Source organism: Brevundimonas terrae (assembly GCF_011761985.1).
Taxonomy (GTDB): domain Bacteria; phylum Pseudomonadota; class Alphaproteobacteria; order Caulobacterales; family Caulobacteraceae; genus Brevundimonas; species Brevundimonas terrae.
On the sequence record NZ_JAASQT010000009.1, the window covers coordinates 1 to 51,640 of the forward strand.

Here is a 51,640-nt window from a genome sequence, read left to right on the forward strand (position 1 = left end):
GCTCGTCCGTCAGCCAATACAGGTCACTCATGATCCAGACTCCTTAGGAGCCTGAATCAGATCGCATGCACCAAATCAATGGGTCCTGAGCCTAGCAGGTGAAGGGCTGGAAGGTCTGATGGAGCGTCTTCGTTCCATAGGGGCCTTGGATGGTGTCATCGCATAGAACGATGCGGGTGCCGACCTCTTCCATGTGGTCGAATCTTGTATACCAACTGTAGACACCGAAGGTTCCTGGGGCGGGTAGTTTGGATCGAATTGTGGGGTAGCATTTGCCGTTGGCAAGAGAGCTGCTCCCATCAAAGAAGCCAGTGCAAACAGTTTCTTCAACATGAAATTACTCCCCCCTAGTGACGGTGAGGTAGAAAGCGTTTCAGAGTGGCGTTTGGCAGTCAACCAGCCAAGGTTCGTCGCACTCGGGCGGGCATTTTGGATGGCCTTTTCAGGACTTATTCCGAATAGGGACAGTTCGGCCTCATTTGCCGAGCCTCAGGCTGTTATCCTGACAGGACACATGAAAGGCACCAAGCCATGAAAGAATCTAAGGGTAAGGCCAAAAAGGTCCAACCGAAGATGAATGCATCTAACCCGAGCGTGAAAAATTTGATCGACAAGGTCCCTGCCAATGGCTCGAAAAAGCCCAGGTAATGCTGAGGCCCACCTGAAACGGCGGGCCTTTTTCTTTTCCCTGATCACGTTCTGAGCTGCGGCTCATGGTTAGTTCGACTTCCCTCTTCCATGAATCCTGTTAAGCTCTTGGCGTCTTCAAGGGGACGTTTCATGATCAAAGGGTTGTTGCTTTCCGCCATCTGGTTTGTCTTGGTGGCAGACGAGAGTGCTACTCCATAGTGCCCGTTTGGCCGAAGCCACCCCTGCGGCTGCCAGCTTGCCGAACACGAAACTGATTGGATACTCGGTGACGGCGCGAAATCGCAGAGCTGTGCGAGCCGCGATGAACGCTGCCCGTCCGACTTCTCGTTCAGGCACTCGACACGATGCCTACACCGCTTGGAACTTCCAGCCGACATTCATGCGACAAAACGGAGAGTTTATCCCCGAGAGCGCTGACATTCTTTACAGCATCACGATAACGCTGCCGGACTTGGAAACCCGAGATCAACTCAGTCGAAGAGATAGAGCGGACTGGGATCGATATTTCGCTGCTTTGTTAAGCTACGAGGTCAACCACGCACTGATAGTTGAGGAGGGGGCTAAGCGCATCAAAACAGCGATGCGCGCCACCAGCACCTGTGAAGACAGGCAAGCGACCGCCCAAGCCGGTATGGATGAAGTCACTGCTGCATCTGCCCACTACGACCGTCTGACACGCCACGGAGCTTCAGAAGGTATAACCTTCTAGCCCACAACACCTGAACTATGCCTGATGCTAGGGGAATGGGTGGATCAGGAGTCTATTTTTGGGGACGGCTGAAGCTCCTCGGGGAGCTTCCACGGATGGTCATGATAATGGGCCGAGCACTTCGGGCATTTGTTCGATCCCAAGCTTCAGCCCAAAGATTTTTTACAAGCCACGCAGCGATCTACTATACCTTTAACATCCAGCGCCTTCTGATCAGCAGACCTATACTTCGTCGCTTTCGTGTCGCAGCAGATACCGCGTGGGCGGCTGCTACCGTCAGATTGCGAGCGCGGAGGGGGCTTTTTTAACGGTGCTCAGTTAACCTGCCGGTGCCGAGTTATTTAGCGATGCTTCAGTCAAACTTGGGCTAGAAGTGAATGCTTGAATTGCGATTATGCTAATGTAATTTTTTAACTGGATCCAATCCTTATGACTGACAGCAGTGATCGTCGCCAAGGTATCCAATCGGTTGGGATCGGACTGCGGGTATTGGATGTGCTTGCGTCCCTTGACGGGGCGGCGGCTCTGGGCGTTATTGCGCAGGCATCCGATCTGTCGGCCTCGCAGGCTCACCGTTATCTTGTCAGCTTGATTGCAGCGGGCATGGCACGGCAGGACTCGATAACGGGACGTTATGAACTGGGTGCAGGGGCGCTGAGACTGGGTCTTGCGGCCTTGGGGCGGATGGATTCCTTCCGCGAAGCTGCTGTCGCTCTGACCGATTATGTGCGCGAGACAGGTCGAACCATCCAGATGGCGGCGCTAGGTCCTGATGGTCCCATCGTTGTGCGCTGGATTATGGGAACGCCGCCGATCTCGACATCTCTGACGGTTGGTGCGCGCCTCCCGTTGCTAAGTTCGGCGACGGGCCATGTGTTTCTTGCCTTCCGTCCCCCCAGCCATACTGTCGAGATGGTGACACGGGAGACAACGCCGCAGTTCCAGTCGATTGATGTCGAAGGGATGCGCCAGCGTGTTCGCAAGCTGGGCTATTCGGCGGTTCAGGGCGATTTGATCCCCGGTCTTCGTGCGACGGCTGTGCCGATCTTCGATCTTCAGGGCGAGGTGGTGTTTTCGGCAACGGTGCTGGCAACCGATGTCTTTAAATCGGAACACGACGAGGCGGCGCGCCTGCGGTTGATCGAGGTCTGCGACCAGATCACGGCCCAGACGGGCGGGGTTCGCCCGACCGTCTGAGCCGTTGGTATCAGGCTGATTTGCGCAGATCTATTGCCGGGTCAGCAGCCAGTTCGGGGTTCAGAACCTTGCCGACCAGACGACGCGCCGCGGCAAAGTCGCGTGGCATGTCCAGGCAGACAGCGCCGACCAGAGCGCCTTCGCGTACATATAGGCGGACGCCGTCGCCGCGGGCGATGACGCTGTCGGCGCTGGCAGGGTCACCGAGGATTTGCAGACTGTGGCCGCACTGGTCAGTCCAGAACCATGGCGTAGGTTCGACCTCGGCGGGCTGTTCGAGGATGGCCAGCGCCGCTTTGCGGGCCGACGACTGGGCATGAGCCCAGGTTTCCATGCGCCGCGCACTGCCCTCAGTTAGGCGGGCGGCGACGTCTCCGATCGCGAAAATACGTGCATCGTCAGGTGACCGGTAATCGTCAGAGACAACAATCCCGCCATCGACCGACAGCCCCGCGCCCTCGGCGAGACCGGTGTTGGGGATGATACCGATGCCGGCGATCACCAGATCGAACTCCTGAGTGATTCCGTCGTCGAAGCTGGCCGTTACTGCGCCGTCATTGGCATCGCTCAGGCCGACCAGTGCACGGCCAAGGCGAACCTCGACGCCGATACGGGCATGGGCATCGGCCAGCCATTGCGCGGCTTCGGCGGGAATGTTGCGGCCCAGAAGGCGGTCATTGGTTTCGATCACGACCGCAGACAGACCCATGCCCTTGAGGGTCGAAGCCGCTTCCAGACCGATCACCCCACCACCGACAACCAATGCGCGTGCACCGGTCTTGGCCTTGGCCGCAATGGCGCGGGCGTCATCGGTGGTGCGAAGATAATGTACGGCAGGATGGTGGGGCAGGGGGAGCGGCCGCACCCGTCCGCCTGTGGCCAGAATCAGGGCGTCAAAAGGCGCGACCGAGCCATCAGAAAGTTGCACTTCGCCTTTTGCACGGTCGATGGCGACGGCTGGGTTTGCAGTTTGGAAGACGATTTCCAACGCTTTCCAGCGCTCTTTAGAGGTCAGCCAGACCGGTTCGGCCTCTTCACCGCAAAGAAATCCTTTTGACAGGTTTGGACGTTCGTAGGGGGCGTGTTCTTCCTCTCCTATGAGCATCAATGACCCGGAAAAGCCTAGCTCTCTCAATGTGATGGCGGCCAATCCACCAGCGTGGCCGGCCCCGATGACGACGATCCGTTCAGGCATTTGTGATCTCTCTATTTCTTTGCATCAAATGCAATGCGTTTGACATAGATCAAAAACCACGACACGAATGCGGTCAACGGCGACATGAGATCGCCGCTTCGAATTTTTAGTTCGGGAGCTTTTTCTGTGACCACCGCTATGCCCCTACCCGAGGGAAAATCTGCGCGCGTCTGGCCGGCTGATGTCGACGCTGCCGTGCCGTACTGGGTCTATACGGACCCGCAGGTCTATGCAGAGGAACTGCACAAGATCTGGTACGGCCCGCACTGGCTGTATGCCGGTCTGGAATGCGAAATCCCCGAGGTCGGGGACTGGAAGACCACGACGCTGGGTGAAAAGCCGTGCGTCATGGTGCGTTCGGGCGAAGATGAAATCTCGGTGGTCGAGAACCGCTGTGCCCACAAGGGCGTGAAATTCTGCCAGTCGCGCTTTGGTCATTCCAAAGAGCTGATCTGCCCGTACCACCAATGGTCCTATGCGCTGAACGGCGACTTGCAGGGCGTGCCTTTCCGTCGCGGCGTCAAGCGTCAGGGCGGTATGCCAGCCGATTTCGACCTGAAAGATAACGGGCTGAACAAGCTGCATGTCGAGGTTGTAAACGGTGTGGTCTGGGCGACTTTCTCTGACGAGACGCCGACCTTCCGCGAATATCTCGGCGAGAAGTTCTGGAAGCATTACACCCGTGTCTATGACGGTCGTAAGCTTGAGGTGCTGGGCTATAACCGCCAGCATATCCCGTCCAACTGGAAACAGATGCAGGAGAACATCAAGGACCCGTATCATGCGGGCCTGCTGCATGTGTTCTTCGCCACCTTCGGCCTGTTCCGTGCCGACCAGAAGTCTGCGGTCGATATCGACGACCATGGCCGCCACGGCATCCTGATCTCGCGCAAGGGCGAACAAAAGGCCTCGGAAGACCTGGCCGACGTGCGCAACTTCCAGGGCGATCTGGTTCTGGAAGATCCGCGCGTCATGGACGTGGTGCAGGAATTCCCGGGCGAAGAAACGGTCGGCATGATCACCATCTTCCCCAGTGTCATCCTGCAACAGCAGGTCAACAGCCTGACGACGCGCCAGATCGTGCCCAAGGGGCCGAACGGGTTCGATTTCCACTGGACCCACTGGTGCTATGCCGACGACACCGCTGAAATGAAGCTGCGTCGTACCCGTCAGGCCAACCTGTTCGGTCCGGCCGGATTTGTATCGGCTGATGATGGCGAAGTGCTGGAAATGACCCAGCAGGGTGCCGCCGGTTCGCCGGACAAGAACATGATCCTGCTCATGGGCGGCCGCGAGATCGAGCCGACCGAGCATCAGGTCACCGAAACAGCCGTGCGCGGCATGTGGCGCTACTGGCGCAAGGTGATGGGGCTTTGAACATGACGAACATCACCCGAGACGAGGTCCGCGACCTTTATGATGCCTATTACGGTGCGCTGGACGATGTGGACCTGCATGCGTGGCCGGAGTTCTTTACCGAGGAATGCGTGTATCGCGTGATCCCTCGCGAGAATTTCGAGGCTGGCTACACGCTCTGCACCATGCAGGCCGAAAGCCGCGGCATGTTGAAAGATCGCGTGACGGGCCTAACCCGTACCCAGATGTATGCCCCGCGTTATTACCGCCGTTTCCCCACAGCTCCGCGTTTTCTGGGCGAGGAGAATGGCGTGATCTCGGTGCGCCACAACCTTCTGGTGGTGCAGACCCTGATCGACAAACACTCGGACATCGTCCTGTCGGCTGTCTGCCACGACAAGATCGTGCGCGATGGCGACACCCTCCGCTTTGTTGAACGCGTGGTCGTGTTCGATTCCGAAATGATCCCGAACTCTCTGGTGTACCCGGCATGACCGACACATTAGCTCTGTCGTGGGTGGCCACTCTGCCGCCCTCGGCACTTGAAGAACACGGCGTGGCTAAGGCCAGCGTCAATGGCATCAGCGTCGCCCTGTATGCGGTCGATGGCGAGTATTTCGCCACCGCCGATCTGTGCACCCACGGTAAGGCCAGCCTTGCCGACGGTTATCTGGATGGTGACCTGATCGAGTGCCCGCTACATCAGGGCACGTTCAACGTAAAGACAGGCGAGGCGGTTGACGCTCCCTGTTCGGTGGCTGTGCGTACCTTCCCGGTGAAGTTGCAAGACGGCGTGCTGCATGTGGGTTGGGAGGGCTGATCGCATGACACAACTGACCAACGATAATCAGGCCCAGCTTGAAAACCTGTACGAGCAGATGGAGCCGGAAGGCCTTTATCCGCTGTGGGAAAAGCTGGCCGCTCTGGTACTGCCTCAACCGCAATCGCCAGCCAAGGTCCACAAATGGTCCTATGACAATGCCCGCGAATACCTGATGCGGGCAGGCGATCTGATCAGCGCTAAACAGGCCGAGCGCCGCGTGCTGATCCTTGAAAATCCGGGCCTCGGTGGTAGTTCCAGCATCACGCCCAGCCTGTATGCCGGTCTGCAACTGATCCTGCCGAACGAGGTGGCACCCGCCCACCGCCACAGCCAGTGCGCTTTGCGTTTCGTTATGGAAGGCGAGGACGCCTACACCGCCGTGGACGGCGAAAAGGCGATCATGCGTCCGTTCGATCTGGTGCTGACACCGGGCGGCCAGTGGCACGATCACTGTAACCCGACCGACAAGCCGATGATCTGGCTGGATGGTCTGGATATCCCGACCGTGCGCCACTTCGACGCCAGCTTTGCCGAGCACTATCCCGAGGACCAGTTCCCCGAACAGGCCCCCGCCGGTGACAGTCTGACCCGCTATGGTCGCAATATGCGTCCGCTGAAGGGGCACACGGCAGATCGACGTCCGTCACATCAGCCTCTGTTCCACTATCCCTATGCGGAATGGCGCCCGACGCTGGATGCCATGGCTTCATCTGGGGCTCAGATAGATCCGCATCTGGGTCATGCGCTGGAGTTCCTGAACCCCGTTAATGGTGGTTCGATCATGGCAACTATCTCGGCCCATGTGCGCCTGATGCCGGCCGGTTTCGAAACCCTGCCGCGTCGATCGACCGACGGTACGATTTTTGTCGTGGTTGAAGGTACCGGCGAGGCCGTGATCGAAGGTGAAACCATCGCTCTCAACCCGCGCGACATCGTTGTCGTCCCGTCATGGAAACAGGCCGTCTTCAAGTCCGAAAGCCAACTGGTTTTGTTCGGTTACTCGGACAAGGCCTGTCAGGAAAAACTGAATCTCTACAAGGAAGAAAACGCGTGAGCCTGCTGTTCCAACCGCAAGCGCCGGTTCTGGCCAAAACCTCGACTGGCGATGAGTTTCCGGTCCGTCGCATCTTCTGTGTCGGCCGCAACTATGCCGCCCATGCTCGTGAAATGGGTCGTGATCCCGACCGCGAGCCTCCGTTCTTCTTCACCGCATGGGCCGAGACGGTGGTGCCGGATGGCACAACCATCGCCTATCCGACGATGACGGAAAACTTCCATTACGAAGCCGAGCTAGTCATCGCTATTGGCAAGGGCGGCCGCAACATCGCCGTCGAAAACGCCAAGGACCATGTGTGGGGTTATGCCACAGGTCTGGATATGACGCGTCGCGATCTGCAACTGGAAGCCCGCGCGCAGGGCCGCCCGTGGGATACTGGCAAGAATGTCGAGCAGTCCTCGCCGCTGGGCCTGATCCACAAAGTAGACGAAGGCGATTTCGATCCGAACAATGGTGCGATCAAGCTGACCGTAAATGGCGAGGTAAAGCAGGACGCCGATCTGGCCGAACTGATCTGGCCGGTGGACGACATCATCGCCTACCTGTCGACCCTTTGGGAAATCCATCCGGGCGACCTGATCTATACCGGCACCCCCGCTGGTGTCGGAGCCGTCGTCGTAGGTGACGAGATGGTTGTGACCATCGATGGCCTGTCATCGCTCAACATCAAGGTCGGCCCCAAAGCCGTCTGATAACAACATCATCAGCAAGCCGGAGAGGCGCACATAAGATGCGCCCTCCGAGGAGGAGTTAAAAATGGCAGCTATGGGGGAGGGCGGCGGTAATGCCGTCATCGACCGGGCCAAATTCGGTCCACTGCAGTTCGGCGTTACGGCGCTGTGCTTTATTATCGCTATGCTCGACGGTTTCGACACCCAGTCGATTGCCTTTGTTGCACCCAAGATCGCCGAGGACTGGGGTCTGGCCCCGTCGTCGTTCGGTCCGATCTTTGCGGTTGGCCTGCTGGGCCTGACTGTCGGTGCCTTTACCCTCAGCCCCGCTGCCGACAAGTTCGGTCGCAAGACCATCATTCTGATCTCGACCTTTATCTTTGGTCTGTTCGCGCTTTTGACGGCGTTTGCCGGTTCGATGAACGAACTGCTGATCTACCGTTTCATCACCGGTATCGGCCTTGGTGCCGCCATGCCCAACATCATCGCCCTGACCAGTGAATATGGTCCGGCGCGTCTGCGTGCCACGCTGGTGACCGTAATGTTCTGTGGCTTCCCACTGGGCTCGACTATTGGTGGTCTGGTTTCGACATGGCTGATTGCCACGTGGGATTGGCATTCGGTGTTTGTGGTCGGTGGCGTTCTGCCGCTTTTGCTGCTGCCGGTGCTGTATTTCATGCTGCCGGAATCCGTGCGCTTCCTTGTCGCCAAGGGCGCGCCGGAAGCGAAGATCGCGCCGATCGTCAAAAAGATCGACGCCAATGCTTCGGTGTCCGAGTTCATCAGCGGTCTGAAGGACGAACAGTCTTTGGCGACCAAGGGCTTCTCGGTCTTCCAGCTGTTCCGTGAAGGCCGCACGCCGGTGACCCTGCTTCTGTGGGTCGCCTTCTTCATGAACCTGCTGGTCATGTACTTCCTCGTCAACTGGCTGCCGACCCTGCTGAAGGGGGCGGGTCTGCCGCTGTCGATGGCCATTCTGTCGACCTCGATCCTGAATCTGGGTGGCGTTGTTGGCGCGATTGTACTGGGCCGGATGATTGACAAGATCAGCCCCTATCTGGTGCTGGGCACCGCCTATGCCGCTTCGGCAGCCTTTATTGCGTTGCTGGCCTTTGGCGGCACCAACCTGACCGTGTTGCTGATTGGCGCGGCCCTGTCTGGCTTCGGTGTCGTCGGCGCACAGATCGGCTGTAATGCCCTGACCGCAGCGGTCTATCCGACCGCAATCCGCGCGACGGGTGTGGGTTGGGCACTGGGTGTTGGTCGTATCGGTGCCATCGTTGGCCCGCTGGTCGGTGGTGTGCTGCTGGCCGCTGGCTGGACCCCGCAAAGCCTGATCCTGCTGGCCGTCATCCCGGCTGTAGTCGCTTCGCTGGCTGTCTTTGTTCTTGGTGGCGTGCGCCGTCGCGCCGGAGTTTAATCTTATGATCCTGCACGGTTATTTCCGCTCTACAGCCTCCTGGCGCGTTCGTATTGCCTTGGGCCTCAAGGGACAGGAGGCCGTGCAGGTCTCCCACCACCTGCGCAAGGGCGAGCATCGCTCGCCCGCCTTCCTGGCGCTGAACCCGCAAGGGCTTCTTCCGGCGCTGGAAGTCGATGACGGTCAGGTGCTGACCCAGTCTCTGGCCATCATCGAATATCTCGACGAACTCTTCCCCGAGCCGGCTCTTCTGCCGACCGATCCGGTCCAGAAGGCTAAGGTCCGCGCTGTGGCCCAGATCGTGGCCTGCGACATCCATCCGGTCCAGAACCTGAAGGTGTTGCAGCGTCTGCGTGATCTGGGTCACAGCGAGGATCAGGTTCAGGAATGGGTGGCCAAGACCATCGAAGAAGGTCTGGACGCTGTCGAACAACTGATTGCCGACCAATCCGGCCGGTTTGCCTTTGGCGACACGCCGACGCTGGCCGACATTTGCATCGTTCCGCAACTGGGCAATGCCCGTCGTTTCGGTGTTGAGCTGCGCTGGCCGCGCATTCAGGCCATCGAGGCGGCTTGCCTCGAACTGAACGCGTTCAAGAGAGCTGTGCCGTCGGCTCAACCAGACGCCGAATAACCAACCCACAGAATACAGAGTGCGGGCCCCAACCCGCACCTTTTCGGGAGGATCTCCTATGAGTTTCGCTTTGGCGGCTGTTGCCGCTGTGCTTTCGCACGCCCCTGTAGAAGCCGTCGCTGAAGCTGATGCGCCGATCCAAACTACACCGGCCTCTGTCGCTGCAGTTGTCGCTGCGCCTGCTGCCGCTCCGGTTGCACCGCCGCCGTTCAAACTGATCAACCACGACGAAAACTATGCGTATCTGGCGGATCCGGCCAAGCGCACCTCGACCTGGTCGCAGTTCAAATATGTGCCGCTGGGCGGCGAGGGCAGCCCTGTCTGGGCCAGCTTTGGCGGTGAACTGCGCTTCCGCGCCGAACATCGTGACAATGAGCGTTTTGGTCGCGGTGCACAGGACCACGGTGGCAATTTCCAGACCCGCGCCCGCCTGTGGGGTGAACTGAACCTCGGCACTTCGGTGCGCGCTTTCGTCGATATTCAGGACGCCCGTACTTCGGGTCTCGATAGCGGCGAGCCGGTGATCGAAGAGAACCGCACCGACCTGCACCAAGCCTTCATTGAGGCCAAGACCGGTCTGGCAGATGGCACGCTGCGCGTTCGTGCCGGTCGTCAGGAGTTCGGTCAGGGGGCTTTCCGTCTGTTTGACATGCGCGAAGGGGCCAATGCCCGCGTCGCGCTGGATATGGTTCGCGTCATGTATGACAGCCCGACGGGCTGGAGCGGCGGCGTGTTCGGTGGCTATGCCCTGCGTGAGGGCAAGGCCTCGTTCGATGATGCCACCAATTTCGACCACCGTCTGTTCGGTGCCACGGCAGCCAAGACGCTGGGGCAGGGTGCAACCGCGCCGCGTCTGGAACTGATGTATGTCAACACCGACCGCCTGAACACGCCTTTCTACGGTCAGGTTGCGGGTCGTGATGATCGCGATACGGTTTCGGTGCGCCTGTCGGGCAAGGTGGCTCCGTGGGATTATGACGTCGAAGCGGTTAAACAGTTCGGCTCGTTCAATGATCTGGATATCGATGCCTGGTTCTTCTCGGGCGTCGTAGGGCGTTCGTTCGCGGATGTGAAATGGTCGCCCCGTGTGGCGGTTCGTCTGGATGTTGCCTCGGGTGATAAGGATCCGAACGATGGTAAGCTGAACAGCTTCAACCCGCTGTTCCCGCAACCGGCGGCGCTGCGTACCGATCTGGGCTTTACCAACATGGTGCTGTTCCAGCCGGAAGTGACCATTCGCCCGACGCCGAAGCTGACGCTGGGGGCCAATACCGCAGGCCTGTGGCGCACCAGCAAGGATGACGGGGTCTATGCCCTGTCGGGCATGGTTCTGCGCGGTGCCGATGAAGGACAGTCGTCCTATGTCGGCTGGCGCACGGGTCTGTTCGCGCGTTATGCGATCAATCCCTATGTGTCGGTGATGGGTGTGGCCAACTATACCAAGGCTGGCGACTTCCTGCAGGAAACAGGCACGGCAGAAAACCAGTCTTATCTGGGCACGTTCCTGACTTTCCGTTTCTGATAAAGGTATTGGTTTAGAACTCGGCGGTGCTGCTATGCCCGCCGAGGATGCTGTCAGTTTAACGCTAAAGGCGCTCCACTTTGATGGCTTCAAGCCATTGGTGGAGTAGGCGTTTTATGAAGCCGCTATCGTTTAAACGTCATCTCTTTCCCGTAGCGGAGATCCGTGTCGAAGAGCTGATGGCGCAACGCGGAATCGAGGTTAGTTACGAAACCATACGGTGCTGGACGATCAAATTTTGGCCTCTGATTGCCAGACGTTTGAAGAAGATAAGAGTGCCGCCGACAGGCCGTTGACATCTCGATGAAATGGTCTGCAAAATCGGCGGTCGGCGCATGTATCTATGGCGCGCGGTCGATGACATAGGCGAGGTTTTAGACGTCGTTGTCCAGCGTCGGCGGGATACAGGGGCGGCTTTGAAGTTGCTCAGACGTCTTTTGCGCAATCAACCTGTCGAGGTCGAAAGCATCACAACAGATGGGTTGGCGTCCTACGGAGCGGCGTTTGATCAGTTGGAACTGAGGCATCTTCGTCGTGCCGGTCGGCTGCGAGACAATAACCGCGTTGAGAATTCTCATCTGCCAATTCTACGACGTGAACGGCAGCAGCAGAGGTTCAAATCCCAAGCCTCAGCACACACGCAACGATCTACAACACCTTCAATACCCAACGTCTTCTGATCAGCAGACCCACACTTCGTCGCTTTCGTGGCGATGCGGATGCTGCTTGGGCCGCGGCTACTGTCTGAAAGTCAGCGGGGTAGGGAGCTTTTGGCTGTGCTCAGTAATCCTGAAAGCACCTTTTAACCTGTACCAAGCGGTTGAGCCAAACAGGAGCGCCAGGACAGTTAGGGTTAGTAGTTCCGGTGCTACTTCGCCCACCGTTGCGCCCGCGGCGTTTAGCTTGACGAAGGCCTGGATGGCAGAGGTTGAGGGCGACAGGCGGGCGATCCATGCCAGAGGCTCGGGCATCAGGAACAGAGGCCAGGCCGCGCCGCCAAGGAAGAACAGCGGCACCGAGGTTCCGACTAGGATCTGCATGGCGCGTTCGTGCCGGTCGAACAGACTGCCGATAGCCAGGCCGAGGGCCGAGACGCTGGCGGCGAAGACGGGAACGGCGATGATGACGCCCAACAGATCGCCCATGCGCGGATAGTCCTGAAACCAGAAGACGAAGCCGAAATAGAAGAGGCTGGAGACGCTGCCGATCAGGGTCAGTGCGGCCCACAGGCCGAGGAAACTGCGGGTCGAAAGTGGCTGTGCACCCGTCTCTCGGCGCAGACCGGCGAACAGGGCAGCGCCCAGTAGCAGGGTCTGTTGCAAGATGATGGCGCTGACCGCGGGGACGGCATAGCTGCCGTAGCCGTCGGTGGTGTTGTAGAGCGGGCGCTGCACCACGCTTGGGGCGCGCTCCAGCAGACGGGTGGCCTCGACCACGGGCGTCAGGACCTGTTCTGCGGCGGCCGCTGCAGCCCCGCCCAGCGCCTTGCCCATGGCGGTGGCGCGGACCAGATAGGCCCCGTTCAGATAGAGACCGACCCCCTTGGCGTCGCCGTGGATCAGCGAGGACTGGAACCGTTCGGGGATGTGCATGACGGCGTCGACCTCGCCGTTGCGTAGCATCCGTTCGGCCTCGGAAGGCGAGGCGGTGATGACCGAGGCGTCCAGAGCGCGGGTGGCGTTCATTTCCTGCACCAGTCGGCGGCTGAGAGGCGATTGGTCCTGATCCACGACGGCGACCGGCAGCTTGACCGGCGTCTGACCGACATAGGCCATGGGGTAGTAGAAGGCGTAGGCGACCACGGCCAGCAGGATGGTGCTGGAGAGGGGGCGGTGCTTGAAGATGCCCGTAAAGGTCCCGACGAAGGCACCGGCGAAGCTGCGCGTGGGCAAGGACAGGCTGAGGTCTTCGGGCTTGGGCGCGCGCTTTGCGCGACGGTGGGCCAGCGGGATTGATAGGGCGAAAGTTCCGGCGGCGACGGCCAGCAGGATCAGCAGAGGTCCCATCGAGGTGGAAACGTCCGAGCCCAGAACCATCTGTTCGTTCTGCATCCGTAGGTAGTGGGTGAAAGGCAGGATGGCGCTCCATACCTGAGCAAAGGCCGGGCCGTGCAGCAGGGGCAGGGTACCGTCGGAAAAGGCGATGGCCGATCCGGCATAGACCGCCGTGGCCGAGAAGCTGGTGTCCATGTCGCCGGTCAGCGTGACCAGTAGGGCCGAGATGCCAGCGGTGGCTGCCATCAGGGCGAATAGGCCCGCCATCAGCATCAGCACACTGCCTTCCACGCCCCATCCGCGCCAGCCGCACAGCCAGGCGATCCAGACCGCGCCCCACAGGGTGAAGACGAGGACATAGGGCGTCAGCTTCCCCGCCAACGCCGCCGCCAGCCGCCCGTCCATCCGCGCCGACCAGTGCTGCAACGACCCGCCGCGTAACTCGCGGCCCACGCCCATGACGGCGGCGCAGGCCATCAGCAGGTGCAGGACGCCGGGCATGATCAGCCCGCCGAGGAAGAGCTCGAAACTGAGTTGGGGGTTGCCGAGGATGGTTACCTGCACGGCGGGCGCTTTCAGGCGGGCGGCAGGGACACCCAAGGCGCGAGCGCGGTCCACGATCAGGGGGGCAGCCGCGTTGGTCAAAGCGGTGGTCTGGGCCGAGGCGGCCAGCGAGCCGACGGTCTGGAAGGCCCCGTTGTAATAGACGATTACTGCGTCCGGCTGACGAAAGGCGTTCTTTCCGGCACCCTGCGGGATGTAGGCGAGGCTGTAGATCTTGCCGGATCGCATGAGGGGCCAGGCGGCCTCCAGATCGGTCGGTTGGGCCACGATGCGTATACCGGGGCTGGCCTCCATGTTGCGGATGGCGGCGCGGCTGAAGGCGGAATGGTCCTGATCGACCACGGCGACCGGCACGTCGCGCACCACGCCTTGAAACAGCATGGCCCCGACGACGAGCATCAGCACGACAGGCATGACGATCAGCAGTATCAGGTCCCAGCGGCTACGGCCCAGATGCGCGATCTCGACGCGCAGGGCGCGGCCGAAGACGCTGCCCGTTGCTGTCGTCATCGGGCGGGCCAGTCGAACAGAACGCTCATACCGGGACGCAGGCCCTCGACAGGAGCGACGGGTTTGGCGTGAATCTCGAAACTGCGCACGTCATAGCCACGCGATTGCCTCGTGGCGCGCCAGGTGGCGAAATCGCCCTGGGGGCTGATGAAGCTGACGCGGAAAGCCACACTCTTGCGGTTCAGGGCGGGGATGTCGCCACGCACAGTATGGCCGATTTTTAGGCCGTTGAACTGATCCTCGCGTAGATTGAAGGCGACCCAAACGTGATCCATATCGACCACGGTGAAGACGGGCACGCCTATCAGCACCAACTCGCCGGGGTTGGAGAAGCGTTCGGCGATCTCGCCCGCTGCGGGTGCGATCAGGCGGGTTTCGGCTTGCAGTGCCGCCATCTGGCCGACCCCGGCGCGGGCGGCGGCGACCTGTGCGTCGGCGATGGTTTTCTCTTCACTGCGAGGACCGGCGACGGCTTTCAGATACTGCTGGCGGGCGGCCTCGGACTGGGCGGCGGTGGCGGCGCGGGCAGCGACGGCCTCGTCACGGCGCTGGGCCGAGATGACGCCCTCGGCGAAGAGGTTTTCTGACCGCCGTGCGGTCTGGGCGGCCAGTTGGGCGGCGGCCTGCGCCCCGCGCCAGATGGATTCCAGCGAGCGGATGTCCTCGGGCCGTGCACCGACGCGGCTGAGTTCCTGAACGGCCTGTGCGCCTTGCAGGGCGGCGGCGGCCTGTTGGTCGCCGGCGATGATTTCGGGGCTGGAAAGGATGGCCAGAACCTGCCCCAGAACAACGCGATCGCCCGCCGAGGCCAGCATCTTCTCGACGCGGGCGGGGGCCTTGGTGGCGACGGTGAAGGTCTCGGCCTCTACCATGCCCTGTACCTGCGGCGGGGCGGGACGGGCGGCGAGGAATAGGCCGATAATGACGAAGGCCAGCACAGCCAAAGCTGCCACGGCGATCAGCAGCGTGCGGACCGGCGGCCCCTTGCGTTGATGCAAGGGCAGCGGGGCCGGATCAGTGGCGGGATCAACGGCGGGTGCAGTTTGTGTCATGGTGCGATCACCCGGTCGGCGCGTTGCATATAGCTGATGAATTCGTCGCTGCGGCCACTGGCGGCCAGTAGAGCGGCCAAGGTCAGTTCATACTCATAGGCCGCCGCTGCGCGCTGTAACCGGGCCGCGCCCAACAGATTGCGGGCATCAATGACGGCGGAGGCGGGGGCCTCGCCCTCGCGGAAGGACAGGTCCTGAACCCGCAGGTTCTCGGTGGCGGCCTCAAGGCTGGAGTCCAGCGACAGGAACTGGCGACGGGACAACTCGACCAGATTATAGGTGCGGATGATCAGGATGCGGACCTCGTCGCGGACCTGACGCTGTAATTGCTCGGCGACCTGAGATCGGGCGCGGGCAGCACTAATCATTCTTCCGCGATCCAGAGATGACATCAGTGTATAGCGGGCACCGATGCCGATGGCCCAGTCTGGTTCGGTTGGCAGAGCGTCCTCGCGGTTCAGGTTATAGGCACCGAAGGCATAGACCGAAGGGCGCAGGCGCGAACGGGCCAGATCAACGCCCGCCTCGGACAGATCGCGTCCGGCACCGGCCAGAGCTATGCGGGGGTGGTTGACGAACCCGTCCTCGATGAAGGCGTCAACAGGACCGGGGGGAGACGTGTTGACGAACAGGGGGCTGATCGGGGCAACGCTAGTGTTCATATCCAGCATGCGAGCCAGACTTTGTACCGCCGTGTCGTGTTCCAGTTCAGCGCGATCCAGTTGGCGCTGGGCGGTGTCGCGCGCCACTTGGACCTGTAGCCTCTGGGCGGCGCTGAGGAAGCCCTCGCGCTCCATGGCCTGGGCGTTGCGCAGGTGCAGGTCAAAGCCGTCGCGGGTATCGCGGGCGATGGTCAGGGCCTCTTGCGTCAGGATTTGGCCGAAATAGACTCTCACCAGATTGACGCTTTCCAGATTGCCCGCCTCGGCCTGACGGGCGCGGGCCATGTCGACATTGGCCCCCGCCGCGTCGCGCAGGGCAGGGATGGCCCCGCCGGTATAGATCGGCATGACGGCGGTTACGACGGGACGAAAACTGGTGTCGGCGGTCTTTAACCGTACACTGCCGGGCAAGCTGGCGAAGAACTCGGGCAGGGCGGTTTCCAGCCGGTCATTGATGGCTTGCAGAATGTCACCGGGAACACCGGGCAGGTCGCCGATGATCCCCGGCAGCAATTGGTTGGCGACGGATTCGGCTTGGCCAAAGGCGTCTGACAGGGAAATGTCGAAGGTCTTCTGATAATGCAGAATCTGGGCGTCGACGGCGATGGTCGGGCGGTTCAGCGTGCGCGCCGCTGCCGCCTGTTCCTCGGCTGCGGTCACATCGGCGCTGGAGGCGCGCCGGATGCTGGACGTCGCGTCTAACCGTGCCGTGGCGGCTTCAAAGGAGAGTGGAGTCGCATCCTGAGCAATGCTTGTTGGGGCTAAAGCAATAAAGCCTATGGTGGCGACAAGCAGGCTGAGGCCGCAGCGAAATCCTGCATGATGAATAGCTCTGCCCATTTACCTATCCGCGTTGTTGAACCGCTGTTTCCAGCTTGGCTATTGCATTTCAAATTCGCGCTTGAAGGGTAATTACGTTCGATGAATTGTGTATTGTAAGTCTCGATAGCTTGCAACGGTGCTGTCAGTCTAACGCTTAAGGTGCTCCACTTTTATAACTGCAAGCCATTGGTATAGAAGGCGATTTTATGAAGTCTCTATCGTTCAAGCGTCACCGGTTTCCACCCGAAGTGATCCGTCATGCCGTATGGCTGTACTTTCGCTTTAATCTCAGTTTCCGCGATGTCGAGGAACTGATGGCGAAACGTGGAATTGAAATCAGTTACGAAACGATCCGGTGCTGGACGATCAAGTTCGGGCCAATGATTGCAAGGCATTTGAAAAGCAAAGATCATCACCCATAGGCCGTGGGCTTCTCGATGAAATGGTTTGCAAGATCGGCGGCCGACGCATGTATCTGTGGCGTGTGGTTGAAGACGAAGGTGAGGTTTCGGAAGCGAACACCGGAAACGTGAAATCGCACAGTGAGATATCTGTGTTATGCTTTGGGTATGGTCAATCTGTATCGCCAGACATCGGATGCCCAGACGATCATGAAGTTATGCAACGCCACGAGCAATCTGGCGGGCAGGCTGGGGACGGGTGAAATCGGGCGGGATGGATCCGCTATGATTGTCCTTACAGAAGCGGGATCACGCGTACTGTCTATTGCACAGTGGGGGATGCCGTCCTCTTCCAACGCGATGTTTCATGCCGCGTCTCGGCGACTGGACAAACAGCGGGTCACTCACAGGTCATTGAGTTTTGCCGAAATCAGGCGGTGTGAGCCTGATCGTGGCGTTATGACTATCCAGAACACCATGGCGCAGAATTGGGAAAAATGGCTGGGGCCCGAGCATCGGTGCCTGGTGCCGTTTACAGCCTTCTGCAAGCCGGTGAGAGAGACGGGCGGGAAATATATCGATGCCTGGCTACGTCTGGCGAGCGACGGGCAGGAGAAGATCGGGTTTTTCGCCGGTATTCATATGAAGGGGTGGGAAGGTGTACGTGATCGTAAATCCGGACGGCAGGTACTGAATCTGTTTGCGATCCTAACGACTGACCCAAGTCAATCCGTTCAGGAAGCCCCGAGCGCCATACCCGCTATTCTGACGACGATGCAAGAATATGAGACTTGGCTGAGCGCACCATGGCCAGCGGCGGCAATGCTGCAAAGAGCAGTGCCGCATTCTATGATCGTGCCGGTTTAGCCGTCCGGGCCACATTCAGGTTTGATGAAAGCTGCCGCCTTCGTTCTCCCAGCGATCCTTGGACGTGTCTTTGTGACCGCACGGCGTGTGGCCATCTAGAAACAGCCGAGTTTGCGTGACTTTACGCCATTTCGATATGGCATTCACAATCACGTGCAGCGGTGCGGGTCTGTACAGGATCTGTCTGTTGAAGGGCTTTAGGAAACGTGTGTCTGGAAGGGGCATGGTGAATATCACTTGCTTTCCGAGATGTGTCGATTTCGGGCCATTTCCCGCGCGATTGCCTTGCGGTTGCGATACCGGGCACGTCGATAGATGTAGAGGCCGGCAAGCGTGCCTGAGGTCGTAGAAACGACGCCCGCACCTAAAGCCGCGGTCTGGGGCAAGCTGTAAAAGAGCGAAGCGATATGGGTGACTAATAGCCCGACGGTTGCGCCGCACAGCCCCGATATGAAGTAGCCCCCGGTAGGGCGTGGCGCATACAGCTCGGCTTTTGCTTTGGCTGCTTTCAACGCTGCGTGCCGGGGTTCGTTTACAAGTGTGTGTCGTGACATAGCGATTTTTCCTGAAAGGGATCATCAAAGGCACGGCACACACGCGGTAAAGGCGACTTACAGGGTCAGTCCTGCGGAGGGCTGGGACCTTCCCTATTCGTCACCCAACGCTGTTAAGCGCGTGTAGCGGAATCCTCGTGAGGATCCTTGCCCTTTTGCGCCGTAGTCGCATTACGGTCGTCAGACTTCGGCGTTACGAGGACGTCAGGCTGTTTGCCTTCGTTTTCGCTCTTGGCCGACTTGATGTTCTGATTTTGGTTTTGATTTTGCGGGTTGTTGGTCATTTTCGTTCTCCTTTTGATCAAACTGAAATGGGTATGATTTTTACAATTTCAAGGAGTGATTGGATAATTGGTAAAATATAAATTCTCAATAATTTTATTTATTGAAATATTTTACTACATTTTTGAGCGCGATAAGAAATTCATGAGCTTGGTTGTGAGTCATGACCTGAAGCCGGTTTCAGATTGTCGTCAAGCGGTTGGGTGGCTTTGTGATCGCTCCAAACGGGAACACAGACCTGCACAAGCCGTTTACAATTTGGCTGGGCGGGTACTAGGGAGAACCATGATGGCCGACTGGAAAAACCGTGTCGAAGGCAACTGGAACCAACTTTCCGGCAAGGTGAAAGAGCAGTGGGCTAAACTCACTGACGACGATCTGGCCCAGATCAAGGGCAATCGCCAGCAGCTGGAAGGACGTATTCAGGAACTGTACGCAACCGACCAGGAGACTGCGAAACGTCAGGTGGATGATTGGTACAAAAACCAGTCCTGACACCATGAAGAGGCCCGCTCCAATGAGCGGGCCTTTTTGGTGCGTGTCAGATCAAAGGTACAGATCGCTGTCTTTATCGTTTGATCCACTAAAAGCGGCTGTGATGATCTGACTGGCGATGACCGAATAGGTAATGCCGTTGCCACCCAGACCAGCCACCACCCAGACATTATTCATGTCTTTGGCCGGAGCGATAAATGGCAAGCCTGTAGTGCTGCTGCCGAATGCGCCCGCCCATTTATATTGGGGCTCAAGCGAGATATCGGGAACAAGCTGTTCCAGCTTCTTTTTCAGGATTGCCGCCTTGGTGTCGAGAAGCCGGCTGATGGTATGGCGTTCTGGATCTTCTTCATCCTCGCCTCCCAGAATGATCCGGCCGTCAGGTGTAGAGCGAAAATAGAGGTAGGGATCGGAAGCTTCCCAAACCATCATGGACTTTAGCCAGTCGGGCATTATGGCCGATCGATCCGATGCAATGGCCCAGGTCGAAAGGATATCCGCTTTAGGTATGCGGACCATTTCGGGCAGTTCGTAGCCGGTGCAAAACACAACCTTTCTGGCCCGTACCACCACGCCATGCGCGAGTTTCAAGCTTACACCTTCGGGGTCAGCCAGAACGTCAAGAACCTCTGCTGGCGAGATAACCCTTGTGCCCAGATCGATGGAGCGGCGCAGTAGAGCAGCTGCGAGCTGGCCAGGATTAGCGGATGCCGAGCCCTGACTGAGGATTGCACCGGTGCGATCTATTCCAAATCGCTCACGGAGGTCGGAGGCCGAGAGGTACTGGCTGGGAAGGCCCAGATCGGTTCTTGCCTCAACCTCTGTCGCCAAGGCACGCGAACCATATTGATCGCCCGCGAGATATAGCGTTGCGCGTTCCTCGAATGCGCAACGGATATGCTCGGATCTGACGAGTTCGGTCAGGTCTTCGAGCGCACGATAGCAACGCCTGTACGCCCGGGACGCCTTCTCAAGCCCTATCTTCTTGGTCAACTCGACAAGAGGAAGGTCGATTTCCCATTGCAGCATCGCCGTGGAAGCCAGCGTGGAACCTTGAAGAGGTGGGCGTCGGTCTAGGACAAGGATTTGGGGCGATCTTCTGAAAGCCTCTTTCAGATTGTCAGCGGAGGATGCGAGGGCGTGAGCCATAAAGGCTCCGGTCACGCCGGCACCTATTATCGCAATATCAACCGCCGTGCTGGTTGATAGGGCCTTAGTTGCTACGCCCAGAGCGTTTGAATCCGCCCACAGCGGATGTCCCGTTCGGAGATCACGTTCGGCTGTTGCAGAAGGCGAGGGGGGAGAAGTTTCTTGCTCCATGCGTTAGGCCTTCAGCTTTGAGCCGGAGTGAAGAGTTAGATCGAGAGCAAGGCTTTGCCCCATGGCGATACCTTCAGCCCTAGCCTGTTGAAGAGCATACTTGGGCATATTGATCTCCACGCATAGGTATCAGGTGATACCAGACAAGTGCGGCCTCGACGTTAGAGACCGAGAGTTGTCACCTATCCATTGCCTTAAACCCCACTAGCCACGAGTACGTTCCTTCCACGGCCCGAATGCAGCGGCGGGGAGGGGCAAGGTGCGTGAGTGCTGTCAGTCTAACGCTAAAGGTGCTCCACTTTGATGGCTTCAAGTTATTGGTGGAGTAGGCGTTTTTATGAAGCCCTTATCGTTTAAGCGTCACCGGTTTCCAGCCGAAGTGATCCGCCATGCCGTGTGGTTGCACTTTCGCTTTAATCTCAGCTTTCGCGATGTCGAGGAACTGATGGCGCAACGCGGAATCGATGTCAGTTACGAAACGATCAGACGCGGGGCGATCAAACTCGGGCCTTTGATCGCTAGGCGTTTAAAGAAGCGAAGATTGCCACCCACAGGCCGCTGACATTTGGATGAAATGGTTTGCAAGATCGGCGGCCGACGTATGTATCTGTGGCGCGCTGTCGATGATGAAGGCGAGATTTTAGACGTAATCGTTCAGCGTCGACGAGATACAGAGGCGGCTTTGAAACTGCTCAGACGGCTTTTGTGCAACCAGCCCGTCGAGCCCGAAAGCATCACGACGGACGGGCTTGCTTCGTACGGGGCTGCGCTCGATCAGTTGGAACTGAGGCATCTTCATCGTCCAGATCCACTGCGAGACAATAACCGCGTTGAGAATTCTCATCTGCCCATTCGACGACGTGAACGTCAGCAGCAGAGGTTCAAATCCCAAGCCTCAGCCCAGCGATTTCTCACAACTCATGCAGCGATCTACAACACCTTCAACCTCCAGCGCCATCTGATCAGCAGAACCACACTTCGTCGCTTTCGTGGCGATGCGGATGCTGCTTGGGCGGCGGCTGTCACCTGAAAATTGTCAGGGTAGGGGCTTTTGAAATGCGCTCAGTTAACCTGACGCTTTCATCCTGACAGCACCCTGTCGGAGCCTTTAGCTAGATAACCTGATTGGGGCCTGGTCCAACGGACTCCATCAGGGCTAGCGGCCATCGACGCCGGGCCAACAGGCCGGACAGGTGACCGCACCACCCAGATCGTCACTTCAAACCAGACTCACCCTTGCAGTGTAGGAGGGCGTCCGCAGGTGATAGCGCCGACTCCATTGATTTCTGATGCTTTGATTTTTTTTACGAGATTATTACTTAGTTATGTTCGAATTTTGTTTGAAATTCCTAGAATATTTCTAACGAATGTTAGTGCGGCGCGTTATAAAAATAAATATTTAGGCTAGATGTGATTTGAAGTCTCATTTAGAAGCGCTAAGAGCGGTCGAGGGGGCGTGTCGGGAGGCAAGGTATGGCGTGGTTGTTGCTATTCGCTGCCTACGCCATTGAGCCCGGCAGCGCGTCGATTGAGCCACTCCAGGAAGTGTCGTTAGGGCGAGCCGTAGCACAAAATCTTGATGTGGTTGTTCAGGTGGACGACGTTGAAGTGTTCGCCCGAAGGGGGAGCGCCCTCATCGCGCCAGAAATCGAACTGGATGGCGCGGATATCGACGCTCTGCATGTGTGGAGCATCGAGGAAGTTCTGCAGAGAATGAAAGAGACGCATAGGCTTGGCGAACAGCCTATTGTCCTTATCAACGGTCAACCGACACCTAACACCTCTGCTTATACTGGGTTCCCGCCTGACGCGCTGGCTCGCGTGGAGGTTTTGCCCGTAGAAGCCTCTGGAGTTTACGGCGCGGCTTCGGGGCAGCGGGTTATCAACTTGGTGCTGCAGACTCGCTTCTCCAGCTACGATGCACGACTTGTTGGGGCGCGGCCGATCCAAGGCGGGACATCTTCGACGTCGGGGGATTTGCGTCGTTCCTCTATCGTCGGTCCTGCTACGCAGCAAATAGGGCTACGCCTTTCGCGCGATACGGCGCTGAGGGCTGGAGAACGTCACGGCTACCTTACAGGTGACTTGGCGGGCGAAGCTGACGTGACAGTGCGGCCTCATTCAGACACGGCGTCTGCTAACTTCAGCGTGACGCGAGCTGTCGGCGGTTGGACGGGTAGCTTGACGATGAACGCGCAGTTACAAGATAGCCACGGAAGAGTTCGATATGATGGAGATGTGGTCGAGACGCATCGCTCGTCCGACTCGTTGACGACTTCTGCAGGATTCAGCGGTCAAGTTGCGGGGTGGTTTTTACAAGCCAATCTTAATGGAAGCGCTGCTGTGAATCAGGAAAGTGGCCTTCAGGACCTAAAAAGTGAAATCCAGTCTGCCACTCTTTCCGGGGGCATGCGGCGTACGGTTTTTGAGCTTCCTGCGGGCCCTCTGACTGCGAATCTGAATACCAACTTGACCATGAGCCGCACATTCATAGATCGAAATGAGTATGAGTTTAGCAGAGGTTTCAGCTCGCAGGATTTGCAAAGTACTTTTGCGATCCCTCTTTCGAAAAAGGGGGAGCCTGCACTGCTAGGTGGTGTGATAGGAGACCTTGCTGCGACTCTCGGCGCGGGCATGCGCCAAAACGACGGCGCGCGGGGCGAAGAGCTTCGTCTCGGATTGTCGTGGTCGCCGTACCGCCAAGTGCGTCTGAATGGTGAGTGGGCATCTTCAAACGAGAGTGTGCCGGGCGCACTGAAGACTGAGCCCGAATATTACGGCTCGCCTACGGTGGTCTATGATTTCCGCGCCGCCGAAATGGTGGAAATCTTGCCTCTTCGAGGGGGGAATCCGGGCCTCCGTCCTCCTCAATCTGATCGGTTTTCCTTGACCAGTTCGTTGGGGCCGTTCACGTCCTGGGCTGTTTTTGGTAATTTGATCTACGTGCGCGCAGAGTCTTCGGATGGCATAGGGGGGCTTCCGGGCCTGTCGGAGGATATTGAGGCGGCATTCCCGGATAGGATACGTCGCGATTCCAACGGACGGCTAATTAGCATTGACTATCGTCCACTGAATCTCAGCTCGTCCAAGTCCGAGAGCGTAAACACCAGCCTTAACTTCAACCTCCCACGCCCTGTAGGCGTTAGTGGGCAGGATTCAACCGTATTGCGGGTTGCACTCAACCATAGCTTCCACCTTTCCAATATCGTTCGACTCCGTGCTGGTTTGCCGGAGCTGGACCGCCTTGAGGGTGACGGTGGTGGTCTTTCGCGGCAGAGTGCCCAATTGATGATCGACGCAAGGCGAGGGCGGTGGGGCATGAATGCATCCATCCAATGGCAAGACGAGTATCGGACCCGTCAAGTCAGTGGTCGGGATGGGTTGGGCGATTTGCTTATCGCTCCTTTCACGACAATCGACTTGAAGTTTAGTCTTCAGCTAGCATCAAGTGGTCCTCGTGGAGATGAGAGTGGCATCTCACAACGCCGAGGCGGCGGCCGACTGCAGATCAATTTCGACATAGTAAATCTGTTTGATAATCGGCGTACGGCCTATTTAGGTGATGGAACGGCGGCTCCAGGATACGGGCGTGATGTACAGGACCCCCTCGGGCGAACTGTCCGGTTGACGCTACAGCGCCGCTTCTAGATCGCGCTTGGGTTGACGCGGCCTTGACGTTGGGACCAGAGTAGAGGCTTAGAGAGAACGGCGGTTGGGGAGGGTTGTGATGAAGCCACCTTTACGTGTGCTGACTCATGAGGATTTGGAAGTAGCGTTTCGATCAAGCGCTCGGGGCTTACGCGCTATCACTAGTCGTGTTGAAGAAGATGAGGCAGACCTAGCCCAGGACGCCTGCCTCAAGCTTGTCGAAACTGCAAACCGTGAACCCATCGCAGCGCCTACCCATTTATTATATCGTCTGGCGAGAAACTTGGTGATCGATCGCCTGCGTTCACGCGCTCTGACCACTCGGTTGTTTCGAGCTGAAGCAATAGATGAGCAGCATACCTGTCTTGCGGCAGATCCTGAGCGCGCATTGCTAGTGAATGAACGCCTTCGGCGCGCATTGATGGTGATTGAAGATATGCCGAGCCGCCGTCGTGAGGCATTTTTGATGCACCGCATCGATGGATTTACCTATCTCGAGATCGCTCGAGAGATGGGTGTGAGCATCAAGGCGGTTGAGAAACATATCTCGGCGGCTATGCTTGAACTGATAAGAAAAATGCCGAATGATGAGTTCGAGAAGTAGGGAATAGTGCTGTTCGTTCGTCTATTAAGGGTAAACTTGGGCTTCCCCAGCCAACAACGCACTGGCTCATGGTATTAGACGACAACATTCAGCAAGAAGCGGCTCAATGGTTCGCGGTCCAGAGGCGAGGGCCTATGGCACTGGAAGAACGGCAGGCCTTCGATGCGTGGCGAGCAGATCCAGTTCATCAAGCTGCACTGAATCACGTGCATGAGGTTTGGGGAGAGCTGGCCTCTGTAGGTGATGTGGTTCCACCTGTGCGACATCAAATACCTAAGCGTCATCACCGCGCTATTGTCGCCGCAGCGTTAGTGATCGGCTTAACAGGGGTGGTGGCTGCAAGCGCTGTATGGAAGTTTCACGGACCACTGGCTGTGACAGGCATTGGGGAGCAGCGGAGCCAAGAGCTGCCTGACGGGAGTATCGTCGCCCTGAATGTTGTAACTCGGGTGCGCTACGACATAAGCAGCCGCGAACGCCGGGTACTTTTGAATGAGGGGGAGGCGACTTTTGTCGTCCACAAGGATCCTGAACGGCCTTTCCTTGTGCAGGCTGCTGGGTATGAGGTTCGTGCTGTGGGTACGGCGTTCAACGTACGCAAACGCGATCACAGCTTAGATGTCGCGGTCAAGGAAGGCGTGGTGGAAGTTCGGCGCCTGAATGGCGATGGTAAACCAGTGCTCCTTCGGGCAGGGCAACTTCTTCAGGTCCGGGATACAGCCTACCCCACGCGGGTCCCGATAAAGATCTCTCAGATTTCTGTAGGTGCGGTCGATGAATGGCGTCAGCGCGTCCTGACTTATGAGGATGCGCCGGTTGATCAGATAATGAGGGACGTCAATCGCTTCTATGAACGCCCGGTTACTGTCGATCCGACTCTGGGGCAGCGCCGCGTTACGCTCAGGTTGGTGATTGATGATCGCACCGATACGGTAAAGCGTCTGGCTTCCTTACTGAACGCAGATATTCACCCAGACAGCTATGAGGACCGGCTCAAGCCTTTCGTTTGAGCTCTGGCTCGTGGTTGTTTGAAAAAAAAACGCGAGGGGAGGTAGGGTGTACAGCCTCCTGAATCGTCTACTCCTACAAAACAACGATATTTTGAATGGGAGGGGCTTATGGTGCTGCGGTCTTCGTGTGTCCGTTTTTCACGTCTGCGTATGCTGGCGGGGGCTGGATGCGCCGCCATGATGATTGCGGCAGTGCCATTCGTGGCCTCGGCCCAGTCGGCAGTTGCGTCGTTCAATATTCGCCCGGCCCCCTTATCGCAGAGTCTGTTGGAATTCGGACGCCAAGCTCGTATTTCCATCGCTGCCGATCAGTCCCTCACCTCAGGCTTAAGGGGGCGCGCCGTTTCGGGCGACATGCCAATCGAAGAAGCGCTAAGCCAACTTCTGGCCGGTACTGACCTCAGTGCCGAGTTCTCTGGTCCAAATGCTGTGCGTCTTGTTCGTATTGGGCAGGGGGACGCGGGGGGAAACGACCAGCATTTCGGGCAGGACCTAAGCATTCAGGAACCGACAACCGTCGCCGATATCGTCGTAACAGCCCAGAAGCGTAGGGAATCTATCCAGGACGTGCCAATCGCTGTCTCAGCATTTTCGACTGAGAGCCTGGACGCTATGAAAATTGAGGGCGGGTCCGAACTTTTCCGCGCCGTGCCGAACGTGACCTTCTCCAAGGGCAACTTCAGCATGTACAACTTCTCTATCCGAGGGATTGGCACAAAGGCGGTTTCAGCATCGTCAGACCCTGCTGTGGCGGTCAGCTTCAACAATACCCCCCTTATTCGTAACCGTCTGTTTGAGCAGGAATATCTCGACGTGAACCGTGTCGAGGTGTTGCGGGGACCACAGGGGACCCTCTATGGTCGCAATGCCACCGCCGGTGTGGTCAATATGTTCCCTAATCTGCCGGGACCTGATTTTGAAGCCATGCTGAAGGCTGAGGTCGGCAACTACGGCTCAATCCGTAGTCAGATGATGCTAAACATTCCTCTAACCGATAGTTTTTGGGTTCGGGCTGCAGCCGGAATGACCAAGCGGGATGGCTTCGACTACAATACCTTTAATGAAACCCATGTGAACGGCCGCGATTTGCACTCCGTGCGATTGTCAGCAGCTTGGGAGCCAAATGACAATTTTCGCGCTAACCTGATTTGGGAAAGTTTTGGCGAAGACGACAACCGCTCCCGTACAGGCAAGCAGCTTTGTACGACCGATCCAGGGCCTACCCAAGTTGGTAATTATACTCTTACAAGTACCTACCTTCGGGGTATTCTAAGTCAGGGCTGTCAGCCTGGCAGTCTGTTTGACGATGCAGCTTACGGTACGCCGAACGGGATTGGGATGGCGCAAATCTGGGCTGCAGCTAACGCCAACTATGGCACGAGCCGCAGTGCGGGAGTGGTTTCTGCGATTACAGCTGGCACCAATCCCTATGCTGGTGTTGTTCAGTCCAGAAACCTCCGTGAGATCGCAACTAGCTATGACCCGAAGTTCCGAGCTGACAATGATGTTTACCAGCTGAACGTAGAATATGATTTCTCACCGAATGTAACGTTTGTATCTCAGACTAGCTATGCAAAGGATTATTTCTGGTCTACGCAAGATTATATGCGTTACGTATCTAACGAGATATTTAATCGCAGTGATTATAATGATTATTACAATGCCTTTGGTCAGCCTCTTGTAATTGATCCAAGCATATACAATGCCGCTCCAGGCGGCGTGTATACGGATCCGCAGCTCGGACCATCTCGCCGGATGTTAGCGGTTGATCTTAGCAAATCAGAAAATGAACAATTTTTCCAAGAATTTAGGTTACAGTCAAATTTTGATGGTCCGTTTGACTTTAATTTTGGTGCTAATTATCTGAAATTTGATACGAAAGATGATTATTATGTTTTTAACAACGTATTCACACTTATAGCTGAGCAATGGTACAATAAAGTCCTCGGTCCTGGAGGATTGTTTGGTAGTCCTGTGGCTATACAATGTGTAGATGGAAGTAAGAATGAGTGCGTATATGTAGATAGATCTAAAATTGATAATATTGAAGGCGATGGCCATAATTATTTTAGAAGTAAAAATGAAGTAACTATCGAATCTTACGGTTTGTTCGGCGAGGCTTATTTTAAAATTTCTGATACGTTTCGTTTGACTGCGGGTCTCAGATACACTGATGATAGCAAGACGACGACGCCTTATCCGACTCAGTTGCTGCTAGGGACGCGAGATAGCCTCGGGTATGGTAATCTAACGGGTGGTTCCCTTGCGCGGGGGTTTGAAGCGCTGCCAGATATCGAGCAAAACTGGTCCGCAACGACAGGGCGGTTGGTTTTGGACTGGAAGCCGTCTAGCGATCTGATGGCCTACGCGTCCTATGCGCGGGGTTACAAAGGTGGGGGAACTAATCCGCCGCGTGCTGGTATAAATCCAGCTGTCGTGCAGTATCTCCCGCAATCTTCAACTTTTGATCCTGAGTTTGTTAATGCTTTCGAAGTTGGCGTGAAGTCTAATGCGCTCGACGGGCGTATGCGGATTAATGCTACTGCATTCTATTATGACTATAGCGATTATCAGGTTTCGCAGATCGTAGATCGTATCTCTTTAAATGAAAACTTTGATGCTGAAAGTATGGGGCTTGAACTGGAAGTTTCATATCAAGTGAACTCGAAATTCAGGGTTGATGGTAATTTTGGCTATCTAAAAACACGCTTGGCTGACGGTTCCGGGTCCATTGATGTTATGGACCGCACTCAAGGCAATAAAGACTGGATGGTTTTGCGCCCTTGGGTCCAGGTGCCTTCGAATTGCGTGGCACCCACTAGCATCGTCGAAAAAATTCTCAGTTCAGCTTATGCGGAAAACCTGAAGCAGCTTTCCTTGCAGGTGTTGTGTGGTGGCTCGAAGAACTACGGATCCTTTGATCCTACATTCTCTGGAGGGACTCCATTCTGGGCATTGTACGGTATTACCTACAATCCTTTGATCGATGCGCCTAATAACGGGCGTGGTTTCTTGGCCGATATTGGTGGGAATGAGCTACCAAATGCGCCTCGTTGGACGGTCAGCATAGGTGCTGAGTATGTGTGGAACCTTGGAAGCTCTGATATTGTTCTTAGGGGTGATTACTATAGGCAGGCGGAAAGCTATTTTAGAGTATACAACACTGAATACGATAAATTGAAAGGGTGGGGAAATCTCAATGTATCCGTAAATGTTGAGATGCCAAATAACGGTATTAGTGTAAGCATTTATGCCAAAAATGTAATAAATGATACTCCTGTAGTGGATGCATTCACCAATAGCGATGACACAATGCTTACAACAAACGTTTTTACATTAGATCCTAGAGTAATTGGCTTTAACATCACTAAAGTTTTTTAGTATATTGGTTGACGTTTGAAAAATTACCGTAATAATAGTTTTACTAGGAAAATTAATTTTCTAGTTTGATATAAAACATATAAAGGATTATTGATCATGAAGAAGTTGCTTATTGCCGCGTCATCAGTTGCTGTCATGTCCTTGTTTGGTGCTGCGTCAGCTAGTGCTGGAGATTTTCTAACAGCTCCTGGTAAATATAATGCTGTTGGAGATCTGGTTCTTTATCAAACAATCGCTGGTGTTAGCTGTAGAGTCACATCAGTAATTGAAGTTAATTCATCTGGTGATGCAAACTTTACAAATGTAGCATTTGCTCCTGGAACTACCGCTCTTTGTGGGTCCTTAATTAACCCGATAACCACGACTTGGCGTATTCATAAGATCTCAAAAGGCGTTGATGAGGGAGAGATCAGGTTGGATGTTCAGGTTCAGGCTGGCAGCGGAACCTGCATCGGCAGCCTGTCGCCGCTCACCCTCTACTGGGGTTCAAAGGGGCCTAACCGCATTGAGTCTACGACTGGATCCGTGCCTGGTTTGGCGGGCGGGGCACCAACTCCCTGTTATGTAGGTGGAACTCTTTCTATTACCCCTGTAGCTCCCACTGTCGGTGAGTTCCGTATGAACTAACTCGTGACGAAGTCGGGGCGTCTGTCAAAGACGTCTCGACTTTGTTGCTTGTAGTTTTCTGGCGATATACTTCCCATATTTTCTTTACACACTAAGGCCGGTCATTAATTTGTCCGGCCTTCTTTCTTAATTGAAATTATACATTCTACAAATAATCTGGAGGGTGGACCTACACAGTCTGTTTTGCATTGTTTGGTCGGTAGACCTATACAGTCCGTAAATAGTCTCCACTGATCGGGCTATAAGCGATTGTATTTGATCGTTTATATTTGAGTGTATTTGTGATATTTAACTGACGCAGCGGGGCGGATTTTCTTTCGGGAGAGGGACGCATGCCCGCTGTCGATGACGAGTTAGAAGTCTTTCTTGCCAGCTTGGAACGCTGCTCGCTTTCATCAGTGCAAGACGAGTGGCGCAAACGTTGGGGCACGCCTCCAACTTTACGCTCTGTAAGGCTACTGCGGTATCTTTTGGCCTGGCGTCTTCAGACTGAACTTTACGGCGATCTGAGTGCCGTGGATCGCAGGCATCTAAAATCAACAGCTACGCCGGTAATTCAGACCCTACTAGAAGGTAGCCGTGTCGCGCGCGAGTATCAGGGTATAGTCCATGAGGTCGTCGCAGAAGCCCGAGGATTTCGATACCGAGATCGTACATACCGTAGCTTGTCCGCAATAGCGCGTGAGATCACGGGCGTGCGTTGGAACGGACCACGTTTCTTCGGGCTTCGGCCGGGAGGCGGGCATGGAGCATCGTGAGCGTCTCAGGTGCGCGATCTACACGCGCAAAAGCACCGAAGAAGGACTGGATCAGGTCTTCAACTCTCTGCATGCGCAAAGAGAGTATTGCGAGGCGTATGTCCAATCGCAGGGCGGGGAAGGTTGGACGGTTGTTCGTACACGATACGACGATGGCGGCTTTTCAGGTGCGAGCATGGGGCGACCCGGGCTTCAGCATCTCTTGCATGATGTTGAGGCTAAACGGATCGATGTTGTCGTGGTCTATAAGGTTGATCGGCTGACCCGCTCACTGGCTGATTTCGCCCGAATTCTCGAGTGCTTGGACAAACACAGCGCGGCCTTTGTGAGCGTTACCCAAGCCTTTAATACGAACAGTTCTATGGGCAGGCTTACGCTCAATATACTCCTATCATTTGCGCAGTTCGAACGTGAGGTCACCGGTGAACGGATCCGCGACAAGGTTTTAGCCTCAAAGGTCAAAGGTATGTGGATGGGCGGAACCGTGCCTCTCGGTTATGATCCGCCCGATGCTTCTGGAGACCGTAGGCTCAGGGTCAATGAGGAAGGGGCCGCAGTCGTCCGGTTTATCTTTGAACGCTTCACCGTGTGTCGCTCTCTGTGCGATCTTCAACAGCATTTGATGGATAATGGTATTCGTACCAAGGCACATAAAGGTCAAAACGGGACCATAAGGGCAGGGGCTCCGTTCAGTCGTGGAGCTTTACGATACCTGCTTCAAAACAAGACCTACCTTGGGCTCATTTGCCATAAGGGAGCGGTGTACGCAGGGCGTCACGAAGCTCTGATTGATCAACGTCTGTTCGATACTGTTCAAACGCTTCTCAGCCACCGCGCGGACGTTTGGAAACGTCGCGCGCCCAATCTCGAACGAGCGAAGCTGCATGGCCGAATATTTGATGAGTTCGGGCAGAAAATGGTGCCGCAATTCATCCCCGGAAAGCGACGAACCTATGGGTACTATGTTGCGCCGAGACTGGCTCCGGGACTGAGTAATCCAGATGGCTTGGGTCGAGTGCCCTGCAAAGCTTTGGACGACCTTGTCCAAAGGAGGGTTGTTGAACTTGCAGGCGTAGGGAAGGAAGAGATCACGACCGAGGTGTTGCGTGATCTGGTGGTTCGCGTTGAGATTCATAGCGCATCGGTTCAGGTGGTCATCAACCTCAAAGCGCTCAATGATTTCAATTCACATGGCGCAACGGTTCAGGACTTAGAGAAGAAGCTTTGGGTCGGCGATCGATTATTACCCGAGCCCTCTCGGTTCGATCTTGTACGGCTTTCCATATTGGCTCGCCTGAAAATGCATGGTGGTCGCACCTGGGTCGAAGATGCTCAGGCACTGCCAGATAGTCCTGCAAACGCCATCAAGCTTGCGGCGGTAAAGAAGCTTCGAGCCGCGCATGCTGCATACGCGCCTATGCGGAAGGCACTATCGGAGCCGAAAGCAGATCGGCCTGCCAACATCAGATTGCATCGGTTGGATTGGGTGTTCCTGTCACCCAAAATACAAGCCGCCATTCTGAATGGACGCTTGAGTGCCGAAGTTCTCGCAAAGTTAAACGCGCTAAAAGCTGTTCCACTCAGTTGGTCAGAACAGAACCGGGTCGTGTACGGAACGAGCGACGTCTGACGGCCCGACTGAGGTAGTTTTAGGCAAGGATCTAAAAAGTCTCTAATGTGTTTGAAATCACTAGAGATTTATTGACTGACTGGAAGAGGTGCTGTCAGTCTAACGCTAAAGGTGCTCCACTTTGACGGCTTCAAGCCATTGGTGGAGTAGGCGTTTTATGAAGCCGCTATCGTTTAAACGTCATCGCTTTCCGGCCGAAGTGATCCGTCATGCCGTGTGGTTGTACTTTCGGTTTAATCTTAGCTTCCGCGATGTAGAGGAGCTGATGGCCCAACGCGGAGTCGATGTCAGCTACGAGACGATACGGTGTTGGACGATCAAGTTCGGTCCTCTGATTGCACGGCGTCTGAAGAAGCAAAGGCAGCCGCCGACGGGCCGTTGGCATTTAGATGAGATGGTTTGCAAAATCGGTGGCCGACGTATGTATCTGTGGCGTGCGGTGGATGACGAAGGTGAGATTTTGGACGTCATCGTCCAGCGTCGGCGTGATACAGAGGCGGCTTTGAAGTTGATCAAGCGCCTTCTTCACAATCAACCGGTTGAGCCAGAAAGCATCACAACGGACGGGCTGGCATCGTACGGCGCGGCGCTTGATCAGTTGGAGCTGCGACATCTCCATCGTCCTGGTCGGCTACGAGACAATAACCGCGTTGAGAACTCACATCTGCCGATCCGGCGACGCGAACGGCAGATGCAGCGGTTCAAATCCCAAGCCTCAGCGCAGAGATTTCTCACCACCCACGCGGCGGTCTACAACACTTTCAACATCCAGCGTCATCTGATCAGCCGATCCACACTTCGTCGCTTTCGCGTCGATGCGGATGCTGCTTGGGCAGCCGCTACCGTATGATATTGAGCCGGGAAGGGGGCTTTTGACTGGGTTCAATTAACCTGACAGCCCCCTCTGATCTCAGTGACCGGGATGGGATTTGAACCAGGGATTTCCAATGGGTTCAGCTGCCACCTTGATCGAATTCACGCGGTAAGGTGTGCAACTGACAATCTCGACAGTGGAAGGATCGAAGATCGCGATATTGTATCCCTTGATATTCTCCTGATCGCCAAAGTGGCTCTTATAGGCAATCGCGTCATAACCAGCGCTGCGAAAAAGCTCCGCCAATATCTGGGTCGGCGCGTAATCAGCGCGTTCATCGGATGCCGTCACCGGCTCCGAGAAAGCATTGTCAATTTGGGTCCAGACAGCCTTCTTTTTCTCTTCTGCATTCAATTGATCCTCATTCAGTAAGTATCGAAAAATTGCGCCCGCAAATGGCGACTGGCCATGACCAACTGACAGATCGAGCGTTCGAAGCGGACGAACTACCCGGCACTTGGCGACGGAAAGCTCGGATCCGACCCATGGCCTGACTTCAGAAACCGCCGTCTCGATCGTGCTGGCGACGTAAAGGACCGGAATGCCCATGGGATTCGCGCGCCCTTCGCGCGCGCGATCAGCGAGAGGTTTCATGCGCGAGGAACCGTAACCCCAAACGTCCTCACCGATCCAATTGCCGTCCTCATCAGTTCGGTCGACGATGTCGATGCCGCGTTGTGCCCGATAAAGGATATGGTCCACCTTAAGGTCCTCATCGCGATCACGGATCGTGGCGAGTACCGCATCTAGAAAGCGGCGTTCTTCGTCCTCTAGAATGTAGCGGTTGGTATAACGAACTTTCTTCACGAACCGTGAATAGCTGTCCCAATGCGCAAATTCCGCCCCACTGCGATTCTTGTTGCTCACGTCCACTCCCGCCATTTTAACCAATAAACTTTCGAGCTTATGGATGCCGCGCCGGATGAGAACCATCAAGTGGTTGTCAGAAACCGTGGACGCCGAATTTATCTGTGGCGGCCGGCGTATGTATCTGTGGTGCGCGGTTAATGATGAAGGCGAGGTTTTAGACGTCGTGGTCAAACGGCGACGGGATACATAGGCGGTATTGAGGCTGCTTAAGCGTTTTTTGCGCAATCAAGCCTGTCAAGCTGGAAACCATCACAACAGATGGGCTGGCATCTTACGGTGCGGCGCTTGATCAGTTGGAACTGAGGCATCTTCATCGTCCCGGTCGACTGCGAGACAATAACCGCGTTGGGAATTCTTATCTGCCAATTCGACGACGTGAACGGCAGCAGCACATCGTTACTTCCTACCATCTTCACCCTTGCAGTGCAGGGTATGTTCGCAGATGACAGCACATCGACGAAATGATCTTACTCAACCTAGTGCGCCGACACGCAAAGTCGTCTAAGTATGCAGATGATGCTTGAGGGGGGGCGTCGACTACACTTGAAAAGAGAGCTGTCGACGTTCGGGAGGGGTTGGATGACGATTAATACGTCGGCTTGGGTTCGCTTTCTGAGAAGCTATGGGCCTATTCCGAGTAACGACAATATGTACGACGAAAGCATTCGGCGTGCACTACGGCGGACCAAGCTGAAGCCTCTGACGCTGCCGGCGCAATGTATCGATGCGCTGCTAGAAAACTTCAGGGCTACGATGCCGGACAGCGTTATCCTCACCGGCACCGCAGGTGATGGGAAAACTTACCATTGCCGAGCCGTATGGTTGGCGCTTGGAGGTAGCGATCAGGACTGGGATGAGGGCAATAAAGTCCAGAGCCTGTTTATCGGTGATAGAAAGCTCGTCATTGTTAAGGATCTCAGCGAACTCGGCGAGCTTGAGAGCGACGAGTTGATCCGTCAACTCGGCACCGACATCGTCGATCCGCAGCGCATGACGCTCTACCTCATCGCGGCCAACCATGGTCAGCTGCTTGAGCGGCTGAAAGCCGTGGCCGATAGCAAGCAAGTTGATGGCCTTACAAATGCTGTCGAGGCCTTGATGGTCACGGGGCGAGCGCCCCCCCAAGGCACTCATATCCAGCTTTTCGATCTGAGCCGATGGCCTGCAGCGGACCACTTGATGCATGTGATCCGCGAGATCGTGACACACGACGGCTGGGATGGGTGCCAGGACTGCGGTGCCGCGGGCCAATGCCCCATCCTCATCAACCGCGAACGTCTCTTGGAGGATGAGAGCGGCGAGCGGCTTAAGTTGCGACTGCAGAATTTGGTCCGCATCAGTGAGTTGAACGGTCACCATTTCCCGATCCGCCAACTGTTGGTGCTCGTCACCAACATGATTTTGGGCCATCCTGAAGCTCGCCATGGTTTGATGACCTGTCCCGAAGCCGTACAGCTGGCGCACCAGGGGCGGAGCGACGGGGCTAGCCTCTATCGGAACGTCTTTGGCGAGAACCTCAAACCCAGCGTGGCGGAACGGACGGACCCCTTCGCCAAACTTGCCTTGTTCGGTGTAGGGCAGGAGACAAGTAATGCCGTAGACAGTCTGCTGGTATACGGAGCCGATGACCCCCATCTCCAGGTGCGGTATGATTCTTTAATGCGTGCGGACGTCCACTACGGGGCGACCACTGCATTTGCCCGCGCCCAGCTGGACTATCTCGAGGGCGCAGAGAGCAGTGCGCAGGCGACGTTCCTCAATCTTCTCCGAGGTCAACGTCAGCGGCTATTCTTCACATTGCCAGATTCAGATCCGATAACGGGCAGCGTTTGGGATCTGACAATCTTCAAGCATGCAGGTGAATACCTCGCGGCGGCCGAAGCTCAGACCCGACCGCCCGCGCGCGAGACGTTGACCCGGATTGTGCGCGGCTTGAATCGAGTGTTTTCAGGTATGCTGATCCAGACTGCGGATCAGTTGGTCTTGGCGACATCCGGAACCCATTCGGAGACGAAGATCAGCAGCCTCGTCGAGGAGTTCCTGTCCGTGCCACGTAAGAGCGGCGAGGAGGTCGCGATAGTGGCGGGAAACGACGCGCAGATCGATCTTAAGGTGAGCTTCGCTCGCGATGACGATCCGCCCCCCGTCACCCTCACGCTCACGCCGACCCGCTTCGAGTTTCTCTGCCGTGTCGCGGACGGGGCCCTGCCTACGAGCTTTTCGTTGGAGTGCTTCGAAGACTTCTTGGCGCTTAAGGCGCGGCTTCTCAGCGCGGCGAAGTGTAGGCAAGCCTTGGATGGACCTGCCCACGGCGACGCGTTCGAACTTTGCTTCTTGGATGTGACAGATGATGGGCGCGCCAATTCCCGACGTGTCAGCGTGAGACTGTGAGCATGGAAATTCTGCCTAGGCCGGTCGGCCACGAGGATCGCAACGGCCCTGCGATCTGGGTTGATGAAGCGATCTGGGGGCACCGCCTTCACGACGAACAAACCCCGTGGCTCACGGTACTGGAATTCCTATGCGTCCTTCAAGCGGAGCATGCAGCAGGTCGCGCCCTACATGAGGAAGGTCTCAATACCCTATCCTACCGGCCGCAGACCCAGATGCGGCTGCGCAATCTTGTTTTTAACAATCCCCACTTAGCGCGGCTAACCGAACATAGCCTTGGCGACAATGCCGCGTGGGAAGCTTGGCTGAAGGATATGTCAGCGAGCGCCGGCGGGCTAGAGACTGCAGACTTCGGCTACCTTCGCAAACGCTTCGATAGTTTCGATGATTTCGCGTCGGTCATACGCTTCCTCCAAAAATCGTCCGTTGAGGGCGACACGAACAAGCGATGGAGCAGCAAGTTTCTGTTCCCGTTCGGTCCATCGGCCCTCTTCGAAGACGTATCGGTGAGCACAAGCGGTGGGGTTACGAACGATCGTCGCTTCTTCGCTCGGACAGGCGAACTTTTGTACCTGATGCTCGCACGAAGCACTCATCGCGACCGTCTGCAAGAGGATCTCATCGCTCAGTTTCTCAACGCCGATTCGCCCTATGATCGTGTCCTGGCGGCTCTGCAGTCGGAGGTCCAGCACACCAAGGGGGATCGCTCCGGCGCCTATCTTCCCTGCTCTCAACACACGGCTTTCGATCGGCTCGCGAGCGACTGGCTGGCTGTCCTCAGCCGCCCTATGCCGATCTCCGACGCCTTGCCGCATCTTGTCACGCTGACAGGATTGAACCTGCTACTTTACCAGCTGGAGCGGGCTCGCGAGGTCACAGGGGGAGGGAGGCCGACGTTCATCTGCGAGATCGTATCTCCACGGAAGTCCGTTGTGCGCGACCTGTCTGCAGACTCGTTCCAGAATAACGCCAGCTTGCCGAAACAAGCGATTGACCGCTACATTCGTGCGATCGCAGAGACGGCCGAATGGGTGGCTGCTGCGAAATCTGACGAACCTGGGCTCGCCTGTGCGGAAGTTATGCTACGCCAGTTCGACTGGCCAGATCCTGACGACAGTGAGGTTCGTCAACAATCGCCGGACAGTCTAATCGAGCAGCTTATCGCAAAGGCGCATGTCCGCCACAATCAACACGTCGGTAAGATCCATGGCGCGTGGGCACGGGCTATCGGTCTGGCATCGCGGCGTTCAAGCCGCAGGGTCCGATATGCCCCCACTGACCGGCTGCTCAAGAGTCTAGTCGTCTGCTGTGTCGACGATCGCATGGAGTTCAAACTGTTCTTAAAGCTGCTCTATGAGCGATACGGTTTCATCATCGGAGATCATCAAGCGCGCGATATCATCGACGCGGGCAACGCCGATCAAGAAGATTTCTCGAACAACGCAAGGCGACTCGAGGAGCGTCTCGCCAGTCTTGGGCTCGTCCGTCGCCTGTCGGATTCTTGCGCCTATGTCGAAAACCCCTTCACGCGAGACCAGGCATGAATGCGCTCGAATTGATTGGCGCGGCGGGCGTCGCACTATTGAAGCATCGCCTGGCCGGCCATGTATTAGAAGATGGCATTGCTCGGTTCCTTCTCGATAGGTTGACGGGCGAACAGGTGGCCGCTGTTGTCGAGGCGGTGTTGGCGGATCCCATCGGAAGCCAAATCCGCGTCCTGGTGCCTCGCTCGCTCGTCGAGGGCTTCGACCTGCCGGAGGAGGTCATCACAGAAGAACGCACAACGCGGATGCGCAACGTCAATCATGACCGTCCGGCGTTGCTCTTGGCAAACGGCGATGACGACCAAGGTGAATCCCTGCTCCATCTCACGTTGATCGGGGCGAAGCAGTTGACAGAGTCGCCGGATTTCTGGGTCGAGCCGGCGTCTCGCGGTCTGGGACTACCCGAAGATCAGATCGCCGCCTGGAACGCAGCCCTCAAAGGTTTAATGCAGTCGGAAGATTGGCCTCTGAGCCATGTCGCGCGATTCGTCGCGACAACGCGCGCTGGCCTCGTGGAGCATGGGCATACGATCCCCCAAGCATTGGGTTGGGCCTTGCCTGCTATTCAGCTGCCGCGGGACACCGGCGCCTTCTTGGGGTTGAAACCCAAGGATCAGGACCAAGCGGCGCGGTGGCGCCGCCTATTCGACAAGCTGATCAGCGACCGCAAGCCCTTGATGGCCAAGCAGCGGTCCAACCGTCAACTCATTGAGGCAGAGGAACTGAGAGCTCAGTTCGATGCAGTGAAGTCCGACCTGAGCGTCGAAGTTCAAGCCGCGATGCTCGCCTTTATCGCCGCCCCGACCGGGTGGAACGAGGCTGCGCAGGATCTTTCGATCTTCGAGTGGGAAAGCGAAAACGTCTCCCTGCTTTTCTCAGGCCTGAAGACAAAGAAGTCGAGTTTAGCTCAGGAGACGATTCGCTTCTTCGACTATGAGAAACCGAACGCGCTTAACGATACGGAGCGTGGCTATCTCGATCAGCTTGGATCTCGTTCGCTACGCGATGTGCGGGACGATGACCGGGAGTTCTTCGAAGCTCATAGGGAAGATATCGACCGCACGCTTCGTGCCAAGTGGGAACGGTTTATCTTCGGGCGGCCGCTAGAGTGCACCGACTTCGTTGATGGTTTGATCTCCACGATCGAGCGCCTCTTCGCTCAGGCACCGGACCTTATTGGGCCGCGACGTTTGACGATCAGATGCGCGCGCCGAACACGAAAGTCTCTACTGGATCTCAATGCCGACGTGGGTCTTGCCTTCGCCGCGCGCTATCGAGGCCTGCCCGCTATCCTGGGCGATCAGATCAGTTGGGATGCGCCTTATCTTCTTGAGTATCGTGAGGTGCTGGAAAAGGCGCGAAGAGACAAGAAATATCGGCGCAACGACTCCAGTGCGCGGGCCAATCGGCAGCTGAAATTCGACCTGACCCTAAGTGGAGGCATTTCTGCTCCTGCGACGGTCCAACTGATTTGGACGGCGACACCGTCTGCTATTGGGCTCGAGCTTCCTGACGATCTGGAGCGCTTACGCCAGAGGCCCTTCGTTCGAGCAACCGTTGCGCGCCAGTCCGTAAGCCGAAAGGGCGCACTTCAGCATGTTTCGCTGACCGATGTGAGCACCATGCAGCCCGCCTTTGCTCAGGATTCTGGATCTCTCGTTCCCCGGGCCACGCTCGGCGAGGATCTATTCAAGTCCTTTCCGAGAGCGCTCAAGGTTGCGGTCGAAGAGGGGCGGCTTGCGGCTCCCGCAGGCATTGAGATCGGAGAGGCGTGGACGGCCTGGACGACTGGATATCGGGCAGCTCTCGAAGCGTGGAATGGCCGCGGGGCAGCTGACGAAACTATCCTCGCTCAGGCCGATGCTTACAGCGAATTGCTCGATCGGCTGACGCGCCAAGCGAAGGGCGATCTCAATCGACAGGCTCTTTTGGAGCCTGTTCTTGCGGTCGGCTGCGTTGCGGTCACTGGCGGGAGCCCGTCGGCGCTCGTCACGCCATGGCACCCGATGCGGCTCGCCGGAACCGCAGTCAAGCTGCGAGCTTTCGCCGGTCTGATACGCCATCTACTTCTAGCCGAGCAGGTCAATTTTGGCGACAGTCGGCTCTTCTTCGCTGATATCCGAGATGAGTTGTCACATCCTTTCTATCCGGAAGTGGCGGTCGGCTACTCCGGAGCCGAGGCTGTACTTCTCGTCGAAACGAGTACCGTCAACGACTACAGTCTGATGGAGCGTCCTGTCCGCGGCCCAACCGAAGCGGCGACCGATGTCGATCCCGCCGATGCGGCCAGGCAGATCCGGCAGCTTGTTGATCGCTACCTAGATCTTCAACCTCACGAGCGATCTAACCTCTCGATCATGCTCTATAACTGCGACGCTGCGGGGCTTCCGTTGGCGGCGGTGAACGCCTTGTCGTCGGTGCAGGACGAGGGCGAAATCCACTGCAACGTGCTGGTCCGGCACCGCGATCGGAAGCGGTTGGAGCGCGTCTACTCCGACCTCTTGGAGCAATCCAACGCTGACGCAGATGCCGTCGTGGTGTCGGAAACCTCTCGCACCTTCATGTCCAAGTTGCGTATTGGCGTTTCGCTGGAAGGCGCGACGTCACCGGCGGCTGACGTTAAACGTTCCGTCGATATCGCTTTCCTGCACGATTTGGTGTCGCGCCAAGCTCAGGAAACCTGGATTCCGGTTTCAATCGAAAGCGCTGAACCAGGCCTTTTGGAGCATGTGCCTCCGCGATGGTCCTATCGACGTGTTACGGCTGAAGACGAGTTGAAAGCGACGGCATTTTTGACCTGTCCACGTCAGCCCAAGGCGGGGTGGGCCTACGTTGACGCTGTTTCCGCGATCGTTCGCAAACAGGCCCCTGAACCCGGGCAACATTTGCTGCCGGCCAGGCAAATTTCGTTTCAGACTCAAGCCTTGAAGGCGGCGTTTGACGAGGCGCACACCCTAGCGGAATGGGTGGCGACTTATGATGACCTGTTGGATAAGCGTCAGCTCGCCGCGTTCGGCGTCAACGTCATCCGGTATCGACGTCAAAGAACCCACGGCCGCAACATGGTCGTTTCGTCTACGTCGGAGCTTCGCGTACTGCATGTTCTGGTTCGGCGCAGGCTCAGCGAGTTGAGCCTTGGGTTGGATCCGGCACGCCTGGATACGCTTGCGCAGAAGCTGATTGTCGATGCGAACGCGATTAGCGGCGACATCGTCCTACGAGCGGCCAAGAGGGGCGTTTCCGCTGGCGAGCTCATCGGGTTGGTTCTGAGCCGGGCCCTGATCGCTGAGGAGATCACGACGGGTTCTACCGTTGCCTGGTTCCTGCTGGATGACTACGCCCAGTGGCTCGGCCAGAAGGAAGAAGGATTGGCGGACCTCCTAGCGCTGAGCGTGGAGGAGGACGCCGACGGCGGTCTGCAACTTCGTGCTCTTGTCAGCGAGGCCAAGTACACCTCGGAAGAGGGCGCGGCGGAGGCTATTCGCAAGAGTCGCCAACAGTTGCAACATACAGTCAAGCGCATGGACGAAGCGCTCTTCGGAGATCCTGGTCGCCTTGACCGCGATCTGTGGCTTTCTAGAATCGCGGATCTGCTTCTTGATGGCACGACGGCGGTCGGCAGCACGGCTAAGCTGGAGCGTGTTCGCGACGCCTTGCGCAAAGGCGAGGCGTCTATCGATCTGCGCGGCTACTCCCATGTATTCCTATCGACTTCGAGTTCTGCGACGCCGACCGTAGGAGAGCAGGATCTGATTAGTGACGTCCACCTTGGGCTTCAGGAGGTTTATCATCGCGACAGCGTCCGGCGGCTTCTTCTTGCCTATGAGGTAGGGGACCTTTTGGCGCCAATCCGCGAAAGCTTAGGAGAACTGATGCTATGGAGTCATGAAGGTTACCGAGATCCTGCACCGCGCGTGCGCTGGACTGGAGCCCAAGATATTACGTCGTCACCACAAGCTCCTCATGATGCATCGATTTCGCCGCCACCGACTCCGACGCCGCCGACAAGCTCTATGCCGACATCGCCCACCGGCGGGACGACCGAGACACCCATGTTGACGTCAATAGTGGACGTCGAAGATACACCTCAAGCTAGCCCGTCGACTCCTGTGCATTCGAATGGTGTGTCCCAAACGGAAGCCGAGGCACTCTCAGATTTTGCGACGGGGGATGCGCCAACTGCGGATGCCGATGTCCAGACAGCATACTCCGCGCCCGCTGCATTCGACCCGCCATCTCAGATTGGCGCGTTTCAGGCTCTTGTCGAGAACCGAGCGGCACCGGGGGGGGCACCGTCGATTGAGGATCAATCTTGGCTGGAAGCGACTGCCCAAAAGCTACGCACAGCTCTTTTGGGCTATCAGCTGCAGGCCAAAATTCTCGGAACACGCTTGACGCCGAACGCCGCTTTGATCCGTTTTCAAGGCACCGACCGACTTCGGGTTGAGGATATCGAGAGCAAGCAATCCGCGCTTCTGACGACGCATGCTCTCCGGCTGATATCCGTGTCCGGGTCGCCGGGGGAAATCGTCGTCGGGGTCGCTCGCCCTCAGCGCCAAACCGTCTCGCTGTGGGACGTCTGGGCGAGACGAGACTTCAATCGTAATGCCGCCGGTCTGAACACGTCGTTTGTCTTAGGGCTGCGTGAGTTGGATGGCGAAATCCTCTACCTGAACCTGGGCGGACCATTTGCCGGTGGTACCCAGCACGAGCCCCATACCCTCGTCGCGGGCGCGACCGGCAGTGGCAAGTCGGTCTTGATTCAGGCCATGGTTCTGGACATCGCGGCGACCAACTCTAGCCGCCTAGCTCGCATCCATCTTATCGATCCCAAGATGGGCGTCGATTACGGGGCGCTGGAACGTCTGCCTCACGTGCAAGACGGTGTGGTCGTGGATCAGACCCGCGCGATGGAAGTCATGGAGGAGACGGTCGCCGAGATGGAGCGCCGGTACACCTTGTTTCGGGCGGCGAAGGCGCGCGATCTTAAGACGTACAACACCAGCGTCTCATCGGGCGAACGTCTGCCGATGATATTTCTGATTCACGACGAGTTCGCGGAATGGATGCTTTCAGACGACTATAAGGAAGCGGTGTCCGCAAACGTCTCGCGATTGGGTGTTAAGGCCCGCGCTGCCGGTATCCATCTAATCTTTGCGGCCCAGCGTCCGGACGCTACCGTCATGCCGATGCAGCTCCGCGACAACCTAGGCAACCGCCTCATCCTAAAGGTGGCAAGCGTCGGAACTTCCGAGATCGCACTAGGCGCGAAGGGTGCCGAGCAACTTCTCGGCCTAGGCCACTTAGCCGCGAGGCTGAGCGGAGAGCCCAACCTCGTCTATGCTCAGGGCCCTTATCTATCCGACGACGATATAGAGCGCGCTGTCGACGCTATTATTTTGGACAATAACTGAAGAATTGGACCGGTTTCGTGGAAAGCCGGTCCCTACATTCACTTATGACAGGTGAGGCACAGCTTGGCCGCGGAGCCATAGATCTCGTCGAACTCGATATGAGTGTCGTGCAGCGGGTTGATGCGACGCTTGGCATGAATGCGTGCCACACGGAGTTCGTGGTCCTCACGAATTTTAGCGATCCGTTCCGGGCGCGAAAGATCGTCTAGGGACTCTCCTTGGCTCCAGGTAAAGGGCGAACCGTGTTCCAAGGCGTTCTTCTCATAGCCCTTGGCTTCTTCGAAGGCTTCGGGATGTTCTTCCATGAGGCGAACCCATTCGATCTTCTGCTGATAGAAGCAGAAGGTGCAACCGCTGCGCGAGCGCCAGCGATAATATTCTGGAAGCCCCACGCCGGCGGCTTCCAGAATGTCGATAACGCCAGCCTTATCGATACCGGCTTCGCGGAACGGCAGATGGGTTTTCAGTGTCTCTTTTCCTGAGACATAGCCTTCCCGATAATCCTCGTCGGCGCGGATTGCGACATAGCTGTGAACGGTAATGCCCTGAGCGACCGATGGGTAGACCCATTCCTCGAAGGGCTTGATTTTAAGCTGCCGTGTGCACCAGCGTGTCTGGGGTGAGGGAAGAAAGTTCTTATACTCCCGTAGCCAGTAGTCGAAGTCACGGTCCGGATTGAGGCGCTCGATAGGTTTGCCTAGAAACCCCTCTAGCCGGCCGAGAAATTCATAGACCTCCGGCAGCTCCTTGCCGGTGTCAGTGTAGAAGTACTCGATATCCAGCTCAGGGTAGTGCTGGGCCATATATACGGCTAGGGCAGCGCTATCTCGCCCGCCTGATATCCCGAGAACGTGACGCTCAGTCATGCTGGATCTCCAAAGCTATCTTCCTCGTCTTCTCGGGAGCCGACTCTTGGGTCAAGGTCCAGCCGAGATCGGCAAGGGCCGCCAGTGCCACTTCTGGGCTAGCGCCCTTAGCTTCGACTAGTTCGCGAAGTCGTTGGGCCAACACGCTTGCTTCCGAGCGCTCTGAAGCGGAGACCGTGATCTCGTGGGCCTTAGGCTCTGGGTGATCGGGGTCACTGATATAGACCGCAATAGCCACACGGCCGCCTTCTCGCCCTTTGAGACGCTGGAAGATTTCTGCCTTGAGGAATTGTTGGGCAAGCGCTGCGAGTTCAACTGAGGCCGCATCGATATCGCGGTCAACCCAGTCTCGCGGAGGCTTGTTCGCTGCAAGGCTAGAAATGCCTTCGAGTTCTTCAAGTGTTCCCTCGTAGGTCGATAGCCTAGTCGCTAGAGCGTCGAGGCGGAAATTGCCTGTCACGCCCTTCACGCTTTCGGCCCGACGGCGAAGGACACCGAGATCGTCGCTCTTCACGCGGAGCTCTCGCAAGAGGTTTTGGCCGATCGTGGTCAGCATTAGATCATAAGCGTTGCGAAGCTCGTCCAAAGCTTCGGTGACTTGTCGGGAGAGTGCAGGTCCAGAGAAGTCGCTACTCCAGCCGAAAGCTTTGGGCGTGTCGACTGTTAAGAAGCGGTTCGGATCATCCACTGCTTTTGCGCGATCTCGGAAGGCTATCGTAATGGCGTTTAATCTGCCGGTACGCTGACTCCACATCGGCAAGCCGCGAATGAGGCCAATAATAGCGCGAGCGACGTCGAATGTAGTCGGAGGAACGGGGACCTCTTCCGTAGAAAGGCGATCTCTCAACGTCGAAATGAAGGCGAAGTCGACATCCGACAACTGGACTGCACGGATGGAGACCGAGCCAGGCTCCTGGACCATGCGATCGATCAAGAAAGTGTCGAGCGAAGGACGAAAAACTCCGTCGAGATAGAAAGCGCAGGTCTCGACGCGCGTCAGCAAATAGGCGGTGCCTAGGATGTTGCACAGACCGTTGCGTAGCCCGTATTCAGGATCTTGCCAGGTCTTGAATACGTCGGCCATGGAGGCACCGTCATTGCTGCTCTTAAGGAGATCATCGGCAGCTTGCCAAAGGCCGTGAAGGTGGTGAGGGTCGTTAGCGGGAGGAGCGCTGAAGCCCCAGGCTTCAGTCGACCTGTCGTAGCGATGAAGGCCTGTGGTCTCCAGCAAGCTGACGTAGAGCCCTGCTTCCGGCGGGAAACCAGAGATTCCGAGCCGCTCTTGCGATTTGCGGTCGATCATGGCCCGAAGCAGCGTGCGCACCGCCCCTGCGGCGTTCGACGAGGGGCGGCTGCGGTTCACCAGCTCGTTCGGCAGGTGAGGTGCCTTGGGGTAGCGCCAGTCTGCTAGGCGCGACGCCAGGATGCTCAAGCCTGCGGGACCGCTATGGCGCAGGGATATGTCCGCCTTCATGCCGTCGGGACGCTCCCATTTGACCCTATGAATGGCGCTTGCCATACGGTCTTCAAGTTCGGCGCTCAGGCGCGTGATGCGGGCATCCACTTCCCGTCTTGCGACCGCGTCCCCCGCCAGCTCAGCTCGGTAGGCCCGAACATGCTCTAGCGCGGCCAAGTCAAAGGCCATTTCGCGGATCATGAAGCTCTCGGGCGTCCAGCCCGGGACAACCAGGCGATCTCCTGCTTGGGCCTTGGCCCGCTTCAAAAATGACTGGGCTTCAGAGGCGCTTTCTTCTTCGCCACTGACAGTAAGGAGGAAAAGACCTGCTGCGCCGGGGGCAGGTTGATAGGTACGGATACGCTCTTCAGCGTCGGCGACGGCGCAGAGCTCGATTTCGAACCAACGCAAAGCACCGGTCGTTTCATAGTGGCGCTTGGCCAGGATTGGCTGCAGCGCCGCATACCGCGAGAGCTGGCGCAAATCCATCGAGACGCCGGCTTCACGCGCTTGATCGACCGCAGCGTCGATGTCGAAATCGCTGCCTGCAAAGATGGCATAGCTTCCGGAGTGCTTGCGGAAGATAACGACCGACCAGGTTGCGAGGTCTTCTAGCACGGCTTTGAAGCGCTTGGCGCTCAAGCCGGCGACGACCTCACTGAGCAGGTCCGGCGAAGCTTGCAAGCCGGATCGATCCTTGAACAGGTCGATGAGGGCGATCGCCTTGAGGAGCTCGAAGTGCTCGGGGCTGGCTTCACGACTCTCGAGGCGGGCGAGAGCTTCAAGAGCGGTCGACCAACGGTGACCATCGGGAGAGGCGAGGATGGCGGGTTCGAGGTTGGCGTGGAGGTAGTCCCACAGACGTCCCACATGATAGGTGCTCGCTCCTTCGATCTCCGTTTCCTCAAGGAAGGATTGGAAGCCGTAGGGCTCTACTGAGTTTAGGAAGCCGAAGAGGCTGCGTTGGTTCTGGCCAAACCGGCGTCGCGAAATGGGGCCGAGCAGGGCCGCAACCAAGGGGTGTAGCGGCCAGCAGGCCTCGAGGCGCGTTTCCAGCATTGAGGCGTTGCCGAAGCGTTGACTGCTCAGGCTCTTAGCCACGGCGCTCGTCGCTGCGCTCTTTACCTGTCCGGGGCGACTAGCCTCGATGGCGCGTCCAATCAAGTCGAGCTGTTCTTCGGCAGCCAGATTGATCGGCACGTCGAGGTAACGGCCCTGGATCTTGATCCATTCGTCGCGCGCTTCGCGTGCGAGACGATGGGCGTATTCGTCGAAGGCCTGGTGGAGAATTCCCACCACCAGAAGCCGGCCCTCGGAGCGAGAGGCGGTTTCGGCAAGATCTTGGAAGAGGTGGACATCTCCATCAGCGCGCGCGGCGTGTTCAAGCAACTTGCCCATTTCGTCGACGAGCAGGATGAGGCCAGCATGTGACTTGTCCGCAGCGATCCGCAGGGCCCAGGCCGCTAGCGTCTCGCTCTCTCCACGGGCGAGCTTCGGCTGATCCTGAATGGTGGCCGCAATAGATTCGGCGATCGCAGCTTCTGGCGCATCGCGACGACCAACCGCTGCGACAACCCGCCAAGCCAGCTCAGTCGGACGGAAGGCTTCGATGAGTTCGTTCCGGTCTGCAGCATTGATGTCGGCAAGCAGGCGCTTGCGGCTCTCCGCAGGACCTGCAGCGAGCGCTGCTAGCGCAATGGCGAGGCTGGACTTTCCGCTGCCATAAGGGCCGGTCCAAGTGAAGGCACCATGACCTGAGGCCTTATGGTGTCTCCCCACCAACAGCAGGGCTTCGATGGCTGATTGGGAGCAGACGTAACCGTCAAGCGCGCGGGGGTCGATCAGATCTGCGTCGACGCGGACTGCACGGCTGAAGCGACGAGCGACTTTGACTATGGAAGAGAGGCGCTTACTCATGCTGCCAAATTCTCCTTGTCGCGGGCGTAGAAGGATTTCAGGATCTCATTCTTGTGGAGGCTAGCGAGCCCTGGCGCATAGAGTTGGCGCATCCCTGAAGATTCATCCCAGCGCAACGCCCCCTCAGTCAGCTCGTCTAGGCGAACCAATCGTTCGGCGACCGCCTCCTCATCCATCAAGAAGACCTGCCCTGGAGAGCCGCGCTCGAATGTGAGGAAATCGACGGAGAAGGATCTCCGACTGTCGAAAAGGCCATTCCAAAAATCGACGAGGGCGTAGAGGAAGATCTCGTCCGGTAGAGTCGGTTTAGGGCCTCGGCGAAGGCGGTATTGCTCCCCGACGCCGGCCTTTTGAATGAGCCCGAGCTCGGCGAGAGGCGACTCGATTCTGTCCTCCGGCGCACGACGACCGACGGCGGGAGCGGAATGGTAGGTACGCAAAATGCAGTCCACGTCACGCTTGATCGTGATCTCGGCCACAGGGCGATCTCGATTAAAGCGCCCTGCATCCTTCAGGTCTTCACAGCGCCGCGATAGTCGGCGCGCCATGAGATTGCGATCAAAGATGGGCTCATGAAATTCATTGAAAACCCAGTGCCAGGCGCTAGTACGGTCGGGTTTAGACGCGAGCAGCCAGTGGATCAGCCAAAGCGTTCCGGGATGCTCGAGATAGGGATCAGCCGACTCACCAAAAAGAAGGTCTCCGATCGGGCCACAAGTAATGGGACTCACCCGCGCGCCTTCTTTCTCATAAGTTTGCAGTACTTGAGTCGCAAGTGCCCAGTGGCGCATAGAAAGAACCATGTTTTTTCCAACACCAAAGCGCGCGATCGCAGTTTCGTCTAAAAAAACAGCGGCACCGCTTTCAGCATCTTTTCCAGTGTTTTCTTTAACAGCGTCGTATGCTTTCTTTAGCCATCCATAACGCAGTGGAAAGGTCTCGTGACCGGCAAATTGAAGACGGTAATCGGTGTGGTCTAGGAGACTGCGGGTCATTTTTATCCTGGAGAGTTCTTCCAGTTGATGACAGCTGGTATTCTCCGCTATGTCAACTTCCTGGATGAGATCACCAGGACGAAGGATAGCAAGCATGCTCATCGATGGAACTGTGTACCTTGATTATCAAGCTGCAACGCCTGTCGATCCTCGTGTGGCTGAAGAGATGGCGATCTTAATGACGGTGGATTTCGCTAATCCTAGCTCAGATGACCATAGTTTGGGTTGGCGAGCCCGGCGCAGCATAGAGCTTTCCCGGACGACAATTGCGGACGCATGGGGGGCGGGGCCCGATGAAATCATCTTCACGAGTGGAGCCACTGAGGCGAACAACATTGCGGTGCTCGGAGGAGCGCTTGGGGCACCGAGCACGCGCCGTCGCCTTGTTGTCAGTGCGATTGAGCACAAGGCGGTCCTTGAAGCTGCTTATGCCGCCGAACGGATTGGGTTTGCTGTAGAGATTATTCCAGTGGGAGCTGACGGGATTGTAGAACTTGCGGCCTTGCGGCGTAGTCTCGACGAGACGGTTGCTGTGGTGTCAGTGATGGCGGTCAACAATGAGACGGGAGTTGTGCAGCCTATCCAGCAGGTGGCGGAGCTTGCGGCTCAGGTTGGGGCTCTCTCCCACTGTGATGCGACTCAGGCACCGCTTGCCGGTGATGTTGATCTTATTACTTGGGGTGTCGATGCGGCGAGTTTTTCGAGCCACAAGCTTTATGGGCCTAAAGGTGTAGGTGCGCTTTATTTGTCGTCGCAGCGCCCGTGGACGCCACGGCCATTGATATTTGGTGGTGGACAGGAGGAGGGAATTCGGCCGGGGACTCTACCTACGCCGCTCTGTGTAGGCTTCGCAAAAGCGGTCGATATCTTGAGGCAAGGTGGGGAGGTTGAACGCACTCACGTCGCTCAATTGAGGGATGATTTCGTAGCAGGAATTCAACGCCTTGGTTCCAGGTTCAAATTGACGGCCGCCCATGCGCAGAGACATCCTGGTAATGCGCATATGACGCTTTCCGGCGTTGACGCTGCTGACTTGCTTATCCGACTTCAACCTGCTGTGGCTGCTTCCTTGGGATCTGCCTGCACTTCCGGAGTGATAGGGCCGTCACATGTCCTCTCCGCTATGGGGCTTTCTGATGACGAGGCTGCGAGTTGCATAAGGTTTTCTTTGGGACGTTTTTCAGATGAGGATCAGGTCGCTCAAGCTCTTGAAGCAATCCAGGCAGCGTTACGCTGACCCCGTTCACAAAAACATTGCCGCAGTAGAGCTGAACTCGTCCGCGCCACTAGAAACAGGCACTTTGCATCCCCAACTAGATGCACCAGAGCTTGCTCAGTTCACTCGATCCTAACGTCGCCATTCATGCAGGAACCCGTTTGGATGCAGCCCTGATTGCTTCGCATTCCGGACTGGCGAGGCCGAAGGCGCTTTAAAGGCTGGCTAAGGTGAAATCTAGGCTAGGGCAACATTTGTGAGGATCGATTAAGTGGAAGGTAGGGTCACGTGCGATCTTTTCGTCTGAGACATAGTCTGGTCGTTTCCTAGTGGATGTGCGAATCTCTGATATCGGAGAGCTCTCGACTCAGCAGGTTCCAATGACGAACACTCTCGATGCCGATAAGGCGAAGGCCGTCTTTGAGCAGCATTTCACGCAATACCGAATGCTCAATGAGCAGCTGAACCGCATCCCCCCGTTTGCTGTCACGCTGACAGGCGGCTTTTGGTACATCGCCGTCGTCGTCGCCTCATACGGGTCGTTGACTGATGAGCTGGAGAGTCTGGCTCGTTGCCTTGTTATGACATTCGCCGGCCTCTGCAACGTCATGCTTGTTTTGATCGCTATTCGAGTGCGCGATGTCATGCGAGCCTACGAGGCATCGCTCAAAACCTATGCCGGGACCGCATGGCCTGACACAACGCGTGGCCGCGTTCCGCTACTTGGCGATTATTCTATGATAGCCATGTATTGTACTTTGATCCTAGTTGGCGCCTTGCTGTCCTTCATTGCGGCGATCATCATTTTTTGGCCCCAAACAAACTATCCGTGGTGTTGGTACGCATTGGGGCTCATCGTAACCGTCGTGTGCATGATCGTAGGATACGTTCTTCTACCGAAGCTGGGCCGAAAATGACCGTTCGAGCGCTAAAGCTGTCGCTGGGGGACTCTGAAGATACGATCGCGTGGTACGATCGTTCGGCGGCCGCTTATTCGGATGATACCCTCAAACGTGACCCCGTCGATCTGTGCAACGCTTTTGTTGGGCGTTTGCCTGAGAGAGGGGTCATCTTGGATGCCGGTAGCGGCTCGGGGAGGGACACTCTCGCTTTTCTCGGTCATGGATTCGAGGTTGAAGCCTTCGATGCATCGCAGGAGCTCGCGCGCCTGAGCTCGACGCTCACAGGTCGTAAGACGCAGGTCGCTCGCTTCGAGACCTATGTCGGCCCTCAAGCACGCTACGACGGAATCTGGGCATTTGCTTCGTTGCTTCACGTCCGCGAGCCGGATTTGCCCGATGTTTTGGCAAGGCTGGCGAGGACCCTCAAGTCAGGAGGATGTCTGTTCGCTAACTTCAAGGTTGGAGATGGCGAGCGGTGCGACGAGTTCGGGAGGCTATACACCGATATGGATGAGCGTCGGCTTCAAGCGCTATTCTCGGGTTCAGGCCTCTGGACCGAGGTTGAAATAGGGACCCAGCAAGCGTCCGCAGCGTTTGGCACGCCGACTGCTTGGATCAGTGTTTTCGCACTACGGGCCTAGACCGCTTGTTGCGGGCGAGTCGCCGGGACTACGACAGGAACAGCCTAGGCTCAGGACTCATAGCCAGAAGAGCACAGTAGCCGCGAGAGCGATGGTGGACAGGAAGACGTTGGGGCAGCGATCATAGCGTGTAGCGAC

General features: G+C 57.0%; 36 protein-coding genes and 5 pseudogenes. 30 read left to right on the forward strand and 11 right to left on the reverse strand.

What is annotated here, in order from left to right; all coding sequences use genetic code 11:
- Window positions 1-856: 856 nt before the first annotated feature.
- A complete protein-coding gene (locus tag FHS64_RS13695) occupies window positions 857-1,360 on the forward strand; it encodes a DUF922 domain-containing protein (RefSeq protein ID WP_167179294.1) in 504 nt (167 codons plus the stop codon).
- Window positions 1,361-1,789: 429 nt separating this feature from the next.
- The gene (locus FHS64_RS13700; RefSeq protein ID WP_243862998.1) at window positions 1,790-2,557 is read left to right on the forward strand and encodes an IclR family transcriptional regulator; all 768 of its coding nucleotides are present in this window, start codon (window positions 1,790-1,792) and stop codon (window positions 2,555-2,557) included.
- 10 nt (window positions 2,558-2,567) lie between these two features.
- Here FHS64_RS13700 and FHS64_RS13705 read toward each other — a convergent pair whose 3' ends face one another.
- Window positions 2,568-3,752, reverse strand: a complete 1,185-nt coding sequence (locus FHS64_RS13705) for an NAD(P)/FAD-dependent oxidoreductase (RefSeq protein WP_167179298.1) — start codon at window positions 3,750-3,752, stop codon at window positions 2,568-2,570.
- Window positions 3,753-3,878: 126 nt separating this feature from the next.
- On the opposite strand from FHS64_RS13705, the gene FHS64_RS13710 reads away from it, so the two are divergent.
- From FHS64_RS13710 to FHS64_RS13750, 9 genes and pseudogenes are all read left to right on the forward strand, one after another.
- Entirely contained in the window at window positions 3,879-5,129 is a 1,251-nt protein-coding gene (locus tag FHS64_RS13710; protein ID WP_208381042.1) for an SRPBCC family protein, read from the forward strand.
- Between the two features lie 2 nt (window positions 5,130-5,131).
- Window positions 5,132-5,602 carry an aromatic-ring-hydroxylating dioxygenase subunit beta gene (locus tag FHS64_RS13715; RefSeq protein WP_167179300.1) on the forward strand — a complete coding sequence of 157 codons (471 nt, stop codon included), beginning with the start codon at window positions 5,132-5,134 and terminating at the stop codon, window positions 5,600-5,602.
- Window positions 5,599-5,928, forward strand: a complete 330-nt coding sequence (locus tag FHS64_RS13720) for a non-heme iron oxygenase ferredoxin subunit (RefSeq protein WP_167179302.1) — start codon at window positions 5,599-5,601, stop codon at window positions 5,926-5,928. The genes FHS64_RS13715 and FHS64_RS13720 overlap by 4 nt, the downstream gene beginning before the upstream one ends.
- A 4-nt stretch (window positions 5,929-5,932) precedes the next feature.
- Complete coding sequence (gene gtdA / locus FHS64_RS13725) at window positions 5,933-6,985, forward strand: gentisate 1,2-dioxygenase (RefSeq protein WP_167179304.1); 1,053 nt, start codon at window positions 5,933-5,935, stop codon at window positions 6,983-6,985.
- A complete protein-coding gene (locus FHS64_RS13730) occupies window positions 6,982-7,680 on the forward strand; it encodes a fumarylacetoacetate hydrolase family protein (RefSeq protein WP_167179306.1) in 699 nt (232 codons plus the stop codon). The genes gtdA and FHS64_RS13730 overlap by 4 nt, the downstream gene beginning before the upstream one ends.
- A gap of 64 nt (window positions 7,681-7,744) precedes the next feature.
- A complete protein-coding gene (locus FHS64_RS13735) occupies window positions 7,745-9,079 on the forward strand; it encodes an MFS transporter (RefSeq protein WP_167179308.1) in 1,335 nt (444 codons plus the stop codon).
- A 4-nt stretch (window positions 9,080-9,083) separates the two neighbouring features.
- Window positions 9,084-9,713: a maleylacetoacetate isomerase gene (gene maiA, locus FHS64_RS13740; protein ID WP_167179310.1), complete on the forward strand. Its 630-nt coding sequence runs from the start codon at window positions 9,084-9,086 to the stop codon at window positions 9,711-9,713.
- 58 nt (window positions 9,714-9,771) lie between these two features.
- Entirely contained in the window at window positions 9,772-11,235 is a 1,464-nt protein-coding gene (locus FHS64_RS13745) for an alginate export family protein (protein WP_167179312.1), read from the forward strand.
- A gap of 116 nt (window positions 11,236-11,351) precedes the next feature.
- Window positions 11,352-11,983, forward strand: a pseudogene (locus FHS64_RS13750) (IS6 family transposase).
- Here the strand turns inward: FHS64_RS13750 and FHS64_RS13755 are convergent.
- The 3 genes from FHS64_RS13755 to FHS64_RS13765 are packed head-to-tail and all read right to left on the reverse strand — an operon-like array spanning window position 11,973 to window position 16,677.
- Window positions 11,973-14,303 (reverse strand): ABC transporter permease, encoded by a 2,331-nt coding sequence (locus FHS64_RS13755; RefSeq protein ID WP_167179314.1) that lies wholly within the window; start codon window positions 14,301-14,303, stop codon window positions 11,973-11,975. The pseudogene FHS64_RS13750 and the gene FHS64_RS13755 sit on opposite strands and share 11 nt — an antisense overlap.
- The gene (locus FHS64_RS13760) at window positions 14,300-15,355 is read right to left on the reverse strand and encodes an HlyD family secretion protein (RefSeq protein WP_167179317.1); all 1,056 of its coding nucleotides are present in this window, start codon (window positions 15,353-15,355) and stop codon (window positions 14,300-14,302) included. The genes FHS64_RS13755 and FHS64_RS13760 overlap by 4 nt, the downstream gene beginning before the upstream one ends.
- On the reverse strand, window positions 15,352-16,677 hold the full coding sequence (locus FHS64_RS13765; RefSeq protein ID WP_481748789.1) for a TolC family protein: 1,326 nt from the start codon (window positions 16,675-16,677) through the stop codon (window positions 15,352-15,354). The genes FHS64_RS13760 and FHS64_RS13765 overlap by 4 nt, the downstream gene beginning before the upstream one ends.
- A 368-nt stretch (window positions 16,678-17,045) precedes the next feature.
- Between FHS64_RS13765 and FHS64_RS14415 the strand changes: the two are divergent.
- Both FHS64_RS14415 and FHS64_RS13770 read left to right on the forward strand, forming a co-directional pair.
- A pseudogene (locus tag FHS64_RS14415) lies at window positions 17,046-17,347 on the forward strand (IS6 family transposase); the annotation flags it as partial.
- A gap of 61 nt (window positions 17,348-17,408) precedes the next feature.
- Window positions 17,409-18,107 (forward strand): SOS response-associated peptidase family protein, encoded by a 699-nt coding sequence (locus FHS64_RS13770; RefSeq protein ID WP_167179321.1) that lies wholly within the window; start codon window positions 17,409-17,411, stop codon window positions 18,105-18,107.
- A gap of 667 nt (window positions 18,108-18,774) precedes the next feature.
- On the opposite strand, the gene FHS64_RS13775 is transcribed toward FHS64_RS13770, so the two are convergent.
- Window positions 18,775-18,945 (reverse strand): hypothetical protein, encoded by a 171-nt coding sequence (locus FHS64_RS13775; protein WP_167179323.1) that lies wholly within the window; start codon window positions 18,943-18,945, stop codon window positions 18,775-18,777.
- A 283-nt stretch (window positions 18,946-19,228) separates the two neighbouring features.
- Here FHS64_RS13775 and FHS64_RS13780 point away from each other — a divergent pair, with 283 nt between their 5' ends.
- The gene (locus FHS64_RS13780) at window positions 19,229-19,438 is read left to right on the forward strand and encodes a CsbD family protein (RefSeq protein WP_343794918.1); all 210 of its coding nucleotides are present in this window, start codon (window positions 19,229-19,231) and stop codon (window positions 19,436-19,438) included.
- A 51-nt stretch (window positions 19,439-19,489) separates the two neighbouring features.
- Here FHS64_RS13780 and FHS64_RS13785 read toward each other — a convergent pair whose 3' ends face one another.
- Window positions 19,490-20,758: an NAD(P)/FAD-dependent oxidoreductase gene (locus FHS64_RS13785; protein ID WP_167179325.1), complete on the reverse strand. Its 1,269-nt coding sequence runs from the start codon at window positions 20,756-20,758 to the stop codon at window positions 19,490-19,492.
- Between the two features lie 337 nt (window positions 20,759-21,095).
- Between FHS64_RS13785 and FHS64_RS13790 the strand changes: the two are divergent.
- The 9 genes and pseudogenes from FHS64_RS13790 (at window position 21,096) to FHS64_RS13830 (ending at window position 33,266) form a co-directional block, all read left to right on the forward strand.
- Window positions 21,096-21,788 (forward strand): annotated as a pseudogene (locus FHS64_RS13790) (IS6 family transposase).
- Between the two features lie 443 nt (window positions 21,789-22,231).
- Complete coding sequence (locus FHS64_RS13795) at window positions 22,232-24,406, forward strand: TonB-dependent receptor (RefSeq protein WP_167179327.1); 2,175 nt, start codon at window positions 22,232-22,234, stop codon at window positions 24,404-24,406.
- Window positions 24,407-24,485: 79 nt separating this feature from the next.
- A complete protein-coding gene (locus tag FHS64_RS13800; protein ID WP_167179329.1) occupies window positions 24,486-25,010 on the forward strand; it encodes an RNA polymerase sigma factor in 525 nt (174 codons plus the stop codon).
- Window positions 25,011-25,078: 68 nt separating this feature from the next.
- A complete protein-coding gene (locus tag FHS64_RS13805; protein ID WP_167179331.1) occupies window positions 25,079-26,020 on the forward strand; it encodes a FecR family protein in 942 nt (313 codons plus the stop codon).
- A 177-nt stretch (window positions 26,021-26,197) separates the two neighbouring features.
- A complete protein-coding gene (locus tag FHS64_RS13810; protein ID WP_243863000.1) occupies window positions 26,198-29,401 on the forward strand; it encodes a TonB-dependent receptor in 3,204 nt (1,067 codons plus the stop codon).
- 96 nt (window positions 29,402-29,497) lie between these two features.
- The gene (locus FHS64_RS13815) at window positions 29,498-30,028 is read left to right on the forward strand and encodes a hypothetical protein (protein WP_167179333.1); all 531 of its coding nucleotides are present in this window, start codon (window positions 29,498-29,500) and stop codon (window positions 30,026-30,028) included.
- A 332-nt stretch (window positions 30,029-30,360) separates the two neighbouring features.
- Window positions 30,361-30,786, forward strand: a complete 426-nt coding sequence (locus FHS64_RS13820) for a DUF2924 domain-containing protein (protein WP_167179335.1) — start codon at window positions 30,361-30,363, stop codon at window positions 30,784-30,786.
- A complete protein-coding gene (locus tag FHS64_RS13825) occupies window positions 30,773-32,416 on the forward strand; it encodes a recombinase family protein (RefSeq protein ID WP_167179337.1) in 1,644 nt (547 codons plus the stop codon). Before FHS64_RS13820 ends, FHS64_RS13825 begins: the two co-directional genes overlap by 14 nt.
- A gap of 157 nt (window positions 32,417-32,573) precedes the next feature.
- On the forward strand, window positions 32,574-33,266 hold the full coding sequence (locus FHS64_RS13830; RefSeq protein ID WP_167179339.1) for an IS6 family transposase: 693 nt from the start codon (window positions 32,574-32,576) through the stop codon (window positions 33,264-33,266).
- A 60-nt stretch (window positions 33,267-33,326) separates the two neighbouring features.
- Here the strand turns inward: FHS64_RS13830 and FHS64_RS13835 are convergent, their stop codons facing one another.
- Entirely contained in the window at window positions 33,327-34,223 is an 897-nt protein-coding gene (locus FHS64_RS13835) for an RES family NAD+ phosphorylase (protein ID WP_243863003.1), read from the reverse strand.
- A 28-nt stretch (window positions 34,224-34,251) separates the two neighbouring features.
- Between FHS64_RS13835 and FHS64_RS14420 the strand changes: the two are divergent.
- The 4 genes and pseudogenes from FHS64_RS14420 to FHS64_RS13850 form a co-directional block, all read left to right on the forward strand.
- A pseudogene (locus FHS64_RS14420) lies at window positions 34,252-34,546 on the forward strand (DDE-type integrase/transposase/recombinase); the annotation flags it as partial.
- Between the two features lie 193 nt (window positions 34,547-34,739).
- Complete coding sequence (locus FHS64_RS13840; protein ID WP_208381046.1) at window positions 34,740-36,551, forward strand: hypothetical protein; 1,812 nt, start codon at window positions 34,740-34,742, stop codon at window positions 36,549-36,551.
- Between the two features lie 2 nt (window positions 36,552-36,553).
- Complete coding sequence (locus FHS64_RS13845) at window positions 36,554-38,095, forward strand: hypothetical protein (protein WP_167179341.1); 1,542 nt, start codon at window positions 36,554-36,556, stop codon at window positions 38,093-38,095.
- Window positions 38,092-43,509 (forward strand): FtsK/SpoIIIE domain-containing protein, encoded by a 5,418-nt coding sequence (locus tag FHS64_RS13850; protein WP_167179343.1) that lies wholly within the window; start codon window positions 38,092-38,094, stop codon window positions 43,507-43,509. The genes FHS64_RS13845 and FHS64_RS13850 overlap by 4 nt, the downstream gene beginning before the upstream one ends.
- Before the next feature lie 38 nt (window positions 43,510-43,547).
- Here the strand turns inward: FHS64_RS13850 and FHS64_RS13855 are convergent, their stop codons facing one another.
- From FHS64_RS13855 to FHS64_RS13865, 3 genes are read right to left on the reverse strand one after another with little or no spacing between them, the layout of a single operon-like run.
- Window positions 43,548-44,375 carry a phosphoadenosine phosphosulfate reductase family protein gene (locus tag FHS64_RS13855; RefSeq protein ID WP_167179345.1) on the reverse strand — a complete coding sequence of 276 codons (828 nt, stop codon included), beginning with the start codon at window positions 44,373-44,375 and terminating at the stop codon, window positions 43,548-43,550.
- Window positions 44,368-47,748 (reverse strand): ATP-binding protein, encoded by a 3,381-nt coding sequence (locus FHS64_RS13860; RefSeq protein WP_167179347.1) that lies wholly within the window; start codon window positions 47,746-47,748, stop codon window positions 44,368-44,370. The genes FHS64_RS13855 and FHS64_RS13860 overlap by 8 nt, the downstream gene beginning before the upstream one ends.
- A complete protein-coding gene (locus tag FHS64_RS13865; protein WP_167179349.1) occupies window positions 47,745-48,845 on the reverse strand; it encodes a DUF4007 family protein in 1,101 nt (366 codons plus the stop codon). Before FHS64_RS13865 ends, FHS64_RS13860 begins: the two co-directional genes overlap by 4 nt.
- Here FHS64_RS13865 and FHS64_RS13870 point away from each other — a divergent pair.
- From FHS64_RS13870 to FHS64_RS13880, 3 genes are all read left to right on the forward strand, one after another.
- Window positions 48,838-49,980, forward strand: coding sequence for a cysteine desulfurase family protein (locus FHS64_RS13870; protein WP_167179351.1), 1,143 nt, complete (start codon window positions 48,838-48,840; stop codon window positions 49,978-49,980). The genes FHS64_RS13865 and FHS64_RS13870 overlap by 8 nt on opposite strands.
- 359 nt (window positions 49,981-50,339) lie before the next feature.
- Window positions 50,340-50,876: a hypothetical protein gene (locus FHS64_RS13875; protein WP_167179352.1), complete on the forward strand. Its 537-nt coding sequence runs from the start codon at window positions 50,340-50,342 to the stop codon at window positions 50,874-50,876.
- Window positions 50,873-51,502, forward strand: a complete 630-nt coding sequence (locus tag FHS64_RS13880; RefSeq protein WP_167179354.1) for a class I SAM-dependent methyltransferase — start codon at window positions 50,873-50,875, stop codon at window positions 51,500-51,502. Before FHS64_RS13875 ends, FHS64_RS13880 begins: the two co-directional genes overlap by 4 nt.
- 57 nt (window positions 51,503-51,559) lie before the next feature.
- Here FHS64_RS13880 and FHS64_RS13885 read toward each other — a convergent pair.
- Window positions 51,560-51,640, reverse strand: a pseudogene (locus tag FHS64_RS13885) (IS5/IS1182 family transposase); the annotation flags it as partial.

What these genes read in the sequence shown, in the direction of transcription:
- FHS64_RS13700 (WP_243862998.1), top strand. Translation starts at nt 1,790, where the DNA reads ATGACTGACAGCAGTGATCGTCGCCAAGGTATCCAATCGGTTGGGATC.
- FHS64_RS13705 (WP_167179298.1), bottom strand. Translation starts at nt 3,752, where the DNA reads ATGCCTGAACGGATCGTCGTCATCGGGGCCGGCCACGCTGGTGGATTG.
- FHS64_RS13715 (WP_167179300.1), top strand. Translation starts at nt 5,132, where the DNA reads ATGACGAACATCACCCGAGACGAGGTCCGCGACCTTTATGATGCCTAT.
- FHS64_RS13720 (WP_167179302.1), top strand. Translation starts at nt 5,599, where the DNA reads ATGACCGACACATTAGCTCTGTCGTGGGTGGCCACTCTGCCGCCCTCG.
- gtdA (WP_167179304.1), top strand. Translation starts at nt 5,933, where the DNA reads ATGACACAACTGACCAACGATAATCAGGCCCAGCTTGAAAACCTGTAC.
- FHS64_RS13735 (WP_167179308.1), top strand. Translation starts at nt 7,745, where the DNA reads ATGGCAGCTATGGGGGAGGGCGGCGGTAATGCCGTCATCGACCGGGCC.
- maiA (WP_167179310.1), top strand. Translation starts at nt 9,084, where the DNA reads ATGATCCTGCACGGTTATTTCCGCTCTACAGCCTCCTGGCGCGTTCGT.
- FHS64_RS13745 (WP_167179312.1), top strand. Translation starts at nt 9,772, where the DNA reads ATGAGTTTCGCTTTGGCGGCTGTTGCCGCTGTGCTTTCGCACGCCCCT.
- FHS64_RS13755 (WP_167179314.1), bottom strand. Translation starts at nt 14,303, where the DNA reads ATGACGACAGCAACGGGCAGCGTCTTCGGCCGCGCCCTGCGCGTCGAG.
- FHS64_RS13760 (WP_167179317.1), bottom strand. Translation starts at nt 15,355, where the DNA reads ATGACACAAACTGCACCCGCCGTTGATCCCGCCACTGATCCGGCCCCG.
- FHS64_RS13770 (WP_167179321.1), top strand. Translation starts at nt 17,409, where the DNA reads ATGGTCAATCTGTATCGCCAGACATCGGATGCCCAGACGATCATGAAG.
- FHS64_RS13775 (WP_167179323.1), bottom strand. Translation starts at nt 18,945, where the DNA reads ATGACCAACAACCCGCAAAATCAAAACCAAAATCAGAACATCAAGTCG.
- FHS64_RS13780 (WP_343794918.1), top strand. Translation starts at nt 19,229, where the DNA reads ATGATGGCCGACTGGAAAAACCGTGTCGAAGGCAACTGGAACCAACTT.
- FHS64_RS13785 (WP_167179325.1), bottom strand. Translation starts at nt 20,758, where the DNA reads ATGGAGCAAGAAACTTCTCCCCCCTCGCCTTCTGCAACAGCCGAACGT.
- FHS64_RS13795 (WP_167179327.1), top strand. Translation starts at nt 22,232, where the DNA reads ATGGCGTGGTTGTTGCTATTCGCTGCCTACGCCATTGAGCCCGGCAGC.
- FHS64_RS13800 (WP_167179329.1), top strand. Translation starts at nt 24,486, where the DNA reads ATGAAGCCACCTTTACGTGTGCTGACTCATGAGGATTTGGAAGTAGCG.
- FHS64_RS13805 (WP_167179331.1), top strand. Translation starts at nt 25,079, where the DNA reads ATGGTATTAGACGACAACATTCAGCAAGAAGCGGCTCAATGGTTCGCG.
- FHS64_RS13810 (WP_243863000.1), top strand. Translation starts at nt 26,198, where the DNA reads ATGATGATTGCGGCAGTGCCATTCGTGGCCTCGGCCCAGTCGGCAGTT.
- FHS64_RS13815 (WP_167179333.1), top strand. Translation starts at nt 29,498, where the DNA reads ATGAAGAAGTTGCTTATTGCCGCGTCATCAGTTGCTGTCATGTCCTTG.
- FHS64_RS13820 (WP_167179335.1), top strand. Translation starts at nt 30,361, where the DNA reads ATGCCCGCTGTCGATGACGAGTTAGAAGTCTTTCTTGCCAGCTTGGAA.
- FHS64_RS13825 (WP_167179337.1), top strand. Translation starts at nt 30,773, where the DNA reads ATGGAGCATCGTGAGCGTCTCAGGTGCGCGATCTACACGCGCAAAAGC.
- FHS64_RS13830 (WP_167179339.1), top strand. Translation starts at nt 32,574, where the DNA reads ATGAAGCCGCTATCGTTTAAACGTCATCGCTTTCCGGCCGAAGTGATC.
- FHS64_RS13835 (WP_243863003.1), bottom strand. Translation starts at nt 34,223, where the DNA reads ATGGTTCTCATCCGGCGCGGCATCCATAAGCTCGAAAGTTTATTGGTT.
- FHS64_RS13840 (WP_208381046.1), top strand. Translation starts at nt 34,740, where the DNA reads ATGACGATTAATACGTCGGCTTGGGTTCGCTTTCTGAGAAGCTATGGG.
- FHS64_RS13845 (WP_167179341.1), top strand. Translation starts at nt 36,554, where the DNA reads ATGGAAATTCTGCCTAGGCCGGTCGGCCACGAGGATCGCAACGGCCCT.
- FHS64_RS13850 (WP_167179343.1), top strand. Translation starts at nt 38,092, where the DNA reads ATGAATGCGCTCGAATTGATTGGCGCGGCGGGCGTCGCACTATTGAAG.
- FHS64_RS13855 (WP_167179345.1), bottom strand. Translation starts at nt 44,375, where the DNA reads ATGACTGAGCGTCACGTTCTCGGGATATCAGGCGGGCGAGATAGCGCT.
- FHS64_RS13860 (WP_167179347.1), bottom strand. Translation starts at nt 47,748, where the DNA reads ATGAGTAAGCGCCTCTCTTCCATAGTCAAAGTCGCTCGTCGCTTCAGC.
- FHS64_RS13870 (WP_167179351.1), top strand. Translation starts at nt 48,838, where the DNA reads ATGCTCATCGATGGAACTGTGTACCTTGATTATCAAGCTGCAACGCCT.
- FHS64_RS13865 (WP_167179349.1), bottom strand. Translation starts at nt 48,845, where the DNA reads ATGAGCATGCTTGCTATCCTTCGTCCTGGTGATCTCATCCAGGAAGTT.
- FHS64_RS13875 (WP_167179352.1), top strand. Translation starts at nt 50,340, where the DNA reads ATGACGAACACTCTCGATGCCGATAAGGCGAAGGCCGTCTTTGAGCAG.
- FHS64_RS13880 (WP_167179354.1), top strand. Translation starts at nt 50,873, where the DNA reads ATGACCGTTCGAGCGCTAAAGCTGTCGCTGGGGGACTCTGAAGATACG.